This window comes from Streptomyces roseolilacinus (genome assembly GCF_014649335.1).
GTDB lineage: Bacteria > Actinomycetota > Actinomycetes > Streptomycetales > Streptomycetaceae > Streptomyces > Streptomyces roseolilacinus.
Map to the genome: position 1 here is coordinate 1 of NZ_BMSV01000016.1, position 57671 is coordinate 57671.

General features: G+C 74.3%; 43 protein-coding genes and 1 pseudogene (1 of these 44 running past the window's edge). 11 read left to right on the forward strand and 33 right to left on the reverse strand.

Annotated elements, in window-relative coordinates:
* Positions 1–71 (forward strand): annotated as a pseudogene (locus IE106_RS28025) (ATP-binding protein); the annotation flags it as partial.
* Between the two features lie 158 nt (positions 72–229).
* Here IE106_RS28025 and IE106_RS28030 read toward each other — a convergent pair.
* From IE106_RS28030 to IE106_RS28040, 3 genes are all read right to left on the reverse strand, one after another.
* The gene (locus IE106_RS28030; RefSeq protein ID WP_189538034.1) at positions 230–442 is read right to left on the reverse strand and encodes an acyl-CoA carboxylase epsilon subunit; all 213 of its coding nucleotides are present in this window, start codon (positions 440–442) and stop codon (positions 230–232) included.
* Between the two features lie 12 nt (positions 443–454).
* The gene (locus tag IE106_RS28035) at positions 455–2038 is read right to left on the reverse strand and encodes an acyl-CoA carboxylase subunit beta (RefSeq protein ID WP_189538035.1); all 1584 of its coding nucleotides are present in this window, start codon (positions 2036–2038) and stop codon (positions 455–457) included.
* Between the two features lie 143 nt (positions 2039–2181).
* On the reverse strand, positions 2182–4593 hold the full coding sequence (locus IE106_RS28040) for a polysaccharide lyase 8 family protein (RefSeq protein WP_189538036.1): 2412 nt from the start codon (positions 4591–4593) through the stop codon (positions 2182–2184).
* Positions 4594–4748: 155 nt separating this feature from the next.
* Here IE106_RS28040 and IE106_RS28045 point away from each other — a divergent pair, with 155 nt between their 5' ends.
* Together IE106_RS28045 and IE106_RS28050 are read left to right on the forward strand one after the other, a co-directional pair.
* A complete protein-coding gene (locus IE106_RS28045) occupies positions 4749–5357 on the forward strand; it encodes a YceI family protein (RefSeq protein WP_189538037.1) in 609 nt (202 codons plus the stop codon).
* A gap of 213 nt (positions 5358–5570) precedes the next feature.
* Positions 5571–6896, forward strand: coding sequence for an acyltransferase family protein (locus IE106_RS28050; RefSeq protein ID WP_189538038.1), 1326 nt, complete (start codon positions 5571–5573; stop codon positions 6894–6896).
* Here the strand turns inward: IE106_RS28050 and IE106_RS28055 are convergent.
* The 13 genes from IE106_RS28055 to IE106_RS28115 form a co-directional block, all read right to left on the reverse strand.
* Positions 6803–8152: a hypothetical protein gene (locus tag IE106_RS28055; RefSeq protein WP_189538039.1), complete on the reverse strand. Its 1350-nt coding sequence runs from the start codon at positions 8150–8152 to the stop codon at positions 6803–6805. The genes IE106_RS28050 and IE106_RS28055 overlap by 94 nt on opposite strands.
* 48 nt (positions 8153–8200) lie before the next feature.
* Complete coding sequence (gene cimA, locus IE106_RS28060) at positions 8201–9808, reverse strand: citramalate synthase (RefSeq protein WP_189538040.1); 1608 nt, start codon at positions 9806–9808, stop codon at positions 8201–8203.
* Between the two features lie 342 nt (positions 9809–10150).
* Entirely contained in the window at positions 10151–10699 is a 549-nt protein-coding gene (locus tag IE106_RS28065; RefSeq protein ID WP_189538092.1) for a TetR/AcrR family transcriptional regulator, read from the reverse strand.
* A gap of 600 nt (positions 10700–11299) precedes the next feature.
* Complete coding sequence (locus tag IE106_RS28070; RefSeq protein ID WP_189538041.1) at positions 11300–12346, reverse strand: agmatine deiminase family protein; 1047 nt, start codon at positions 12344–12346, stop codon at positions 11300–11302.
* A gap of 10 nt (positions 12347–12356) precedes the next feature.
* Positions 12357–14039 (reverse strand): urease subunit alpha, encoded by a 1683-nt coding sequence (locus IE106_RS28075; RefSeq protein ID WP_189538042.1) that lies wholly within the window; start codon positions 14037–14039, stop codon positions 12357–12359.
* Positions 14039–14764: an urease subunit gamma gene (gene ureA, locus IE106_RS28080; RefSeq protein ID WP_189538043.1), complete on the reverse strand. Its 726-nt coding sequence runs from the start codon at positions 14762–14764 to the stop codon at positions 14039–14041. Before ureA ends, IE106_RS28075 begins: the two co-directional genes overlap by 1 nt.
* A gap of 382 nt (positions 14765–15146) precedes the next feature.
* The gene (locus IE106_RS28085; protein WP_189538044.1) at positions 15147–16238 is read right to left on the reverse strand and encodes a branched-chain amino acid aminotransferase; all 1092 of its coding nucleotides are present in this window, start codon (positions 16236–16238) and stop codon (positions 15147–15149) included.
* A gap of 258 nt (positions 16239–16496) precedes the next feature.
* A complete protein-coding gene (locus IE106_RS28090; RefSeq protein WP_189538045.1) occupies positions 16497–17540 on the reverse strand; it encodes a 3-isopropylmalate dehydrogenase in 1044 nt (347 codons plus the stop codon).
* Positions 17541–17651: 111 nt separating this feature from the next.
* The gene (locus tag IE106_RS28095) at positions 17652–17795 is read right to left on the reverse strand and encodes a hypothetical protein (protein ID WP_189538046.1); all 144 of its coding nucleotides are present in this window, start codon (positions 17793–17795) and stop codon (positions 17652–17654) included.
* Between the two features lie 227 nt (positions 17796–18022).
* Positions 18023–18571, reverse strand: coding sequence for a GNAT family N-acetyltransferase (locus IE106_RS28100; RefSeq protein WP_189538047.1), 549 nt, complete (start codon positions 18569–18571; stop codon positions 18023–18025).
* 40 nt (positions 18572–18611) lie between these two features.
* Positions 18612–19685 (reverse strand): S1 family peptidase, encoded by a 1074-nt coding sequence (locus IE106_RS28105; RefSeq protein ID WP_189538048.1) that lies wholly within the window; start codon positions 19683–19685, stop codon positions 18612–18614.
* Positions 19686–19874: 189 nt separating this feature from the next.
* Positions 19875–21506 (reverse strand): L-glutamate gamma-semialdehyde dehydrogenase, encoded by a 1632-nt coding sequence (pruA, locus tag IE106_RS28110; RefSeq protein WP_189538049.1) that lies wholly within the window; start codon positions 21504–21506, stop codon positions 19875–19877.
* 56 nt (positions 21507–21562) lie between these two features.
* On the reverse strand, positions 21563–22489 hold the full coding sequence (locus IE106_RS28115) for a proline dehydrogenase family protein (protein WP_189538050.1): 927 nt from the start codon (positions 22487–22489) through the stop codon (positions 21563–21565).
* A gap of 182 nt (positions 22490–22671) precedes the next feature.
* Here IE106_RS28115 and IE106_RS28120 point away from each other — a divergent pair, with 182 nt between their 5' ends.
* The 6 genes from IE106_RS28120 to IE106_RS28145 all read left to right on the forward strand — a co-directional run bounded on the left by IE106_RS28120 (position 22672) and on the right by IE106_RS28145 (position 30131).
* Positions 22672–23874, forward strand: a complete 1203-nt coding sequence (locus IE106_RS28120; protein ID WP_189538051.1) for a PucR family transcriptional regulator — start codon at positions 22672–22674, stop codon at positions 23872–23874.
* A gap of 88 nt (positions 23875–23962) precedes the next feature.
* Positions 23963–25459 (forward strand): ABC transporter substrate-binding protein, encoded by a 1497-nt coding sequence (locus tag IE106_RS28125; protein ID WP_229840866.1) that lies wholly within the window; start codon positions 23963–23965, stop codon positions 25457–25459.
* Positions 25456–27222: an ABC transporter permease subunit gene (locus tag IE106_RS28130; RefSeq protein WP_189538053.1), complete on the forward strand. Its 1767-nt coding sequence runs from the start codon at positions 25456–25458 to the stop codon at positions 27220–27222. Before IE106_RS28125 ends, IE106_RS28130 begins: the two co-directional genes overlap by 4 nt.
* Entirely contained in the window at positions 27212–28225 is a 1014-nt protein-coding gene (locus IE106_RS28135; RefSeq protein ID WP_189538054.1) for an ABC transporter ATP-binding protein, read from the forward strand. Before IE106_RS28130 ends, IE106_RS28135 begins: the two co-directional genes overlap by 11 nt.
* Complete coding sequence (locus tag IE106_RS28140) at positions 28222–28902, forward strand: ATP-binding cassette domain-containing protein (protein ID WP_189538055.1); 681 nt, start codon at positions 28222–28224, stop codon at positions 28900–28902. The genes IE106_RS28135 and IE106_RS28140 overlap by 4 nt, the downstream gene beginning before the upstream one ends.
* Positions 28899–30131: an MFS transporter gene (locus tag IE106_RS28145; RefSeq protein WP_229840867.1), complete on the forward strand. Its 1233-nt coding sequence runs from the start codon at positions 28899–28901 to the stop codon at positions 30129–30131. Before IE106_RS28140 ends, IE106_RS28145 begins: the two co-directional genes overlap by 4 nt.
* Before the next feature lie 76 nt (positions 30132–30207).
* Here IE106_RS28145 and serA read toward each other — a convergent pair whose 3' ends face one another.
* The 6 genes from serA to IE106_RS28175 form a co-directional block, all read right to left on the reverse strand.
* Positions 30208–31797, reverse strand: coding sequence for a phosphoglycerate dehydrogenase (gene serA / locus IE106_RS28150; protein ID WP_189538056.1), 1590 nt, complete (start codon positions 31795–31797; stop codon positions 30208–30210).
* A gap of 271 nt (positions 31798–32068) precedes the next feature.
* Positions 32069–33070: a ketol-acid reductoisomerase gene (gene ilvC / locus IE106_RS28155; RefSeq protein ID WP_189538057.1), complete on the reverse strand. Its 1002-nt coding sequence runs from the start codon at positions 33068–33070 to the stop codon at positions 32069–32071.
* Between the two features lie 84 nt (positions 33071–33154).
* Positions 33155–33679, reverse strand: coding sequence for an acetolactate synthase small subunit (gene ilvN, locus IE106_RS28160; RefSeq protein WP_189538058.1), 525 nt, complete (start codon positions 33677–33679; stop codon positions 33155–33157).
* A 22-nt stretch (positions 33680–33701) separates the two neighbouring features.
* Positions 33702–35555, reverse strand: a complete 1854-nt coding sequence (locus IE106_RS28165) for an acetolactate synthase large subunit (RefSeq protein WP_189538059.1) — start codon at positions 35553–35555, stop codon at positions 33702–33704.
* A 243-nt stretch (positions 35556–35798) separates the two neighbouring features.
* Entirely contained in the window at positions 35799–38687 is a 2889-nt protein-coding gene (locus IE106_RS28170) for a putative bifunctional diguanylate cyclase/phosphodiesterase (RefSeq protein ID WP_189538060.1), read from the reverse strand.
* Between the two features lie 434 nt (positions 38688–39121).
* Positions 39122–40087 (reverse strand): 2-hydroxyacid dehydrogenase, encoded by a 966-nt coding sequence (locus tag IE106_RS28175; protein ID WP_189538061.1) that lies wholly within the window; start codon positions 40085–40087, stop codon positions 39122–39124.
* A gap of 73 nt (positions 40088–40160) precedes the next feature.
* Here IE106_RS28175 and IE106_RS28180 point away from each other — a divergent pair, with 73 nt between their 5' ends.
* Together IE106_RS28180 and IE106_RS28185 are read left to right on the forward strand one after the other, a co-directional pair.
* The gene (locus IE106_RS28180) at positions 40161–41171 is read left to right on the forward strand and encodes an aldo/keto reductase (protein WP_189538062.1); all 1011 of its coding nucleotides are present in this window, start codon (positions 40161–40163) and stop codon (positions 41169–41171) included.
* A 103-nt stretch (positions 41172–41274) separates the two neighbouring features.
* Positions 41275–42444: a PQQ-dependent sugar dehydrogenase gene (locus IE106_RS28185; protein WP_373295999.1), complete on the forward strand. Its 1170-nt coding sequence runs from the start codon at positions 41275–41277 to the stop codon at positions 42442–42444.
* Between the two features lie 21 nt (positions 42445–42465).
* Here the strand turns inward: IE106_RS28185 and IE106_RS28190 are convergent, their stop codons facing one another.
* The 11 genes from IE106_RS28190 to IE106_RS28240 form a co-directional block, all read right to left on the reverse strand.
* Positions 42466–45621: a helix-turn-helix transcriptional regulator gene (locus IE106_RS28190; RefSeq protein WP_189538095.1), complete on the reverse strand. Its 3156-nt coding sequence runs from the start codon at positions 45619–45621 to the stop codon at positions 42466–42468.
* A gap of 31 nt (positions 45622–45652) precedes the next feature.
* The gene (locus IE106_RS28195) at positions 45653–45835 is read right to left on the reverse strand and encodes a hypothetical protein (protein WP_189538063.1); all 183 of its coding nucleotides are present in this window, start codon (positions 45833–45835) and stop codon (positions 45653–45655) included.
* A gap of 217 nt (positions 45836–46052) precedes the next feature.
* Positions 46053–46625: a GNAT family N-acetyltransferase gene (locus IE106_RS28200; protein WP_189538064.1), complete on the reverse strand. Its 573-nt coding sequence runs from the start codon at positions 46623–46625 to the stop codon at positions 46053–46055.
* A gap of 31 nt (positions 46626–46656) precedes the next feature.
* Complete coding sequence (locus IE106_RS28205) at positions 46657–48885, reverse strand: MMPL family transporter (RefSeq protein ID WP_189538065.1); 2229 nt, start codon at positions 48883–48885, stop codon at positions 46657–46659.
* A gap of 210 nt (positions 48886–49095) precedes the next feature.
* Positions 49096–50610, reverse strand: a complete 1515-nt coding sequence (gatB, locus tag IE106_RS28210) for an Asp-tRNA(Asn)/Glu-tRNA(Gln) amidotransferase subunit GatB (RefSeq protein WP_189538066.1) — start codon at positions 50608–50610, stop codon at positions 49096–49098.
* 17 nt (positions 50611–50627) lie between these two features.
* Positions 50628–50867 (reverse strand): hypothetical protein, encoded by a 240-nt coding sequence (locus tag IE106_RS28215; RefSeq protein WP_189538067.1) that lies wholly within the window; start codon positions 50865–50867, stop codon positions 50628–50630.
* Positions 50864–52363, reverse strand: coding sequence for an Asp-tRNA(Asn)/Glu-tRNA(Gln) amidotransferase subunit GatA (gatA, locus tag IE106_RS28220; protein ID WP_373296000.1), 1500 nt, complete (start codon positions 52361–52363; stop codon positions 50864–50866). Before gatA ends, IE106_RS28215 begins: the two co-directional genes overlap by 4 nt.
* A 5-nt stretch (positions 52364–52368) precedes the next feature.
* A complete protein-coding gene (gene gatC, locus IE106_RS28225) occupies positions 52369–52665 on the reverse strand; it encodes an Asp-tRNA(Asn)/Glu-tRNA(Gln) amidotransferase subunit GatC (RefSeq protein WP_189538068.1) in 297 nt (98 codons plus the stop codon).
* An 85-nt stretch (positions 52666–52750) separates the two neighbouring features.
* Positions 52751–54889, reverse strand: a complete 2139-nt coding sequence (locus IE106_RS28230; protein WP_189538069.1) for a putative bifunctional diguanylate cyclase/phosphodiesterase — start codon at positions 54887–54889, stop codon at positions 52751–52753.
* 244 nt (positions 54890–55133) lie between these two features.
* Positions 55134–57326, reverse strand: coding sequence for an NAD-dependent DNA ligase LigA (gene ligA / locus IE106_RS28235; protein ID WP_189538070.1), 2193 nt, complete (start codon positions 57324–57326; stop codon positions 55134–55136).
* Positions 57327–57339: 13 nt separating this feature from the next.
* Positions 57340–57671 carry the final stretch of a methionine synthase gene (locus IE106_RS28240; RefSeq protein ID WP_189538097.1) on the reverse strand. It continues 655 nt past the right edge of the window, so the window shows 332 of its 987 coding nt (coding positions 656–987); its start codon lies off the right edge, out of view; the stop codon is at positions 57340–57342.

Sequence of the window (57671 nt, forward strand, 5' to 3'; positions counted from 1 at the left end):
GCCACCGCGCGGACGCCAAGAGCGCCCTCATCACCCTCGTCGAACACGCCCTCATGGCGCGACTGCGGTAAGTCCCCGGCGTTCCCGCGCACAGGGCCCGCACACCGGTCGTCGGTGTGGCGGGCCCTCGTCCGTCCCCCGCGGCGGTGCGGCGGCGTCCGGCGGGCACGCGAAGGGCCCCGCACTCGTGGTGAGTGCGGGGCCCTTCGCGCGTACGGGCGGCGGGGTGTCAGCCCTGCCAGGAGTGCGGCGCCCGGAAGCCGGACTGGCGCTCCAGCCGGCGCCAGCCGGCCGTGGAGGGAGTGCGGTGCGCCGGGGCGGCCTCGGCGGGGCGGGCGCTCGCGCGGGCCAGGAGGACGGCGGTGAGGGCGGCGAGCTCCTCGGGTGCGGCGTGGCCCCTCTCGACCCGGAGGAGGGAGGCGTCTGCCGGAAGCGTGGTCACGGGTTCTCCTCGTTACTGCGGCGGGTTGCCGTGCTTGCGGGACGGCAGGTCGGCGTGCTTGGTGCGGAGCATGGCGAGGGACCGGACGAGGACCTCGCGGGTCTCGGCGGGGTCGATGACGTCGTCGACCAGGCCGCGCTCCGCGGCGTAGTACGGGTGCATCAGTTCGGCCTTGTACTCCTTGACCATGCGGGCGCGCATGGCCTCGGGGTCCTCGGCGTCGGCGATCTGCCGGCGGAAGATGACGTTGGCGGCGCCCTCAGCGCCCATGACGGCGATCTCGTTGGTCGGCCAGGCGTAGGTGAGGTCGGCGCCGATGGACTGGGAGTCCATGACGATGTACGCGCCGCCGTACGCCTTGCGCAGGATCAGCGAGATGCGCGGCACGGTGGCGTTGCAGTACGCGTAGAGCAGCTTGGCGCCGTGGCGGATGATGCCGCCGTGCTCCTGGTCGACGCCGGGCAGGAAGCCGGGCACGTCGAGGAACGTGATGATCGGGATGTTGAACGCGTCGCACATCTGCACGAAGCGGGCGGCCTTCTCGGACGCCTCGATGTCCAGGACGCCGGCGAGGGTCTGCGGCTGGTTCGCGACGATGCCGACGACCTGGCCGTCGAGGCGGGCGAGGGCGCAGACGATGTTGCGCGCCCAGCGCTCGTGGATCTCCAGGTAGTCGCCGTCGTCGACGATCTCCTCGATGACCTTGTGCATGTCGTACGGCCGGTTGCCGTCGGCGGGCACGAGGTCGAGCAGGACGTCGCCGCGCCGGTCGGCGGGGTCCTCGCTGGGGTGGACGGGCGGGTTCTCGCGGTTGTTGGAGGGGAGCATCGACAGGAGGTAGCGGACCTCGGCGATGCAGGTCTCCTCGTCGTCGTACGCGAAGTGCGCGACGCCGGAGGTCTCCGCGTGGACGTCGGCGCCGCCGAGGCCGTTCTGCGTGATCTCCTCACCGGTGACGGCCTTGACGACGTCGGGGCCGGTGATGAACATCTGCGAGGTCTCGCGGACCATGAAGACGAAGTCAGTGAGGGCGGGGCTGTAGGCCGCGCCGCCGGCGCAGGGGCCGAGCATCACGGAGATCTGCGGGATGACGCCGGACGCCTTGGTGTTGCGCTGGAAGATGCCGCCGTACCCGGCGAGGGCGGAGACGCCCTCCTGGATGCGGGCGCCGGCGCCGTCGTTCAGCGACACGAGCGGGGCGCCGGCCGCGATGGCCATGTCCATGATCTTGTGGATCTTGGTGGCGTGGGCCTCGCCGAGGGCGCCGCCGAAGATCCGGAAGTCGTGCGCGTAGACGAAGACCGTACGGCCGTCGACCGTGCCCCAGCCGGTGATGACGCCGTCGGTGTAGGGCTTCCTGCCCTCCAGGCCGAAGCCGGTCGCCCGGTGCCGGCGCAGCTGCTCGACCTCCCGGAACGACCCCTCGTCCAGCAGCAGCTCGATGCGCTCACGGGCGGTCAGCTTGCCCTTGGCGTGCTGCGCCTCGGTGGCGCGCTCACTCGGGCCGCGCCGGGCCTCCTCGCGCAGGGCGTGCAGCTCGGCCACCCGCCCGCGGGCGTCGGCGGGCTCTCCCTGGGTTTCGTCCACAACGGTCATGTACCGACCCTACGGAGCCGACCAAGCAAATCCCGCCGTTGACTCCGTACAGTCTCCGGACCGATCTGCTGTGTGCCTTGAACAGAACCGTGTCGGGGCGCAGGCGAAGTACCAGCATTCGGCCCTGTCGTGTTATGGGATCCCTACAAGGCCCCTGCGGCGGTACGGGCCGGGGGGCGGCCGGGCGGGGCCAGGGCCACCTCGCAGCGGTGCGCGGCGCAGGCGGTGCCGGGGGTGATCCGCAGCCGCAGGGCGGGCCCGGTGGAGAGTACCCGGACGGACGGGTCGTGGGCGAGGACCCGGCGGACCGGATGGTGCCAGGTGACCTCCAGGGGGCGGCCGGTGCGGGGCGGTTCGCCGACGTGGAGGACGGCGGCGCGGCCGCGTCGCCGCAGGAGGACGCAGGCCGGGGCGGTGGCGCTGAGGGGGCCGGTGGTGCCGGGCCGCCAGAAGTGGGCGAAGGTGAGGCCCAGGGAGCGGAGGCGGACGGCCTGGTGGGCGGCGGTGTTGTCGAGGACCTCCAGCCAGTGCGGATCGGCGGCGCGGGCGGCGACGGCGCGGCGGGAGGCGCCGGGCATCACCAGATAGGCGTACACCGTGTCGGCGGGGTCGGTGCCGTGGTCGAGCCAGAGGGTCTGGTAGCGGCGGGTGCGGCGCTCGGCGGAGGAGGCGGTGTTGACGTCGCGCCAGGCGCCGGTGCGATCCTCGCGCAGGGTGCGCAGGGGGGCGGGTCCGGCGGGCAGGACCCAGCCGCCGTGCCCTTCGAGGTGGGCCCAGCCGGGGCCGGTGGTGAACCGGGCGTCGCCGGCCTCGCCGAGGTTGCGGTTGTCGACGACGGTCTCCACGGGCACGCCGTCGGCGCAGGTGATGCCGGCGCCGAGGCAGACGACGGCGTCGTCGGCGCAGAACCAGGACTTGCGGGCCTCCAGGGTGGAGCCGAGGCCGCGCAGGTGCTGGCCGATCGCGGCGTACTCGCCGTCCGTCACTCCCCCGACCCAGCGCGCGTCCGGCCGGGGCGCGCCCCATTCGCCGCCCTCCCGGTCGGCGAGGCGCCGGGTGGAGACGGTGGTGCCGGGGAGCCGGTAGGGGTCGACGGTGGGCCAGAACCAGTCGGTGTACTGGCCGTCGCCGGCGGTGCCGGGGCCGGGTCCCCACCAGGAGAGCATGCCGGCGCCGGCGTGCCAGCCGCGCGGGTTCTCGCCGTTGCCGCACTCGTAGTGGGCGATGCGGTCGGAGGCCATGGCGATGCAGGCGGCCCAGGAGGGGCGGCGGTGGACGGCCCGGTCCATGGCGGCGAACAGGGTGTGCCCGGTGGGCTCGGGGGCGGCGGGCACGGGGGACGCGGCGACGGCGTGGAGCCGGGCGAGGTCCGCGACGTCGAACCGCGGGGCGGTCAGGACGGGGCTGATCGTGTCGCGGGCGATCCAGCCCTTGACGAGGGAGTGCCAGCGCTCGCGCAGGGCGGGGGCGGCGCCGTCCGCGAGGAGGGCGATCGCGGCGATGACGCCCTGGCCGTGGTAGTGGTCGCCGCGCAGGACGCCGGGGTCGCCGCGCAGGACGCCGCGGCTGACGGCGCGGCCGCTGACGGCGTCCATCATCAGGCCGTTGCGCAGGAGCGGGGCGTACGCGCGCTCGACGGCGTCGAGGACGGTGCGCCGGGCCGGGTCGGTGACCTCCCAGGGGGAGCCGGCGAGGAGCGCGAAGAGGCGGGCGAGGCCGTCGAGGAGGACCTGGCCGTAGGTGCCGGTGTACGGGACCGCGCCGTGCTGGACGAAGCTGCCGTCCTCGTACAGCCCGTCGCCGCGGGTCACGTACGGGAAGACGGGCGACAGCGCGTCGCGGGCGAGGGCCAGTTTGCCGGGGTGGCGGCCGAGGACGCCGCGCAGGGCGACGGAGCGGCACAGGTCGACGCGGTTGGCGCCGGTGGAGGTGCCGGAGTGGTCGTGGAGGGCGGTGTCCGGGACGAAGTGGTCGACGGCGGCGCACGCGGCGTCGACCTGACGGGGCGCCAGGTGGTCGTGGAGGGCGGCGACCGTGTCGAGGAGGAGGCGGGGGCTGCCGATCCGCCACTCCCACCAGTTGCCGTAGGGGGTGGTGGCGGGGTGGTAGACGCGGGCGGCGAGGTGGTCGAGGCCGGTGCGGACGGCGCCGAGGAGGGCGGGGTCGCCGGTGCGGCCGGTGCCGGGCTGGGCGTACGCCTGGGCCATGGTCCACAGGCGGCGGTACGAGCGGGTGATGCCGGAGGGCGGGTCGAAGGGGTCGCCGGGCCACAGGGAGCCGGCGGCCGGGGCCATGGCGGCCCGGTACCGGGTGGCGAGGGCGCCGGTCGCGGCGAGGCGGGTGGCGTAGGGCTCGGCGGCGGGGTCGTAGCCGGTGCCGAGCTGGAGGGAGAGCCAGCGGAGGCGGAGGGCGTCGTAGGCGGACGGGTCGCCGGCGCCTCCGGGGGCGGGGGCTCCGGGGGCGGGACCGTCGGCGGCGCGGGCCGGGGCCGGGAGGGCGGTGGCCGCGGCGGCTGCGGCGGAGGCGAGGAGGGTGCGGCGGGACCAGGGGGGCACGGCACGGATTGTGGCCGCGGACCGGGCGTGGAGGGGGCGTGCCACGCGGAGGACGGCGGACTTCGCCGAAGTGGTTGAAAATTGAACTTCAGAGGGCTACAGTCGAAGTAGTTCAATCTTCAACGAAGATGCGGATCCCTCCGAAGGAGCACGTCATGGGCCTGTTCAACCGCACGTCCGGCACCCGGACCGCCACCGTCGCCGCCCCGGCCGTCGACCCGTCGCCGGCCGCGCTGACCGGCACGTACACGATCGACGCCGCGCACAGCACGATCGGCTTCACCGCCCGCCACGCCATGGTCACGAACGTCCGCGGCGCCTTCACCGACCACGAGGGCACCCTGGTCCTGGACGGCACGGACCCGTCGGCCTCCTCCGCGGCGCTCGACATCCGGATGGCGTCCATCGACACCGGCAACGCCGACCGCGACGGGCACCTGCGCGGCGCCGACTTCTTCGACGTCGAGCGGTTCCCGCGGATGACCTTCCGCTCCACCACCGCGGAGGCGCTGGGCGGCGCGGACTACCGCCTCACCGGCGACCTGACGATCCGGGGCGTGACCCGGCCGGTCACCATCGACCTGGAGTTCAACGGCGCCGCGAAGGACCCGTTCGGCAACGAGCGCGTCGGCTTCGAGGGCAGGGCCGAGATCCTGCGCTCCGACTGGGGGCTGACCTGGAACGCGGCCCTGGAGACGGGCGGCGTGCTGGTCAGCGACAAGATCAAGCTCACGTTCGAGATCTCCGCGATCCGCACGGCCTGACCCCCGCCCGCGGCCCCCGCCACCCCACAGCGCCCACCCACCGCCGCCCGGCGGCCGGGGTGGGCGCTGGGCGTCGCGCCCCCGGCCCGCGACGTCCCCCGTCCCGTGACGTCCCTCGTACCGTGACGTCCCTCGTACCGTGACGTCCCTCGTACCGTGACGTCCCCCGGCCCCCGTGGCCGGGCCCGCGCCCCCCGCCCCGATAATCGCCGGATGCGACGCACCGCCCGCCCGGGCCCCCGGCCCGCTCCGGACCTCTCCGGCAGGGACCGCCTCCCCTCCCTGACCGGGCTGCGCTTCTGGGCCGCCCTCGCGGTGGTGCTGTACCACCTGTCCCGCCAGGTCGGCGAGGTCCCCTGGATCAGCGAGGCCACGTGGTACGGCCGCAGTGGTGTGACGTTCTTCTTCGTCCTGTCCGGGTTCGTCCTGGCGTGGACGTACGACGGGCGGCGGGTGCCGGCCGCGGTCTTCCTGTGGCGGCGCTTCGCCCGGATCTGGCCGCTGCTCGCGGTGACGACGGCCCTGTCCGCGGCGGCGTACGCCGCGCTGGGCACCGACGTGTCACCCCGGGCCGTCGCCGCGACGCTGCTCCTGGTCAACGCCTGGCTGCCCGACCCCGAACTGCTGCGGGGCGGCAACCCGGCCGCCTGGTCGCTGAGCGACGAGGCGTGGTTCTACCTGCTGTTCCCGCTGCTGGTGGCGCTGCCCTGGACCCGGTCGGCGCGCGGCCGCCTCGGGATCGCGGTCGCCGTGTGCGCGGGCGTGGCGGCGGTGTGGCTCTGCGGGGCGGTGATCGCCGATCCGGTCGTACGGTCGTGGGCGCTCGGGTACTTCCCGGTGACCCGCACCCTCCAGTTCCTCCTCGGCGTCGCGGCCGGGCTCGCGGTGGCGCGCGGTTGGCGGCCGCCGCTCCCGCCGGGGGCGGCCGTCGCGCTGGTCGTCGTGTGGCACCTGGCGCTGATCCCCTGGTCGCGGGCGGTGCCGGACGCGCTCTGGTACAGCCCGTACCAGGCGTCGCAGCTGCTCTCCACGCCGCTGTTCGCCCTGCTGGTCGCCGCCGCCGCGGACGCGGACCTGCGCGGCCGCCGGTCGGGGCTCGGCGGCCGCCGGGCGATCCGCCTGGGCCACTGGTCGTTCGCCTGGTACCTGGTCCACGAGATCGTGATCCGCGTGTGGGTCGGCACCCAGGGCCGCCCGGTCGGCCCGGTGGCGACGATCCGGGTCTGGCTGCTGGTGGCCGCGGTCAGCCTGGCGCTCTCGGCCGCCGCGTACCACTGGGTGGAACACCCCCTGGAGCGCCGCCTGCGCGCGGCGGGCCCGGGCGGGTCCCGCCGGGGCGGCTCGGGGGCGTCCGGCCGGTCCGGGCTCCCCGACGCGCCCGGCCGGCCGCCGCACGCGACCGCCGCGGCGACGGGCGGGTCGCCGCCGACCGCGGTCGGGAGGGGTCAGAACCCGCCGCCGCCGAAGTCGCCGCCTCCCCCGCCGCCGAAGTCACCGCCGCCGCCTCCGAAGTCACCGCCGAAGTCGGAGGGGTGGTAGTCCGCGCCGGAGAAGTCGCCGCCGGCGAAGGAGTCGTAGCCGTCGCCGCCGTACTCGGCCGCGTACGCCGGGGTCGCCAGGGTGGTGCCGAGCATCGTGCCGACCAGGAGGCCGGGCAGGAGCGCGCCGCCGTAGTAACCGCCCGCCCAGGGGCCGTACGCCGGACCCGCCTCCCAGTACGGGCGGGGGCCCCACTCGGTGGCGACCTGGCGGGCCGCCGGGTCCTGGCCCGCCCGGACCCGGGCCTCGTCGGCCGCGCAGACCGGCACGTCGCGCGGGATGCCGCCGTGCGGCGCCCACGGCACGTCCGCCACCGAGGGGCCGTGGCGGGGGTCGAAGAAGCAGGGTGCCCGCCGCTCGGGAAGCGGGCGGCCCTCACGGCGGGCGGCGAGGACGGCCAGCGCGTGGCGGCCGTCCGCGAGGGCCTCGGTCACGTCCCGGACGTCGTGGGGGTGACGGGCCCCGGCCATGAGCTGCTTCGCCTGGTCGTAGGCGTCCAGCGCGCGTTCGTAGTCGGAGCGCATCGCGTCGTCGGCGGCCGGGTCGGCGGGGTGGAAGTCGAGGCGGTCCAGTTCCTCGCCGTACGCGGTGATGTCCTCGTCGACGACGACGCGCAGCCTCTCCAGCGCCTCGCGCTCCTCGGACCGCTTGCGGTTGCGGCCGCGGACGGTCACCAGCGACACGGCCCCCGCCACCACCGCGAGCAGCACGCCGACGGTGATCAGGCCGCCGACCGGCGCGCCGTCACCGGGGACGCCCGCCCAGGAGGACGGTGCCGAGCCGCGCAGCTGCGGCAGGGCCTGGTCGACGAAGGCGTTCAGCTCCGTCGCGGCGTCCACGCCGGGCCGGTGGACCGCCGACACGAGGTTGTCGACCGCCCGCGGGGCGAGGACCGCCCGGTCGGCGCCCGCGTCGAAGGCGTCGCCCAGGCGGACGGCGTACACGCCGGTCACCCCGGTGAGGGTGCGCAGGTCACGCAGGAGGGTCTCCTCCGGGAAGGCCGGCGTGTCCGGCAGGACCGCCACCATCAGCGGCTTGTCCGCGTCGAGGATCCTGCGCTCCAGCGCCCGCGCCTCGGACGCCGACAGCTCGCCGGCCGCCTCGGGGTGCACGTACACGGGACCCTGCCGGAGCGCCTGCGCCGCCTCCCGCACGCCGTCCGGCGCCCGGGCCGCGGCAGCGGGGGCCAGCGCCAGGAGGAACATCAGCACCAGGCCCACCACGGCCGACAGAAGGGAGAGCGGGTTTCTCCTCATATCATCGACGCTACCCCATATGAGGCAATTCACCTCTCCCGAGTGGCGCTACTTCTCCGTCGGCTTCACGCCCGCCTTCAGCAGGCCGTACGTGTACGCGTCGACGAGCGCCTGCCAGGACGCCGCGATCACGTTCTCGCCGACGCCGACCGTCGACCACTCGGCGTCGCCGTCGCTGGTCGTGATCAGGACGCGGGTGGTGGACTCGGTGCCGTGGCGGCCCTCCAGGATGCGGACCTTGTAGTCGACCAGCTCGAACTTGGCCATCTGCGGGTGGATCCGCTCCAGCGCCGCCAGCAGCGCCCGGTCCAGGGCGTTCACCGGGCCGTTGCCCTCCGCCGTGGCGACGATGCGCTCGCCGTCCGCCCACACCTTCACCGTCGCCTCGTTGGCGTGGGTGCCGTCGGGGCGGTCCTCGACGATGGCCCGCCAGGACTCGGTGCGGAAGAAGCGCAGGGGGCGGCCCTCGACCTCCTCGCGGAGGAGGAGCTCGAACGACGCGTCCGCCGCCTCGTACGTGTAGCCGCGCAGCTCCCGGTCCTTGACCCGGTCGACGACGCGGCCGACCAGCTCGCGGTCGTCGCCCAGGTCGATGCCGAGCTCCTTGCCCTTGAGCTCGACCGAGGCGCGGCCGGCCATGTCGGAGACCAGCATGCGCATGGTGTTGCCGACGAGCTCGGGGTCGATGTGCTGGTACAGGTCCGGGTCGACCTTGATCGCGGAGGCGTGGAGGCCCGCCTTGTGGGCGAAGGCGGAGACGCCGACGTACGGCTGGTGGGTGGACGGCGTGAGGTTCACGACCTCCGCGACGGCGTGGGAGATCCGCGTCATCTCCGCCAGGGAGCCGGCGGGCAGGACGCGGCGGTCGTACTTCAGCTCCAGGGCCGCGACCACGGGGAAGAGGTTCGCGTTGCCGACGCGCTCGCCGTAGCCGTTGGCGGTGCACTGGACGTGGGTGGCGCCGCCGTCGACGGCGGCGAGGGTGTTGGCGACGGCGCAGCCGGTGTCGTCCTGGGCGTGGATGCCGAGGCGGGCGCCGGTGTCGGCGAGGACGGTGGCGACGACGTCCCGCACCTGCGGCGGGAGCATGCCGCCGTTGGTGTCGCAGAGGACGACCACGTCGGCGCCCGCCTCGTGGGCGGCGCGGACGACGGCCTTGGCGTACTCGGGGTTGGCGCGGTAGCCGTCGAAGAAGTGCTCGCAGTCGACGAAGACGCGGCGGCCCTGCTCGCGCAGGTGGGCGACGGTGTCGCGGACCATGGCGAGGTTCTCGTCGAGGGTGGTGCGCAGCGCCAGTTCGACGTGGCGGTCGTGGGACTTGGCGACCAGGGTGATCACCGGGGCCCCGGAGTCGAGGAGCGCCTTGACCTGCGGGTCCTCGGCGGCCTGGATGCCGGCGCGGCGGGTGGCGCCGAAGGCGACGAGCTGGGCGTGCCTGAAGTCGATCTCGGCGAGCGCGCGGGCGAAGAACTCCGTGTCGCGCGGGTTGGCGCCGGGCCAGCCGCCCTCGATGAAGCCCACGCCGAAGTCGTCCAGGTGCCGGGCGATGGTCAGCTTGTCGGCGACGGTGAGGTTGATGCCCTCACGCTGGGCGCCGTCGCGCAGTGTCGTGTCGAAGACGTGGAAGCTGTCGTCGACGGGCTGATCCGTGGTCATGGCTGTCCTGCTCCTGTCGAATGTGGCTCCGGTGGGGGTCCCCCGTCCGCGCCGGGCCGTGGGCGGGGCCGGACGGAGGAATGGCCGGCTCCACTTGTCCCCATTCTCGCGCGCTCGCCGCGGGCCCATGGGTGGGGCCCGGAAAACGAAAAGACCCCTCGCGGGTGCGAGAGGTCTGCGCGCGGGTCTGGGACACGGTGTCCGCAGCCGCGACGGGTTTGCTGTCGGGGCTCAGCGGTCACTGCGGACCGGCGCGCCGCTGCCGATAATCATCGGGTTTGCGAGCACGGGGGCAGTTTGCCACAGCCGGGTCGCGCCGCGGGCGCGGATCTCACGATGCGGTCAGGCCGTCCGGAGCAGCGTCTCCCGGAGGTGCTCGCGCACGTGGGCGAGCACCTGGTCGCGGCCGGTGCCCGGTATGCCCACGGCCACGTGGACGCTGAACCCGTCGAGCAGGGCGCGCAGCCGGGCCGCGTACCGGTCGGGGTCGACCCGGCGCAGTTCGCCGCGCGAGATGCCCTCGGCGAGGAGCGCGACGAGGTCGCGGTGCCAGGCGCCCTCGATGGCCGCCTGCCGGTCGCGCGCCTCGGCGTCGGCGTTCTGCGAGCGGTTCCACACCTCCAGCCAGAGCGTCCAGTGCGGGTCGCGGGGCCCGTCGGGGACGTACAGCCCGACGTACGCGGCGAGCCGGTCGGCGACCGGCAGGTCGTGCTTCGACAGCAGGGCGCTGCGCTCCGCGCCGAGGCGGCCCTCGCTCCACTCCAGGGTCCGCAGGAGCAGCTCGTCCTTGGTGCGGAAGTAGTAGAGGAGGTGGCCGCTGCTCATGCCGACCTCCCGGCCGAGCCCGGCCATGGTGAGGCCCTCCAGCCCCCGTTCGGCGATGGTCGCCATGGCGGCGGCGAGCACCTCCTCGCGGGGCGGCGCGGTGTTGCGGCGCCGGGCGGCGCGGGCTTTGACGTCGTTCACCCGTCCGTTGTACCCGATCCCCAGCCGGCCCCGGTCATCCGCTCCCGGAGCGCGGCGACCGCGCCGGGGGCCGGCGGGGGGGCCGGCCAGGGTGGCGGCGTCGGCGCTCAGGACCTCCAGGAAGACGGCGGCCACCTGGTCGGCGGGCAGGACGCCGGAGAGCAGGGCGAGCAGCGCCGGGCCGTCCCCGTCGTCCCAGCCGTCGGCGACCACCTCGCGCAGGGCGACGACCGTGTCGACGGCGGCGGGCGGCAGCCCCGTCCAGCCGCGCAGGACCCGGACCTCCTCGGCCACCTCGTCCATGAACCAGCGCATGACCTGGTGGGGCACGTGGTGGTCGCCCTCCGGCGCGGCGAGGCAGAAGGACGGCTCCCGCCCCGGGTCCTCGTCGGGGATGATCGCGGTGATCAGGCAGCGGGTCTCGCGGTGGTCGAGTTCGATGTGCCAGGCGTCCTCGGACAGCACGTGGACGCGCGTGATCCCGTAGTCGGGGTGCGGGGCGGGGTCGGCCATGGGCGCAGCCTGTCAGCCGCGCCCGCGGTACGGCCGACCGTTTCCCCGGACCTTCGGCTGCTGCTGGGTGATGCAGTGGATGCCGCCGCCGTGCGCGAAGACGGGGCGGGCGTCGACGAGGGTGACCGTGCGGTCGGGGAAGAGGCGGCGGAAGACGCCGGCCGCGAGTTCGTCGCGGGGGTCGTCGAAGGCGCACAGGACGACCCCGCCGTTGCAGAGGTAGTGGTTGACGTACGAGTAGTCGACCCACTCGCCGTCCTCCCGGAGGACGGTGGGCGCCGGGACCTCGACGACCTCCAGGGCGCGCCCCCGGGCGTCGGTCTGGGAGCGCAGCAGGGCGGCGTTCGCCTTGCACGGCTCGTGGTCGGGGTGGGCCGGGTCGGGCTGGGTGTGGACGACGACGACGCCGGGGCGGGCGAAGGCGGCGACGATGTCGACGTGGCCGCGCGTGCCGTACGTGCCGTAGTCGGCGGTCAGCCCGCGGGGCAGCCAGATCGCCTTGGTGGTGCCGAGCCGGGCGTGGATCTCCGCCTCCACCTGGGCGCGGGTCCAGCCGGGGTTGCGCTCGGGGCCGAGCTGGACGGTGTCGGTGAGGAGGACCGTGCCCTCGCCGTCGACGTGGATCGCGCCGCCCTCGTTGACGAGGGGGCTGCTGTGCACGGGCGCTCCGGCGAGGTCCGCGACGTGGCGGGCGATCTTCGCGTCGTGCTCCCAGCGGGCCCAGTCGGCGGCGCCCCAGCCGTTGAACACCCAGTCGACGGCGGCGAGCCGGGTGCCGTCGGTGACGAACGTGGGGCCGATGTCCCGCATCCAGGCGTCGTCCAGGTCCCGCTCCACCAGGTCGACGCCGTCGCCGAGGAGGGCGCGGGCGGAGTCGGTGTCGCCGGGGGCGACGACCATGGTGACCGGTTCGAAGCGGCGTACGGCGCGGGCGACGTCCGCCCACGCCGCGCGGGCCCCGGCCAGCTCCCCCGGGGTGGCGAAGGTGGGGTTGGCGGTGGGCCACGCCATCCAGGTGCGCTCGTGGGGCGTCCACTCGGCGGGCATGCGGAAGGTCATGGGGTGGTCCTCAGAGGAAGTAGAGGCGGTTGAGGGACACGGAGTCGGCGGGCTCCGAGCGGACCGGGTCCCCGTCCAGCGTGACCAGGCCCGTACGGGCGTCCACGGCCACCTCCCCGATGCGGGAGTTGAACCGCAGGTCGCCGGGGCCGATCCCGCGGGTGCCGCGCACGGCGACGCGCCGGCGGCGGGTGGGCATCAGGTCGGCGCCGAGCTGGGCCGCCGCGCCGGAGACGAACGCCACGGAGAGGTCCGCCGCCGTCGCGCCGTGCGCGCCGAACTGCGGTCCCAGCACGAGCGGTTCGCATGTGTCGGTGGCGGCGTTGGGGTCGCCCACGACCCCGTACGCGGGGAAGCCGGCCTTCAGGACGAGCTGCGGCTTCGCGCCGAAGAACTCGGGCCGCCACAGGACGATGTCGGCGAGCTTGCCGGTCTCGATCGAACCGACCTCGTGGGCGAGGCCGTGGGCGATGGCCGGGTTGATGGTGAGCTTGGCGATGTACCGCAGGACGCGGGCGTTGTCGTCGCCGTCCCCGTCACCGTCGAGCGGCCCCAGCTCGGCCTTCATCTTGCCGGCCATGGCGAAGGTCCGGCGCACGGTCTCGCCGGCCCTTCCCATGCCCTGCGCGTCCGACGACGTGATGCCGATCGCGCCGAGGTCGTGCAGGACGTCCTCCGCGCCCATCGTCCCGGCCCTGATGCGGTCGCGGGCCATGGCCGCGTCGCCGGGCAGGTCGGTCTTCAGATCGTGGACGGAGACGATCATCCCGTAGTGCTCGGCGACCGCGTCGCGCCCGAAGGGCAGGGTGGGGTTGGTGGAGGAGCCGATGACGTGGGGGACGCCCGCCATCTTCAGGACGTTGGGGACGTGGCCGCCGCCGCAGCCCTCGATGTGGAAGGCGTGGATCGTCCGGCCCTCCAGGACGGCGAGGGTGTCCTCCACGGACAGGCACTCGTTGAGGCCGTCGCTGTGCAGGGCGACCTGCACGTCGTGCTCCTCGGCGACCCGCAGGGCGGTGTCGAGGGCGCGGGTGTGGGCGCCCATGTCCTCGTGGACCTTGAAACCGGAGGCGCCGCCCTCCGCCAGGGCCTCCACCAGCGGGGCGGCGTCGGACGACGAACCGCGGGCGAGGAAGCCGATGTTGACGGGCCAGGCGTCGAAGGCGTTGAAGGCGTGGCGCAGCGCCCACGGCGAGTTGACGCCGACGCCCCAGACCGGGCCGAACTCCTGGCCGATGATCGTGGTCACCCCGGACGCCAGCGACGCCTCCATGATGCGGGGCGACAGCAGGTGGACGTGGGTGTCGACGGCGCCGGCCGTGGCGATCAGGCCCTCGCCGGAGACGATGGACGTGCCGGTGCCGACGACGACGTCGACCCCGTCGAGGGTGTCGGGGTTGCCCGCCCGGCCGATGGCGTGGACGCGGCCCTCGCGGATGCCGATCGACACCTTGCGGATGCCCTGCACGGCGTCGATGACCAGGACGTTGCTGATGACGAGGTCGCAGGTGTCGCGGACGGCGGCGGCCTTCAGGTGCAGTCCGTCGCGGGCGGTCTTGCCGAAGCCGGCCAGGAACTCGTCGCCGGGCCTCTGGGCGTCGGACTCGACCCGTACGGTCAGCCCGGAGTCGCCCAGGCGGACGCGGTCGCCGGCGCGGGGGCCGTGCACGGAGGCGTACTCGTAGGGGTCCATCAGGCGGTCTCCTCCGCTCCGGTGCCGGTCCGGCGCCCCGGTGCGGGTTCGGCGCCGAGGTAGCCGCAGGCGGCCGCCCTGCGCAGGGCCTCCTCCTTCGCGCCGGGGGCGTCCAGCGGCCCGTCGACCAGGCCGGCGAACCCGATCGCGATGCGGTCGCCGCCGATGGGGACGAGCCCCACCTCGGCCTCGCCGCCCGGGTCGAAGCGCACGGAGGAGCCCGCCGGGACGCACAGCCGCATCCCGTACGCCGCCGCGCGGTCGAAGTCCAGGCGGGGGTTGGCCTCGAAGAAGTGGAAGTGCGAGGTCACGCTGACCGGCACGGCCGCGGTGTTCCGCACGGTCAGCGTCGTCCGCGCGGCGGGCTCGTCGTAGCCGGGGCCCGGCAGCAGCGCGCCGGGGGCGTCGGGGCCCGCGGAGGGGCCGCCGATCGGGTCGGTGACGACGGCCAGGCGGGAGCCGTCGTCGAAGACCGCCTCCACGTGGACCTCGGTGACCACGTCGGCGACGCCCGGCAGCACGTCGTCCGGGCCGAGGACTGCGCGGGCGGCCGCGACGGCCTCCGCGAGGCGCAGGCCGTCGCGGGCGGCCTCGCAGACGGTGTCGGCGACGAGGGCCGTGGCTTCGGGGACGTTGAGCCGCAGTCCGCGGGCGCGGCGGGCCCGGGCGAGTTCGGCGGCCCCGAAGAGCAGCAGCCGGTCGCGTTCCGTGGGGGTCAGGCGCACGTCCCTCGCTCCTCCTGGCGTGTACGACGGAATTTAGAGCATTACTCTAAAGGTGGTTCCCCGGAAAGGGAACCACTGCCCTGAGGTATCTCACACCTCACATGGAGCGACACTCTAAACCGATGCGACGACTCGGCGCGGAACGCGGGGGTGAGTCCCAAGGCGAGTGGGTCCCAAGTCGGGTGAGTCCCAAGTCGGGTGGGGCCCGACCGGGGGGCGGGGGCGCGAGGCGGGGGCCGGGGCGCGGGGCAGGGAGCCGGGGCGCCGCGTTTCACGGGCTCCCCCGTCCCGCCCGTGAAACGCGGAGCCGCCCCGCCGCGGCCCGCGCTCCCGTACGAGGGGGACGCGGGCCGCGGCGGGGCGGCCGCCGGGGTGGGCCGGCTCAGACGACCCGGTGGGTCCAGCCGTGGGTGTCCTCCGCCGCGCCCGTCTGGATGTCCAGCAGGGCCCTGCGGAGCCTCAGGGTGACCTCGCCCGGCTGCCCGTCGCCCTGCGTCCACTCGCCGCCGGCGGACTTGACCGCGCCGACCGGGGTGATCACCGCGGCCGTGCCGCAGGCGAAGACCTCCGTGAGGGTGCCGTTCTCCGTGTCGCGGCGCCACTGGTCGGTGGAGATGCGGCCCTCCTCCGGCTCGTAGCCGAGGTCGCGGGCGACCTGGAGCAGGGAGGCGCGGGTGATGCCCGCCAGGAGGGAGCCGGTCAGCTCCGGGGTGACGATCTTGTTCCCGTACACGAAGTACAGGTTCATGCCGCCCATCTCCTCGACCCACCGGTGCTCCAGCGCGTCGAGCCAGACGACCTGGTCGCAGCCCTTCTCCGCGGCTTCGGCCTGGGCCAGCAGGGACGCGGCGTAGTTGCCGCCGGTCTTGGCGAAGCCCATGCCGCCGGGGACGGCGCGGACGTAGTTGTCCGACAGCCAGACGGAGACCGGCTTGACGCCGCCGGGGAAGTACGCGCCGGCGGGCGACGCGATGACGATGAACAGGTACTCGTTGGCCGGGCGGACGCCCAGCCCGACCTCCGCGGCGATCATGAAGGGGCGCAGGTACAGGGACTCCTCGCCGCCGTGCGGCGGGACCCACTCCGCGTCCTGCCGGACCAGCGCGTCGCACGCGGCGACGAAGGTCTCGACGGGCAGCTCGGGCATGGCCAGGCGGCGGGCGGAGATCTGGAAGCGCTCGGCGTTGGCCTCGGGGCGGAACAGCGAGATCGAGCCGTCGGGGCGGCGGTACGCCTTCAGCCCCTCGAAGATCTCCTGCGCGTAGTGCAGGGTCATGTTGGCGGGGTCGATGGACAGCGGGGCGTACGGCGTGAGCTGCGCGTCGTGCCAGCCCCGGCCCTCCGTCCACTTGATGGTCACCATGTGGTCGGTGAAGTGGCGGCCGAAGCCGGGGTTGGCCAGGATCGCCTCGCGCTGAACGGCGGACAGCGGGTTCGAGGAGGGCTTGAGCTCGATCGTCGTGGGCGTCGTCATGAGTGCTGTGTCCTTCACCGGTGTGTGTGGGTCGGACCGCGCTCACGCCGCCGCTCCAGCCGCTGACGCTGCTGCTGTTAGGACGTCCGAGCAATACCGCATGCCGCGGCCCCGCGTCCGATTATCGCTCGGAGGGGCATGGCGGGGAAACGGGTGCGGCGCGGTCCGGGGTTCGATGGTGCACCCGGCGGCCGCACAGGAGAAGCCGCCGGGCGCTGCTGCGACCCGGCGGCTGTGTCTGGTGGTCCAGTCGACGGGTCAGTTCGCCACGCGTACCGCGAGCGCGTCGCCGATCTCGTCCGTGGTGCGCGCGGCGGCGCCGGCCCGCTCGGTGAGGTCGGCGGCGACCGCCTCCTCGACGCGGTCGGCCTCGGTCTCGTAGCCGAGGTGGCGCAGCAGGAGCGCGACGGAGAGGACCGTCGCGGTGGGGTCGGCCTTGCCCTGGCCCGCGATGTCGGGCGCGGAGCCGTGGACGGGCTCGAACATCGACGGGAACGCGCCCGTCGGGTTGACGTTGCCGGACGCGGCCAGGCCGATGCCGCCGGTCACGGCGGCGGCGAGGTCGGTGAGGATGTCACCGAAGAGGTTGTCGGTGACGATGACGTCGAAGCGCTCGGGTTGCGTGACGAAGAAGATCGTCGCGGCGTCGACGTGCAGGTAGTCGGTGGTGACCTCGGGGTACTCCTCGCCGACCCGGTCGAAGGTGTTCTTCCACAGGTGGCCGGCGTGGACGAGGACGTTGTTCTTGTGGACGAGCGTCAGCTTCCTGCGGGGGCGGGCCTTGGCCCGCTCGTACGCGTCGCGCACGACGCGCTCGACGCCGTACGCCGTGTTGACGCTGACCTCCGTGGCGACCTCGGCGGGCGTGCCGGTGCGCAGGCTGCCGCCGTTGCCCGTGTACGGGCCCTCGGTGCCCTCGCGCACGACGACGAAGTCGATCTCGGGGCTGCCCGCCAGCGGGGTCGCGGTGTGCGGGAAGAGCTTCGAGGGGCGCAGGTTCACGTAGTGGTCGAAGGCGAAGCGCAGCTTCAGCAGCAGGCCCCGCTCCAGCACGCCGGCCGGCACGGACGGGTCGCCGATCGCGCCGAGGAGGATGGCGTCGTGGCCCTTGAGGGACTCCAGCTCCGCCTCGGGGAGGGTCTCCCCCGTGCGGTGCCAGCGCTGGGCGCCGAGGTCGTACTCCCGGGTCTCCAGCTTCACGTCCTGCGGGAGGACCGCGGACAGGACCTTGAGCCCCTGGGACACGACCTCCCGGCCGATGCCGTCACCGGGGATCACTGCGAGATTGATGCTGCGAGCCATGGCCGCACCCTACTCCTCGTCCCATTGCCTGACACACGCCGTCCACCATTCGGACGGGCGGTGTGCCGGACGGCGGCGGCACCGCGGTGCGCGGCCGTCCGGGCGGGAGGGTCAGTGGCCGGTGGAGCCGCCGTTGTCGCGGCGGTCCAGGGCGCGCTGGAGGGCGGCGGCGGCGTTCTTGCGCTCGGTCTCGGTGGGCCGGCTGCCCGCCTGGCGGGCACGGCGGACACGGGGGGAGGCGGTGGCGGCGTTCATGGCGGGACTCCTCGACAGGGCGGATGCGGGGGAGGCGCCGGAAGGGGCGGGGAGCGCTGCCGCAGGGGTGGCCTGCCGGGGGCACCGCGCTCTCGACCGCCGTTCGCTGATGGAGCGAGACGTTCGGCTCCTACCAAGCTAAGCGAGCGCGCCGCCACTGTCTCCACGATTACTCGGACTTCCTACTATCTGAGACGGCCCGCCCGCCGGGGCCCGCCGCGGCGGGGTCACAGCACGTCGCCGTCGCGCCAGTCGAACTGCAGGGGCCCGGCCTCCGGCGCGGGCAGCGGCCGCCCGGCGGCGGGGCGCAGGAACGTGCAGTCCTCCTCGTCCGCCAGGTGGGCCACGCCCTGCGGGCCGTACCCCTCGACGCGGCCGTTCCACAGGTGCCAGCCGCGCGAGCGGTAGAGCAGGGCACCCTCGTCGGACGCGGACAGGGCGCCGAAGTCGTACGCGCCGTCGACGACCTCCTCCAGCGCCGTCATCACCCGGGCGCCCAGCCCCTGCCGGCGGCGCTCCGCCCGTACGCCCACGGCCTCGACGTACCCGACGCGGTGGGCGCGCCCGGCGTGCACGACGCGGCGCATGACGACGCTGCCGTGCGCGACGATCCGTCCGTCGGCGTCCTCGACGTAGGCGTGGACGCCGCCGAGGCCGTGCTCCCAGTCCTCCTCGCTCAGGTCGCCGTCGAAGGCGTCCTCGAGCGCGGCGCGGATCGCGGTGAGCACGGCCGGCTTCAACTCGTAGGTGTGGGCGGTACGGAGACGATCACTCATACCGCCCACTGTGGCACCACTCCCGCCGCGGCGGGGCGGCTCAGTACACGTTCACGCCATAGGCGGCGAGGGCCTCGCGCACCGGCTGGTGGATGGCCGAGCCGTTGGTCCCCGTGCAGCCGGAGCTGCCGGAGTGGATGCCGAGGGCGACGGAGCCGGCGAAGTGGGCGCCGCCGCTGTCGCCGCCGGCGGAGCAGGCGGTGGTGCGGACCATGCCGTAGACGGGGCCGTCGCTGTAGTTGACCGTGACGTTCACGGCGGTGACGGTGCCGCTGGTGACCTTGGTGGTGGAGCCGCTCTTCTTGAGGGACTGGCCGACGACCGCGTCGGCGGCGGAGGCGATGTCCTGGAAGCTCCCGTTGTGGAGGGTGACGCTGCCGGGGGTGTTCGCCGTGTCGGTGTAGCGCACGAGCCCGTAGTCGTTGGTCGGGAAGCTGGTGCCCTCGCGGACGCCGACGGAGGCGCCGCCGGAGGTGGCGGCCCAGGTCGAGGAGATGTTGGTGCAGTGGCCGGCGGTCAGGAAGTACCGGACGCCGTTCTTGGTGACGTTGAAGGCGGCCGAGCAGCGCGAGCCGCCGCCGTAGATGGCGTCGCCGCCGGCCACCTCGCGCGTGAAGACGCCGGGGACGCGGGTGACGCGCACGGCGCCGTCCAGGGAGGCGGCGACCTTGTGGAGCCGGGCCATGTCGCGGGCGGAGACCGACGAGTCGGCCTCGACCGCGATCTGGTTGGTGCGCGGGTCCAGGCCCCAGGAGGTGCCGGCGATCTTGGCCCGGGCCTCCAGGGCGGCCACGGCGGCGTCCAGGCGGGCGGCGTCGCGCCGGACGTGCCGGGGGGTGGCGCCGGCGGCGCGGACCTTCGCGGCGGCGGCCTCGGTGGTGACGGTGACGACGAGTTCGCCGGTCTCGGCGTCGACGTAGGTGCCGGCGCTGTCGTCGCCGAGAGCGCGCTCGACGGCGGCGTCGAGGGCGTGCAGGGCGGCCGCGTCGGGGGCGGGGGCGGGGGCGGGGGCGAGGGGGGCGTCCGAGGCTCCGGCCGGGGTGGCGCCGAGGCCGAGGGAGGCGGCGACGAGCAGGGCGGACAGTCCGGTGCGCGCACGGGTGGTGCGTCTCATGCCGGGGGCTCCTTCGTCGGTGGCGGGTGGGGACTACCGAGGAAGGAATTTGACATGAACCTTTCATTGCCGCAAGGGTGCGGACCCGCCATCCCGCGGCCGGGCGGCGGACATGGAGACCGCCCCCGCCCGGCGTGGGGGCCGGAGGGGGGCGGTGTCGGGGGCGGCCCGTGCGGGCCGGGGCTCGGGTCAGCCCATGTGCGGGTAGCCGTACTCGGTCGGCGGGACCAGCGTCTCCTTGATCGCGCGGGTCAGGGTCCAGCGCATCAGGTTCTGCGGGGCGCCGGCCTTGTCGTTGGTGCCGGAGGCGCGGCCGCCGCCGAAGGGCTGCTGGCCGACGACGGCACCGGTCGACTTGTCGTTGATGTAGAAGTTGCCCGCGGCGTACCGCAGCTTCTCCATCGTGTACGCGGCGGCGGCGCGGTCCTTGGCGATGACCGAACCGGTCAGCGCGTAGGCGGAGACCGACTCCATCTGGTCGAGCATGGCGTCGTACCGGTCGTCCTCGTACACGTGCACGGCGAGGATCGGGCCGAAGTACTCCTCCCGGAAGACCTCGTTCTCCGGGTCGGTGCACTCGATGACGGTCGGGCGGACGAAGTAGCCGACCGAGTCGTCGTACGTGCCGCCGGCGACGATCGTGCAGGTCGGGTCGGCCTTGGCGCGGTCGATCGCGGCCTTGTTCTTGGCGAACGCGCGCTCGTCGATGACGGCGCCGACGAAGTTCGTCAGGTCGGTGACGTCACCCATCCTGATGCCGTCGACCTCGGCCGCGAACTCCTCCTTGAAGCCGGAGTTCCAGATCGAGGCGGGGATGTACGCGCGCGAGGTGGCCGAGCACTTCTGGCCCTGGAACTCGAAGGCGCCGCGGGTCAGCGCGGTCTTCAGGACGGCGGGGTCGGCGCTCGGGTGCGCGACGACGAAGTCCTTGCCGCCGGTCTCGCCGACGATCCGCGGGTAGGAGCGGTACTTCTCGATGTTGTTGCCGACGGTCTTCCACAGGTACCGGAAGGTGCGCGTCGAGCCGGTGAAGTGGATGCCGGCGAGCATCGGGTGCTCCAGGGCCACCTCGGAGACGGCGATGCCGTCGCCGGTCACCAGGTTGATGACGCCCTTGGGCAGGCCGGCCTCCTCCAGCAGCTCCATGAGCAGCACGGCGGCGTGGGTCTGCGTCGGGGACGGCTTCCACACGACGACGTTGCCCATGAGGGCGGGGGCGGTCGGCAGGTTGCCGGCGATCGCGGTGAAGTTGAACGGCGTGATCGCGTAGACGAAGCCCTCCAGCGGGCGGTGGTCCAGGCGGTTCCACACGCCGGGCGCGTTCGCCGGGGGCTGCTCGGCGAGCAGGTCGCGGGCGTACTTGACGTTGAAGCGCCAGAAGTCGACGAGCTCGCACGGCGTGTCGATCTCGGCCTGCTGGGCGGTCTTCGACTGGCCGAGCATCGTGGAGGCGGCCAGCGTCTCGCGCCACGGGCCGGCCAGCAGCTCGGCGGCGCGCAGGAAGATCGCGGCACGGTCGTCGAAGGCCATCGCGCGCCAGGCCGGGGCGGCGGCCAGGGCGGCGTCGACCGCGTCCTGGGCGTCCTGGCGGGTGGCCGCGGCGAAGGTGCCGATGACGGCCCGGTGGTTGTGCGGCTGGACGACGTCCACCCGCTCGCCGCCGCCCATGCGCTTGACGCCGCCGATGGTCATCGGCAGGTCGATCGGGTTCTCGGCCAGCTCCTTGAGCTTGGCCTCCAGGCGGGTCCGCTCGGCGGAGCCGGGGGCGTAGCCGTGCACCGGCTCGTTGACCGGGGCGGGAACCTGGGTCACAGCGTCCATGGGTCTCGTAACTCCTTGGGTGAGGGTGTCAGGGGCGTGGCCCCACGGGCTCCGGGTCAGTTCTTGGTGATCATCGAGCGGACGAAGAACAGCAGGTTGGCCGGCTTCTCGGCGAGACGGCGCATGAAGTAGCCGTACCAGTCGGTCCCGTACGCCGTGTAGACCCGCATCCGGTGGCCCTCGGCGGCCAGCCGGAGGTGCTCCTCACTGCGGATGCCGTACAGCATCTGGAACTCGTACTCGTCCAGTTTGCGCCCGTGGGAGCGCGCGAGCTCCTGCGTGATGGCGATGAGCCGCGGGTCGTGCGAGCCGATCATGGGGTAGCCCTCGCCCGCCATGAGGATCTTCAGGATGCGGACGTACGCCTTGTCGATCTCCGCCTTGTCCTGGTACGCGACGGAGGCGGGCTCCTTGTAGGCCCCCTTCACCAGGCGGACGCGGCTGCCGTTCGCGGCGAGGCGGCGGGCGTCCTCCTCGGTGCGGAAGAGGTAGGCCTGGATGACGCAGCCGGTCTGCGGGAAGTCCTTCCGCAGCTCCTCGTGGATGGCGAACATCGAGTCGAGGGTGGTGTGGTCCTCGGCGTCCAGCGTGACGGTGGTGCCGATCGCGGCGGCCGCCTCGACGACGGGGCGGACGTTGGCGAGGGCCAGCTCGTGGCCGCCCTCCAGCGCTTGGCCGAACATCGACAGCTTGACGGACATCTCGGCCTTCGGGCCCAGGCCCAGCGGCTCCAGGCGCCGGACGAGCTCCAGGTAGGCGTCGCGGGCGGCGGTGGCCTGCTCGGGGGTGGTGATGTCCTCGCCGACCACGTCCAGGGTGACTTCGAGGCCCTTGTCCGCGAGATCCGTGACGATGGGGATGACCTGGTCGACCGTCTCCCCGGGGATGAACCGGTCGACGACCGGCTTGGTCACCGGGGCCGCCGACACAATGCGGCGCATCTTGTCGCTGCGCGAAGCGGCGAGGATCACGGGACCCAGCACGGGGCACCTCCACGAACAGGGATTGACAACAGGACGGAACGGCCGGAAACCGACGGAACGGAAACGGCACGGAGAACCACCGTGAAACCTAAGGATCGCCCCGGACGCAGGCCATCGACAGCTGTCACGCATCCGCGCCGCGGATCTCAGACATCTGTCTGAAGCGGTGGCAGAATGTCCGGGTGAAGGGCGACTACCAAGAACTGGTCGACGAGATCTCGACGCTCCTCGGCGCCCCGGCCACGCTGGAGAACCGGGATTTCGGACTGATCGCCTTCGGCGCGCACGACAGCGACGACACCTCCGCCATGGACCCGGTCCGCACGCGGTCGATCCTCACCCGGAAGTCCACGCCCGCCGTACGGGCCTGGTTCGAGGGGTTCGGCATCGCCCGCGCGACCGGCCCCGTGCGGATCCCGGCCGCGCCGGACGCGGGCGTGTACCGGGACCGCCTCTGCCTGCCCGTGCGCCACCGGGGTGTCGTCCTCGGGTACGTGTGGCTGCTCGACACCTCGCCCGGCCCGGCCCCGGAGCGGCTCGCGGCGGCCATGGAGGTGGCCGCCCGCATCGGGGCGCTGCTCGCCGACGAGGAGCGGGCCGGCTCCGACCTGTCGCGGGAGCTGCGGGCCGCGCTGACCGCGGAGCGGGAGTGGCAGTACGACCTGGCGCTGGCCGCGCTGCGCTCGGCGCTGGGCGCGGGCGCGGACGGGCCGCACGCCCTGGTGTGCGTCGCCCCGTGGCCGGGCGGCGACAGCCCCTCGGTCCGTACGGCCCCGGGCGCGGCCGCCCTGTGCACGGTGCCGTGGCCGGACGCGGGCGCGCCGGGGCCGGGCGACCGGGGGTCGGACGGCCGGGTGGCGGGGGGCCGGGCCCTGGGCGTCCTGGTGCGCCTCCGCTCCGCCGAGGCCCTCTCCCCCGCGCTGACGGCCGGCGCCCGGCTGTGCGACGCGGCCGGGCCGGGCGCCGCGGCCGGGGTGGCCGCCCCGCGGCGCGGCCTGCCGGAGCTGGGCGCGGCCTGGGCGGAGGCCGTGTCGGCGGCGCGGGCGGCGCTGGCCGAGCCGCGCCTGGGTCCGGTCGCGCCCTGGGCGTCCGTCGGCCCGTACCGGCTGCTCACCGCCCTCCCCGCGGGGGCCGCCGAGGACCCGGCGGTACGGCCGCTGCTGGGCCGCGCGCACACCGAACTGGCCCGCACCGCCGAGGTGTTCCTCGACCACGCGGGGCAGGCCGGCCGCGCGGCCGCGGCGCTGGGCGTCCACCGGCAGACCCTGTACTACCGGCTCTCGCGGGTGGAGCAGCTCACCGGCCTGGACCTCGACAGCGGCGAGGACCGGCTGCTGCTGCACATGACGCTGAAGGCCCACCGCCTGCGGGGTGGAGCCGGGTAAGCGCTTCACGTCTCAGTTGTTGAAAACAATAATCATTATGCTAGCGTCCGGGCACCGCGACCGTCCCCCTGCCCGGAAGGGTGCTCCCGTGCGCCACCAGCCTGTCCGCCGCCGTCTCCTGCCCGCCGCCGCGCTCGTCTCGGCGTCCCTCCTGCTCGCCGGGTGCTTCGCCGCCCCCGGCGGCGGCGACGCGGCGGACGGCGGGAAGCGGATACGCGTGGCGATGATGAACCCGCCCCGCTCCGGGCTGTCCCCGCTCTCCGACGACGCGTTCAAGCTGTCCCGCTGGTCGACCGCCGAGACCCTCGTCACCCTCGACGCGGACGGCGACGCCCGCCCCGCCCTCGCCACCTCCTGGAAGCAGCGCGGCGCCGCCTGGACCTTCACCGTCCGCGACGGCGTCACCTTCCACGACGGCACGCCGCTCACCGCGCGGGACGTCGTCCGCTCCCTCACCCGCGCCGCGACCGCCGCCCCCAAGCCGCGCATCCTCGACGGCGTCGACCTCACCGTGACCGCCTCCGGGAAGACCGTCACCGTCACCACCGCCGCCCCCGACCCGCTGGTCCCGCAGCGGCTCAGCTCCCCGCAGCTGTCGATCCTGTCCGCCAGGGCGTACCGGGGGAAGACCGTCGACCCCGTCGGCACCGGCACCGGCGCCTTCCGCCTCACCGAGGTCGACGGCACCTCCTCCGCCTCCCTCGACCGCTACGACGGCTACTGGGGCGGCAGGGCCAAGGCCCCCGGCATCGACGTCGTGTTCGTCCCCGACGGCACCGCCCGCGCCGCCGCGCTGCGCACCGGGGAGGCCGACATCGTCGAGGCCGTCCCCGTCTCGCAGGCCGCCCTCCTCGACCCCGACCTCGTCACCGAGGTCCCCATGCCGCGCACCAACACCCTCTACCTCAACACCTCCAAGGGTCCCTTCCGGAACCCCGCGCTGCGGGCCGCCGCCCGCCGCGCCCTCGACGCCGAGTCGATCGTGAAGGGCGTGTACGAGGGCCGCGCCGACGTCGCCGAGGGGCTGCTCGGCCCCGCCGTCACCTGGGCGGACGGCCTGCGCACGCCCCGCCGGGACACCCCCGCCGCCGCCCCGCGGGGCGCCACCGTCACCATCGGCACCTTCACCGACCGCGCGGAACTGCCCGAGGTCGCCCAGACCCTCCAGCAGCAGCTGCGCAAGGCCGGCTTCGACGTGCGGCTGGAGGTGCGCGAGTACGCCGCCATCGAGGCGGACGCCCTGGCCGGCGCGTTCGACGCGTTCCTGCTGTCCCGCGCGACCGTCCTGGACTCCGGCGACCCCGCCGCGTACCTCTACAGCGACTTCGCCTCCCGCGGCTCCTTCAACCTCTCCCAGCTCGCCGACCCCGCCGTCGACGCCGCGCTCGACCGGGCCGCCGCCGCCCCGGCCGGCACCGCCCGCCGCAAGGCCGTGATGGCGGCGGAGGCCGCCGTCCTCGCCACCGACGCCGCCGTCCCGCTCCTCCACGAGCGGGTCGTCCAGGGCGACGCCGCCGCGGTCGCGGGCGTCGCGCACGACCCGCGCGAGCGCCTGCTCGTCACGCCCGACACGTACGTCAAGTGAGGGCCCCCGCCTCCGCGGGCGTCCGGGCCGGGGCGACGCGGGCCCTCGCGCTCGCCGCCGTGTTCGCCGGCGTCGGCCTGCTGCCCTGGTACTCCGGCCGCGACCCCGCCCTGACCGTCCTGCGCGCCCGGTCCGCCGAGCAGGAGCCCACCCCCGAGGCGCTCGCCGCGATCCGCGCCGACCTCGGGCTGGACGCGGGTCCGGTCGCGCTCCTCGCCGACCGGGCCTCCGGTCTGCTCCGCGGCGACCTCGGCACCTCGTGGGTCTCCGGTACCGACGTCCTGCCGTCCGTCACCGCGGGCCTCCAGGTGTCGCTCGGCCTCATGGGCGCCGCGCTCGCCGTGGCACTGGCCGTCGCCGCCGCCCTCGTCGCGCCCGTGCTGGTGCGCGGCCGGGGCACCTCCGGGATGGTCGCCGCGATGCTCGCCGCCGTACCGGAGTTCCTCCTCGCGACGGTGCTCCTCGTCGTCGGCGGGGTGTGGCTCGGCTGGTTCCCGACGGCGGGCTGGAAGGGCCCGGTCCACCTGGTGCTGCCCGCCGTCGCGCTGGGCGTCCCGGCGGGCGGGCTGCTGGGGCGGCTCGCCGCCGACGCGCTGCCCGCCGTCCTCGACGAGCGGTGGGCCGAGCTGTGGCGGGCCGCGGGCGTCACCCGGGCGCGCGTCGCGGGCGGTGCGCTGCGACGCGTCCTGCCCCCGCTGGTCCCGCAGTTCGGGCTGGTCGTCGTGGGCCTGACGGGGGGCGCGGTCGCCGTCGAGACGATCTTCGCCGTGCCGGGCATCGGCCGTACGGCGCTGGGCGCGGCCCGGTCGCAGGACCTGCCGCTGCTCCAGGGCGCCGTGCTGGCGCTGCTGCTGCTCGGCCTCCTCGTGGGCGGCGCGGCGGCGCTCGTGCGGCACCGGCTGCTCGGGCCCGGCCTGCGCGACGCGGGGCTGACGCTGCCCGCGCCGCGCCCGCCGCGGGTCGGGCCGGCCGTCCCGGTGGTGCTGGCCGTCCTGCTGCTCGGGATGATCGGCTGGGGCCTGCTGCGCGACCCGTACGCGGTGGACACCGCCACCCGGCTCGCCCCGCCGTCGTCCTCGCACCCCCTCGGCACCGACGGCCTCGGCCGGGACGTGCTGGCCCGCCTCGGGCACGGCGCGGCGGCGACGGTCGGCACGGCCGCCGCGGTGTGCGCGCTCGGCTTCCTGCCGGCCCTGGCCCTGGGGTTCGTGCCGAACGTCGCCGCCGGCGTCTCCGACATCGCCAACGCGCTGCCGCCGGTGATCGTCGGCATCCTCGTCGCGGCGGCGTACGGGCCGGGCACCGGCGGGGCGGCCCTCGCCGTGGCGCTGGTCTCCTGGCCGCCGCTCGCCGCGCACGCCGCCGCGCTGGTGCAGGAGGTGCGGGCGTCCCGGTTCCTGTCGGCCCAGCGGGCGATCGGCGCCGGGCCGTGGTGGGTGCTGACCCGGCACGTCCTGCCGTCCGTGGCGGGCCCGGTGGCCCGGCACGCCCTGCTGCGGCTGCCCGGCACGGCCCTGGCGCTCGCCTCGCTGGGGTTCCTCGGCCTGGGCGCGCAGCCGCCCGCGCCCGAGTGGGGGCTGCTGCTCGACGAGTCGCGCGCGTACGTGGAGCGGGCCCCCTGGGCGGCCCTCGCGCCCGCCGCCGCCCTGGCCGTGCTCGCCGCCCTGGCCGTGTCCGCCGCCGCGTACGGCGCCTCCGCCCGCACCACTCGCGCCGCCCGCACCGCCCGCACCGCCCGGAAGGTCCCGTCCCGTGTCCGCTGACGAACCGCTCCTGTCCGTCCGCGACCTGCGGATCTCCTTCGACGGCGCCGAGGCCGTGCGCGGCCTGTCCTTCGACGTCCACGCCGGGGAGGTCCTCGCGCTGGCCGGGGAGTCCGGCGCCGGGAAGTCCCTGACCGCGCGGGCGCTGCTCGGCCTGGTGCCGCGCGACGCCGTGGTGCGGGGCACCGTACGGCTGCGCGGCGGGACGGAACTGGTCGGCGCGAAGCCCCGCACGCTCGCCGCGCTGTGGGGCCGGCGCGTCGCCCTCGTCCCGCAGGACGCGCTGTCCGCCCTCTCCCCCGTGCACCCGGTCGGCGACCAGATCGCCGCCGCCGTGCGGTCCCTGCGCGGCGTCTCCCGCCGCGAGGCGCGCGCCCGCGCCGCCGCGGCGCTGGACCGGGTCGGCGTCCCCGCCGCCCGCTGCGGCGCGTACCCGCACGAGCTGTCCGGCGGCATGCGCCAGCGGGCCGTCGTCGCGCTGGCGACGGCCGGCGACCCCGACCTCGTCGTCGCCGACGAGCCCACCACCGCCCTCGACCCGGACCTGCGCGACCAGGTGCTGCGCCTGCTGGCCGAACGGCAGGAGGAGACCGGCGCGGCGCTCGTCCTGGTCACCCACGACCTGGCGGCCGTCCGCGACCACGCCGACCGCGTCCTCGTCCTGTACGCGGGCCGGCACGCCGAGTCGGGCCCGGCGGCGCCCGTCCTCGACCACCCCCGCGCCCCGTACACGGCCGGGCTCCTCGCCTCCCTCCCGCCCGCCGCGCCGGTCCCCGGCCGGGGCCGGCGGCTGCCCGCGATCGGCGGGGTGCCGCCAGCGCCCGGCGAGCCGGCCGTCGGGTGCGCGTTCGCGCCGCGCTGCCCGCTGGCCGAGGACCGCTGCCGCGCCGACGTGCCCGGACCGCGCCGCGTGGGTGCGGCGGCGGAGCGCCGGGAGGTCTCCTGCCACCGTTCGGCCGACCTGCCCGGCGCCCTCGGCGAGCTGTTCCGGGAGGCGGTGTGAACGCCCTGCTGGAGGTGCGCGACCTGGTCGTCCGGTACGGGGCGGCGCTCGCCGTGGACCACGTGTCGTTCGAGGTGCGCGCCGGCGAGACGCTGGCGCTGGTGGGCCCGTCCGGCTGCGGCAAGTCGTCCACGGCGGCGGCCGCGCTGCTGCTGCGCCGCCCCGACGGCGGCGAGGTGCGGTTCGAGGGACGCGAACTGACCCGGCTGCCGGAACGGGACCTGCGGGCGCTGCGGCCCGCGATGCAGCCGGTGTTCCAGGACCCGTACGGCTCGCTCAGCCCCCGGCAGCGCATCCGCGACGCGGTCGCCGAGCCGCTGCGCGTCCAGGGCCGCTGGGACGCGGCGACCGGACCGGCGCGGGTCGCCGAACTGCTGGCGCGGGTCGGCCTCGACGCCGCGCACGGCCTGCGGCGCCCGCACGAACTGTCGGGCGGCCAGTGCCAGCGCGCCGGCATCGCCCGCGCCCTGGCGAGCGAACCGCGGCTGCTGGTGCTCGACGAGCCGGTGTCCGCCCTCGACCCGAGCGTCCGGGCGGGCGTGCTGAACCTGCTGGCGGAGCTCCAGGAGACCCTGGGGCTGGGCTACCTGTTCATCTGCCACGACATGGCGCTGGTACGGCACTTCGCCGACCGTACGGCCGAGATGCGGGACGGCCGCCTGGTGCGGGTCTCGTGAGCGCCCTCGCCCGGCTGCTGATCGGCAGCCAGTTCGCGTTCAACACCGGCTTCTTCGCCGTACTGCCCTACCTGGCCGGCCACCTGGGCGGCACCCTGGGGCTGGGCGGCTGGATGGTCGGTCTCGTCCTGGGCCTGCGGACCTTCAGCCAGCAGGGGCTGTTCGTGGTGGGCGGCGCGCTGACCGACCGGTTCGGGCCGCGCCCGGTGGTGCTGGCGGGGTGCGCGCTGCGCGTGGCGGGCTTCGCGTGGCTCGCGTGGGCCCAGTCGGTGGGGGCGGTGGTCGCCGCGGTGGTCCTGGTCGGCTTCGCCGCGGCCCTGTTCTCGCCGGCCGTCGAGTCGGAGGTGGCGCGGGAGGCGGTGCGCCTGGAGGAGGCCACGGGCCTGCCGCGCACCCGGCTGCCGGCCCGGTTCTCCGCGGCGGGCCAGGCCGGCGCGCTGCTCGGGCCGGCGCTGGGCGCGGTGCTGCTGGCGGGCGACTTCCGGATGGCGTGCCGGGCGGGGGCGGTGGTCTTCCTGCTGGTCCTGGCCGGGCACGCGCGGCTGATGCCCCGCAGGGCGGGCACGGCCGGCCGGGGGCGCGCGGCACCCGGGCCGGACGGGGCGCACGGGTTGGGCGGGGTGCTGCGCCACCGCCGCTTCCTGGCGCTGACGGCCGCGTACGCGGCGTACCTGCTGGCGTACAACCAGCTGTACCTGGCGCTGCCCGCCGAACTGGACCGGGTGACGGGCTCGCAGGCGGCGCTCGGCTGGCTGTTCGCGCTGTCGTCGGCGCTCGTGGTGGCGGGGCAGCTGCCGCTGGAGCGGTGGGCCGCGCGGCGGCTGTCCTGGGGTGCGTCGGTCCGGCTCGGCCTGGTCGTGGTCGCGGCGGCGTTCGCGGCGGGCGGGGCGCTGCGGGACGCGGGCGGCCTGTGGCCGGCGGTGGTGTTCGTGGTGCTGCTGTCGGTGGGTCAGATGCTGGTGTCCCCGGCCGTGCGGGCCTGGCTGCCCGACCTGGTGGACGCGCGGCGGCTGGGGCTGTACACGGGGGCGATGTCGTCGCTGGCCGGTCTGGTGGTGCTGGTGGGCGGCGCCCCGGCGGGCGCCCTGGTGGGGACGGGCTGGTACGGGCCGGCCCTGGCGGCGGTGGCGCTGCTGGGGGTGGTGGCGGTGCCGCGCGGCGCGGCCCGGGCCGGTACCGGAGCGGTCGGCGCCGCCGGCCCCGCGGAGGCGGCGCGGCGCGGGCGGTGACCCGCGGGGCGGCCGACGCGCGGCGCCCCCGCGCGCACGGGGTGCGGGCGGGGGCGCCGGGTGGTGCGGGGGTCCGTCAGACCAGGTTGACGGAGCGGACGGAGGTGGCTCCCACCTCTTCGGCCAGCTCCGTGAGGACCGGCTGCGGCACCGTGTCGTCGACGGTCAGGACCGCCAGCGCCTCGCCGCCCTCCTCGGCGCGGGAGACCTGCATGCCGGCGATGTTCAGGCCGGCCTCGCCGAGGATGCGGCCGACCGTGCCGACGACGCCCGGGCGGTCCTCGTAGCGCAGGACGACCATGTGGTCGGCGAGGGCGAGGTCCACGTCGTAGTCGCCGACGGCGACGATCTTCTGGAGGTGCTTGGGGCCGACCAGCGTGCCGGACACGGCGATCTCCTCGCCGCCGCCGAGCGTGCCCCGGACGGTGAGGACGTTGCGGTGGTCGGGGGACTCGCTGCTCGTGGTGAGCCGCACCTCGACGCCGCGCTCCTGCGCGAACAGCGGGGCGTTCACGTACGAGACGGTCTCGTCGACGACGTCCTCGAAGACGCCCTTGAGGGCGGACAGCTCCAGCACCTTCACGTCGTGCTGGGTGATCTCGCCGTACACCTCGACGTCGAGGCGGACCGCGACCTCGCCGGCCAGCGCCGTGAAGATCCGGCCGAGGCGCTCGGCCAGCGGCAGGCCCGGCTTGACGTCCTCGGCGATGACACCGCCCTGGACGTTCACCGCGTCGGGGACCAGCTCGCCGGCGAGGGCGAGGCGCACCGAGCGGGCGACGGCGATGCCGGCCTTCTCCTGCGCCTCGTCCGTGGACGCGCCGAGGTGCGGGGTGCAGACGACCTGGTCGAGCTCGAACAGCGGGGAGTCCGTGCAGGGCTCCTTCGCGTACACGTCGAGGCCGGCGCCGGCGACACGGCCCTCCTTCAGCGCCGAGTACAGCGCCTCCTCGTCGACGATGCCGCCGCGCGCGGCGTTGACGACGCGGACGGTCGGCTTGACCTTGTGCAGCGCCTCGTCGCCGATGAGGCCGATCGTCTCGGGCGTCTTCGGCAGGTGGACGGTGATGAAGTCGGAGACCTCCAGCAGCTCGTCCAGGGAGAGCAGCTTGACGCCCATCTGCGCGGCGCGGGCCGGCTGGACGTACGGGTCGTAGGCGACGACCTTCATGCCGAAGGCGGACATGCGCTGGGCGACCAGGACGCCGATGCGGCCGAGGCCGACGACGCCGAGGGTCTTCTCGCTCAGCTCGACGCCGGTGTACTTGCTGCGCTTCCACTCGCCGTTCTTCAGGGCGGTGTTGGCCTGCGGGATGTTGCGGGCCGTGGCGACCAGCAGGCCGCAGGCGAGCTCGGCGGCGGTGACGATGTTGGACGTCGGGGCGTTGACGACCATCACGCCGGCCTTGGTGGCGGCGGAGACGTCGACGTTGTCCAGGCCCACGCCGGCGCGGGCGACGACCTTCAGCCTGTTCGCGGCGGCGATGGCCTCGGCGTCGACCTTGGTGGCGGAGCGGATCAGGATCGCGTCGACGTCGGCGATGGCGGGGAGCAGCTCCTCGCGGTTCGCGCCGTTGCAGTGCCGGATCTCGAAGTCGGGGCCGAGGGCGTCGACGGTGGCGGGCGACAGCTCTTCAGCGATGAGTACGACGGGTTTCGAGCTCACGTGAGGTCCTCACAAGTCCAGTGCGGACGGCCGTCCCGACGGCCGCAGGCGGTGGAGGGGGGCTTGCCGCGTGGAAGACGCACGACGCTGTGGGCCTGACGCGTATTGCTGTGCAGTGTAGTGGCGCCGAGAACCGTTTTCTGCGCCTCGTAGGCAGGATCACTCACACGAGGCTGGACGCCGTGGACAAGCTCCCGACGGGCGGGGCGGGGCGGGGCGCGCGGACGGCGGCGGGGCCGGGCGCATCGCCCGGCCCCGCCGCCGAGGGGGCTCAGGCCTCCTCGTTGTCCACCCAGCTCATGAGCTTGCGCAGCTCCTTGCCGGTGGTCTCCAGCAGGTGCTCGGAGTCCTGCGTCTTGTACTCCTCGTACTTCTTCAGGCCGCCGTGGTACTCGTCCATCCAGTTCTTGGCGAACGTGCCGTCCTGGATCTCGGCGAGGACCTTCTTCATCTCGGCCTTGGTGGCGTCCGTGATGATGCGCGGGCCCGTGACGTAGTCGCCCCACTCGGCGGTCTCGGAGACCGACCAGCGCATCTTCTCCAGGCCGCCCTCGTACATGAGGTCGACGATCAGCTTCAGCTCGTGGAGGCACTCGAAGTAGGCGATCTCCGGCTGGTAGCCGGCCTCGACCAGGGTCTCGAAGCCCGCCTTGACCAGCGCGGAGGCACCGCCGCAGAGCACGGCCTGCTCACCGAACAGGTCGGTCTCGGTCTCCTCGGTGAAGGTCGTCTTGATGACGCCCGCGCGGGTGCCGCCGATGGCCTTGGCGTACGAGAGGGCGAGGGCGAAGGCGTTGCCGGTGGCGTCCTGCTCGACGGCGGCGATCGCCGGGACGCCGCGGCCCTCCTCGTACTGGCGGCGGACCAGGTGGCCCGGGCCCTTCGGGGCGACCAGCGCGACGTCCACGCCGGCCGGGGGCTTGATGAAGCCGAAGCGGACGTTGAAGCCGTGGGCGAAGAACAGCGCGTCGCCGTCCTTCAGGTTGCCCTTGACGGACTCCTCGTAGACCTGCGCCTGGATCGGGTCCGGGATGAGGATCATGATCACGTCGGCCTCGGCCGCGGCCTCCGCCGGGGTGACGACGCGCAGGCCCTGCTCCTCGGCCTTCGCCTTGGACTTGGAGCCCTCGTGCAGACCGACGCGGACGTCGACACCGGAGTCGCGGAGGGACAGCGCGTGGGCGTGGCCCTGGCTGCCGTAACCGATCACCGCGACCTTGCGGCCCTGGATGATGGACAGGTCGGCGTCGTCGTCGTAGAACAGCTCGGCCACTGGGTTTCTCCTTGGATGTTCTGGTGGTGCGTCCCACCGTACGGTGGGGAGGGACAGGGACGTTGGGGGGTCTCGCTACGCGGACTACGCCGAGCGGTCGAGGGCGCGCAGCGACCGGTCCGTGATGGACCGGGCACCACGCCCTATGGCGATCGTGCCGGACTGGACGAGCTCCTTGATGCCGAACTGTTCCAGCATCTTCAGCATCGCTTCGAGCTTGTCACTCGATCCGGTGGCCTCGATGGTCACCGCCTCGGGCGAGACGTCGACGGTCTTGGCGCGGAACAGCTGGACGATCTCGACGACCTGGGAGCGGGTCTCGTTGTCGGCGCGGACCTTCACCAGGACGAGCTCGCGCTGGATCGCGGCGCTGGGCTCGAGTTCGACGATCTTCAGGACGTTGACCAGCTTGTTGAGCTGCTTGGTCACCTGCTCCAGCGGCAGGTCCTCGACATTGACCACGATGGTGATGCGGGAGATGTCGGGGTGTTCGGTGACGCCGACGGCGAGCGAGTCGATGTTGAAGCCGCGGCGGGAGAAGAGGGCGGCGATCCGGGCCAGGATGCCGGGGGTGTTCTCCACCAGGACGGAGAGCGTGTGCTTGGACATGGTTTCTTGACTCAGCTCTCTCTCAGTCGTCTTCGCTGTCGCCGAAGTCGGGGCGGACGCCGCGGGCGGCCATGACCTCGTCGTTGGAGGTGCCGGCGGCGACCATGGGCCACACCTGGGCGTCCTCGTGGACGATGAAGTCGATGACGACGGGGCGGTCGTTGATGGCGTTGGCCTCGGCGATGACCCGGTCCAGGTCCTCGGGGCGCTCGCAGCGCAGCGCGACGCAGCCCATCGCCTCGGACAGCTTCACGAAGTCCGGGACGCGGGTGCCGGCGCCGGCCTCCTTGCCGGAGGCGTCCGGGCCGGAGTGCAGGACGGTGTTGGAGTAGCGCTGGTTGTAGAACAGCGTCTGCCACTGGCGGACCATGCCGAGGGCGCCGTTGTTGATGATGGCGACCTTGATCGGGATGTTGTTCAGCGCGCAGGTGACCAGTTCCTGGTTGGTCATCTGGAAGCAGCCGTCGCCGTCGATGGCCCAGACGGTGCGGTCCGGGGCCCCGGCCTTGGCGCCCATGGCGGCCGGGACGGCGTAGCCCATGGTCCCGGCGCCGCCGGAGTTGAGCCAGGTGGCCGGCTCCTCGTAGTCGATGAAGTGGGCGGCCCACATCTGGTGCTGGCCGACGCCGGCCGCGAAGATGGTGCCCTTGGGGGCCAGCCGGCCGATGCGCTCGATGACCTGCTGGGGGGCGAGGCTGCCGTCCTCCGGCTGCTCGTAGCCGAGGGGGTAGGTCTCGCGCCAGCGGTTGAGGTCCTTCCACCAGGCGCCGTAGTCGCCGGTGTGGCCGGCGGTGTGCTCCGCCTGGACGGCCTGGACCAGGTCGGCGATGACCTCGCGGGCGTCGCCGACGATCGGCACGTCGGCGGCGCGGTTCTTGCCGATCTCGGCCGGGTCGATGTCGGCGTGGACGATCTTGGCGTACGGGGCGAAACTGTCCAGCCTGCCGGTGACGCGGTCGTCGAAGCGGGCGCCCAGCGCGACGATCAGGTCGGCCTTCTGCAGGGCGGTGACGGCGGTGACGGCGCCGTGCATGCCGGGCATGCCGACGTGCTGCGGGTGCGTGTCGGGGAAGGCGCCGAGGGCCATCAGCGTGGTGGTGACGGGGGCGCCGGTCAGCTCGGCGAGGACCTTCAGTTCGGCGGTGGCGCCGGCCTTCAGGACGCCGCCGCCGACGTACAGGACGGGGCGCTTGGCGGAGGTGATCAGCTTGGCGGCCTCGCGGATCTGCTTGGCGTGGGGCTTGGTGACCGGGCGGTAGCCGGGCAGGTCGGTCTGCGGGGGCCAGCTGAACGTGGTCTTCGCCTGGAGGGCGTCCTTGGCGATGTCGACGAGGACGGGGCCGGGGCGGCCGGTGGAGGCGATGTAGAAGGCCTCGGCGATGGTCCTCGGGATGTCCTCCGCGCGGGTGACCAGGAAGTTGTGCTTGGTGATCGGCATGGTGATGCCGCAGATGTCGGCTTCCTGGAAGGCGTCGGTGCCGATCGCCTTGGAGGCGACCTGGCCGGTGATCGCGACGAGCGGGACGGAGTCCATGTGGGCGTCGGCGATCGGGGTGACCAGGTTGGTGGCGCCGGGGCCGGAGGTGGCCATGCAGACGCCGACCCTGCCGGTGGCCTGGGCGTAGCCGGTCGCGGCGTGGCCGGCGCCCTGCTCGTGGCGGACCAGGATGTGGCGGACCCGGGTGGAGTCCATCATCGGGTCGTACGCGGGCAGGATCGCGCCGCCGGGAATGCCGAACACCGTCTCGGCCCCGACTTCCTCGAGAGAGCGGATGAGGGACTGGGCGCCCGTGACGTGCTCAACGGTGGCGGAGGGCTGTCCGCCGGAACGGGGCCGTGGCTGCGGGTGGTGGGCCCCGGTGGCCTGCTCGGTCATCGGCAATCTCTTCTCGAAGCTGAGGGTTTTGACGAGAGTTTTTCGGCGGGTCTGTCAGTGTCTGTCAGGGTGTGTCACGAGATATCGATGCAACAAAAAACCCCTCGTGCCGTGAGGCAAGCGAGGGGAGCGCGCCGGTGGGAGTCCGCAGGGCCGTGAGGGACCTGCTCAGCCGACGCGCTTTCCAAGTACGAGAATTCGGGTGCGCATGGCTCTGACCCTCCACCCGGCGCACCGTCAGTGTCAAGTGGGTGGGACACGCGTCTCACGATGTGAGCACATCGGGGGGAGCGAGCGGGCCGGGAGCGCCTGCGCGGGGACCCCGCCGCTGAGGACGGGCAGGGGCACCTTGCCGGAGACCGGGAAGGCGTCGCCCACCAGGGCCCGGCGGAGTCGGTGCTCGTCGAGCGGCCCGGAGAAGGCCGTCCCCTGCGCGTGCGTGCAGCCCATGGAGCGCAGGGCGAGGACCTGCTCCGGTCCGTCGACGCCTTCGGCCACGGACCGGAGGCCGAGGTCGCCGGCGATCCTGAGCAGCCCGCCGGTGATCTTGCGGAGTCTGGCGGACTCGACCACGCCTTCCACCAGGCCCCGGTCCAGCCGCAGGATGTCGACGGGGAGCCTGCGGAGGGCGTTGATCGCGGCGTACCCGCTGCCGAAGCCGTCGAGGGCGATGCGCACGCCGAGCCGCCGCAGGGAGACGAGGCGCTGTTCCAGTTCGTCGAAGGAGAGCCGCGGGTCGCTGTCGGCCAGTTCGACGACGAGGGCGCCGGCGGGCAGGCCGTGCCGGGTCAGCAGCGCCTCGACCGTGCCGAGCGGCATGGACCGGTCGAGGAGGCGGCGGGCGGGCACGCGGACGCAGACGGGGACGTGGTGGCCCTGGTGGTGGCGTTCGGCGGCCTGCTCGACGGCCTCCTCCAGCATCCAGCGGCCGAGCTCGGCGGTGCGCTCCCCGGCGTCGTCCGCGACCCGGAGGAACTCCGCGGGGGTGAACAGGATGCCCTGGGCGGAGCGCCAGCGGGGCTGCGCGGCGACGGCGGCGACCCGCCCCGTGGCCAGCTCCACGACGGGCTGGTGGAGGAGGACGAAGTCGCCGTCGTGCAGCGCGGTGCGCAGCCGGGTGGTCAGCTCCGTGCGGCGGACGACCTCGGCCTGCATCTGGGGCGCGTACAGCTCGACGCGGTTCTTGCCGCCGGCCTTGGCGCGGTACATGGCCAGGTCGGCGTTGCGCAGGAGGTCGCCGGCGCTGATGCCGGGCTCGGCGAAGGCGACGCCGATGGACGCGGCGACGCGGACCTCGGTGCCCTCGACCCGGTAGGGCTGGGAGAGCGTGAGGCGGAGCCGGTCGGCGATCTCGTGGACCTGGAACTCGCGGGCGGCGGGGTCGTGGCCGGAGTCCCCGGCGATGAGGGCGGCGAACTCGTCGCCGCCGAGCCGGGCGGCCGTGTCCCCGGCCCGCACGGACTCCTGGAGGCGGCGGGCGGCCTGGATCAGCAGCTCGTCGCCGGCCTGGTGGCCGAGGCGGTCGTTGACGCCCTTGAAGCCGTCGAGGTCGATGAAGAGCACCGCCGTGCCGGAGTCGCCGGAGCGGCGGCCGCCGAGGGCCTGGCGGACGCGCTGGGTGAACAGCGCGCGGTTGGGCAGGTCGGTGAGCGGGTCGTGCTCGGCGTTGTGCTGGAGCTGGGCCTGGAGGCGGACGCGCTCGGTGACGTCCCGGCTGTTGAGGATCAGACCGCCCTGGTGGCGGTTGACGGTGGACTCGACGTTGAGCCACTCGCCCGTGCCGGACCTGAAGCGGCACTCGATGCGCGTGGTGGGCTCCTCGGACGGCGGGGCGGCGAGGAACCTGCGCACCTCGTGGACGACGCCGCCGAGGTCGTCGGGGTGGATGAGCGCGGACAGCTCCGTGCCCACCAGCTCGTCGGCGTCCCGTCCGTACACGCCGGACGCGGCGGGACTGACGTAGTGGAGGACGCCGCTGGGGGCGGCGATCATGATGACGTCGCTGGACCCCTGGACCAGGGACCGGAAGTGGTTCTCCTTCTGGGCCAGCTCCTGGGTGAGCGCGATGTTGTCGAGCAGCATGATGCCCTGCCGGACGACCAGGGCGAGCACGACCGTGCAGCCGGTGAAGACGACGAAGCGGTCCACGCGGCGGCCTTCGACGAAGAAGTACAGGATGCTGAGGGTGCAGACACCGGCCGCGAGGTACGGCGTGAGCGCGGCGAGCGAGCTGGTGAGGGGGCGGCCGGGAGGGCACTGCGGCTCCCCGCGCTCGGGGGGCGGCGACCCGGCCGCCCCGCGCGCGCGCCAGGGGGCGTACGCGAGGAGCAGGGAGCCCGCGAACCAGCCGGCGTCGAGGAGCTGCCCCGAGCGGTACGCGTCCCTCAGCAGCGGGGACGTGAACAGGGCGTCGCACAGCACGGTGAGGGCCAGGGCGGCGACGGCGGTGTGGACCGCCGAGCGGTTGCCCCGGGTGCGGCGGAAGTGCAGGGCGAGGAGCATGCTCACGAGAACGATGTCAAGCAGCGGATAGGCGAGGGAGAGGGCCGCGCGGGCGACGCTCTCGCCGTCGAAGCGCGCCGTGTGCGCCAGGGCGAGGCTCCAGGACAGCGTGAGCAGCGAGCCGGCGATCAGCCAGGAGTCCAGCACGAGGCAGACCCACCTGGCGCGGGTGACGGGGCGCTTGGCGAGGACGAGCAGCCCGACGATCGCCGGCGGCGCGAAGAGCAGGAAGAACAGGTCGGCGAGCGACGGGTCGGGCACGGTCCGGTCGAGCACCACCTCGTACCACCCCCAGACGGCGTTGCCACAGGCGGCCATGGCGGAGGACAGCGCGAACAGCAGCCAGGCCGGGCGGAAGGGGCTGCCGTGGGTGCGGGCGTAGCGGAGGCAGGAGACCGCGGCGACCAGGGCGGCGGCGCTCAGTCCGAAGTCGCCCATGATCAGTGCCAGTTCCTCGGAGCCCCAGCCGAACAGCGCGCCCGTCGCGTAGCCGCCGCAGAGGAGGGCGAGGAGCAGTTGCCCCCTCGTGCCGCCCGTGCCGCCCGCGCCGCCCGTGTCCTTGTCGGGAGGACCGCAGGGTGCACCTCCGGCCACCGACCCGCGGTCGGCGACGAGGCCCGGGGCGCTCACCGGAGCGCCCCCATCCGGAGGATCTTCGTCCGGAATCTTTCGGTCGGAAGGGGTCCGGCCCGGAAGGTCCGGCCGCCCCGTCGCTTCGGATCGTCGCTGCATCGACCGCGCATCGCCCGTCGCCCCCCTCGGATTCTGATCGGCAATCACGTCGGCATCACGTCTTCCCCGGTGCCGGTTCACATGCCCGACGTGCCCCCAAGTCGTGACGATACACCAGGATCGTCACGCAGCGACAGGGCCTTTATACGCTGCGTGACGATCAAGCCGGTTATACATACGCACTGCACTCGAATCGCTCCGGATCGTATCGGTCCGGACGTACCGGCAGCGGGCAAAGCGCACCCGGTACGTTCCGGCGGGGCGGGCGGGCGGAACATGCCCCGGGTACGGACCGGTGACAGGGGCGCGGGGAGCGTGCCGCACGGCGTGATCTAGCCGGTGGTCAGGACGACGTTGCGCAGTGGCTCCCCGGCCGCGAACCGGGTGAGCTGCTCGGCGATCAGCCGCTTGGCGCGGGGCATGAACGCCGAGGTGGAGCCGCCCACATGAGGGCTGATCAGCACGCCCGGCGCGTGCCAGAGCGGGTGCCCGGCCGGCAGCGGCTCGGGGTCGGTGACGTCGAGGGCGGCGGTGACGCGGCCGCTCTCGACCTCCGCGAGGAGGGCCTTGGTGTCCACGACGGGGCCGCGGGCGACGTTGACGAGCAGCGCGCCGTCCTTCATGCGGGACAGGAAGGCGGCGTCGACGAGGTGGTGGGTGTCCTCGGTGAGCGGGGTGGAGACGATCACCACGTCGGCTTCGGGGAGGAGGGCGCGCAGATCGGTGAGTGCGTGCACGGGACCGCGCGCAGTGGTGCGGGCGGAGCGCGCGACGCGCGTGATCCGCGCGCATTCGAAGGGCGCGAGCCGGTCCTCGACGGCCGCGCCGATCGAGCCGTACCCGACGATCAGCACGGACTTGTCGGCGAGCGCCGGGAAGAAGCCGGCCCGCCACTCCTCCCGGTCCTGGCCCCGGACGAAACCGGGGATGCCGCGCAGCGACGCCAGCACCAGCGCCAGGGCCAGCTCCGCGGTGCTCGCCTCGTGGACGCCCCTGGCGTTGCACAGCGCCACGCCGGACGGCACGTCGGAGAGGCCCGGCGTCACGTGGTCGACGCCGGCGGACAGGGTCTGGACGACCCGCAGCGAGGTCATCGCGGCGAGCGGGCGCACCGCGACCTCCATGCCCTTCATGTACGGCACGACGTAGAAGGCGCAGTCGGCCGGATCGGCCGGGAAGTCGGCGCCGCCGTCCCAGAAGCGGTAGGCGAACCCGGCCTCGGTCGGGTCCGGGAGGCCCTCGATCTCGTCGGCGGGGAGGGGCAGCCACACATCGGCGGTCACGTCAGCAGCAGTCATGCCAGGAGGCTAAGCGAAGGAAACGGCCCGCCATTGGTTAGTTTTGGTGGGCTGCACAGGGAGGTACGGGGAGTTGGAGCGCAGGACACTCGGGGCGACCGGGCTCGACGTGGGGGCGGTCGGCCTCGGCTGCATGCCGATGAGCTGGGCGTACAGCACCTCCCAGCAGCGCGGCGACCGCTCGCTGCGCGCCGTGCACGCCGCGCTCGACACGGGGGTGAGCCTGCTCGACACCGCCGACATGTACGGGCCGTTCACCAACGAGCTGCTGCTGGGGCGGGTGCTGAGGCAGCGGCGCGCGGACGCGTTCGTCGCGACCAAGTGCGGGCTGCTGGTGGGCGACGGGCACATCGTGGCCAACGGGCGCCCCTCGTACGTGCGCCGGGCGTGCGACGCGTCGCTGCGGCGGCTCCAGACGGACGTGATCGACCTGTACCAGCTGCACCGGGCCGACCCGGAGGTGCCGGTCGAGGAGACCTGGGGCGCCATGGCGGAGCTGGTGACCGCCGGGAAGGTGCGCGCGCTGGGGTGGTGCGCGGTGGGCGCGCACGGCGCGCGGCGCGGGGGCTCGCGCGACTTGTACGACGGAACGATTCGCCGACTGGAGCGCGTCCAGCAGGTGTTCCCGGTGAGCACCGTGCAGGCGGAGCTGTCCGTGTGGTCGCCGGAGGCACTGGCGCGGCTGCTGCCGTGGTGCGCGGCGCGCGGTGTGGGGTTCCTCGCGGCGATGCCGCTGGGCAACGGCTTCCTGACGGGGACGCTCACCCCGGGCGGCGGGTTCGAACCGGACGACCCGCGGGCCCGGCACCCGCGGTTCACCGCCGAGATGATGGCCGCGAACCAGCCGTTGGTCGCCGGGTTGCGCCGGGTCGCCGAGCGGCACGGCGGCGCGGCCGCCGGAGTGACCCCGGCGCAGGTGGCGCTGGCGTGGACGCTGGCGCAGGGCCGGCACGTCGTCCCGGTGCCGGGGACGAAGCGGGAGTGCTGGGCGGTGGAGAACGCGCGCGCGGCCGCCCTGGCGCTGACCGCGCGGGACCTGGCGGAGATCTCGGCGCTCCCGCCGGCGCGGGGCTCCTGGGACTGAGTGGGACTGAGGCGCCCGGACCGCGGGCCGAAACGGCGGGCCGGGAACGCCTAGGCTGGGCGCGACGGGCTCCACTTCGCCGCCGGGGAAGGAACGAAGAACCGTGCAACGTCCTGCTGTGACGGCCGTGTCGGCCGCTGCCGCTCTGCTGCTGGCGACCGGGTGCGCGGCGGGCGGGGGCAACGGCCCGGCGGGTCCCGCGACCGGATCGCCGGCCCGCTCCGCCGCGTCCGCCCCGGCGTCCGCCACGCCCTCCCCCTCGCCCTCCGCGCCGCCCGCCGAGGGCTCCGTGCGCGTCGTCTCCACGGTCGCCCGGGGACTGAGGTCGCCGTGGGGACTGGCCGCGCTCCCCGGCGGCGACCTGCTGGTCTCCTCGCGCGACGAGGGGACCGTCACGCGCGTGGACGCCGAGAGCGGGGAACTGACGGTGCTCGGCGAGGTGCCGGGCGTGGCGCCCGGCGGGGAGGGCGGCCTGCTCGGCCTGGCGCTGTCCCCGAAGTTCGCCGAGGACCACCTGCTCTACGCGTACTTCACCACCGAGTCCGACAACCGCATCGCCCGCATGCTGTACGACGAGAGCCGGCCGGCCGGGCAGCAGCTGGGCGCGCCCGACACGGTCCTGCGGAACATCCCCAAGGGCGTCGTCCACAACGGCGGCCGGATCGCGTTCGGCCCGGACGGCATGCTGTACGCGGGCACCGGCGAGACGGGCGACACGGGACTGGCGCAGGACAGGGCGTCGCTGGGCGGCAAGATCCTGCGGATGACCCCGGACGGGCAGCCCGTGCACGGGAACCCGGAGGCCGACTCGGTCGTGTACTCGTACGGCCACCGCAACGTGCAGGGCCTCGCGTGGGACGCCGGCAAGCGGCTGTGGGCGGCCGAGTTCGGGCAGAACACCTGGGACGAACTGAACCTGATCAGACCGGGCGGCAACTACGGCTGGCCCGAGGCCGAGGGCAGGGGCGGCGGGGGCGGCTTCACCGACCCGGTCGCCCAGTGGCCGGTGGCCGACGCCTCACCGAGCGGCATCGCCGTCGCGCGGGGCTCGGTGTGGATGGCGGGGCTGCGCGGCGAGCGGCTGTGGCGGATCCCGCTGGCGGGCGAGAAGGCGTCGGCGGCGCCCCAGGCGTTCCTGGAGGGCGCCCACGGCCGGCTGCGCACGGTGGCGGCGGCGGGCGGGAACCGGCTGTGGCTGGTCACCAGCGAGACCGACACGCGCGGCACCCCCGAGGCGGGTGACGACAGGATCCTGCTGCTGGAGGTGGAGTGAGGGGGAGCGGTCCGGAGCGGGTCAGCGGGCGTTCCCGGAGGGGGTGAGCAGGCGCAGCCGGTGGGCCAGGGAGGCCGCCTCGGTACGGCTGGAGGCGCCCAGCTTGGCGAGGATGCGCGAGACGTGGACGCTCGCCGTCTTCGGGGAGATGAACAGCTCCTCGGCTATCCGCCGGTTGGTGCGCCCCTCCGCCAGCAGCCGCAGCACGTCCCGTTCCCGCGGCGTCAGGCCGAAGGCCGGCTGGGGCGCCGGGGCGGCGGGCTCCCGCGGTTCCAGCGACAGCCGGGAGCGGGCGGCGAGCAGGTCGGCGTCCTCCCGCAGCGACCGCGCGCCCAGCCGGACGGCGGCCGCGCGGGCCTCGCGCAGCGCCCGCGCCGCCCCGTCCCGGTCCCGGCCCGCCGCGAGCAGCGCGTCGGCCAGCCGGTACCGGGCGCGGGCCAGGTCGTACGGCCGTTCCAGCGGCTCCAGCACGGCCACCAGCGCCGCCCACCGGTCCGGGTCGTCGTGCCCCTCCGCGCGGGCCAGTTCGGCCGCGACGAACAGCGCGTGCGCCTCCCACACGGGGACGGGCGCGGCGAGCCGGCGCGCGGCGTCCCGGACGGCGGCGAGCGCGGCCTCCCGCCGGTCGCGTTCCGCCCCCGGGGCGCCGGCGGCGGGCGCCGGGAGCGTCCCGCGCTCCCCCCGCCCGGACGGCGAGGGCCCCCGGGCCGCTCCCCCCGGCTCCACGAGCCGGTCCGGCAACCCCCGCGCGTCCGCCTCGGCCGTGGCGGCGGCCAGCAGCAGCGGCCAGGCGTACCGGTGCGTACCGAGCGGGAAGTCGCCCCGCACCGCGTCGGCCAGGACGGCCCGCACGTCCCCGATGCGGCCCCGCGCGGCGGCGACGGCCAGCTCCAGGCGCGCCAGGGGCAGCGTGAACTGGAGCACCGGGACGTGGGCGTCCAGCACCTCGCGGGCCCGCGCGGCGTGGTCGGCGGCCGCCTCGACCTCGCCGCGCAGCAGCTGGAGCTGGGCGAGCCGCAGGAAGGCGGCGCCCCGGGGCTTGGACGAGGTGAAGGCGATGCGCCGCAGCCGGTCCGCGCCCCGCTCCGCCTCGTCCCACCGGCCCAGCGACAGCTGCGACTCGACGAGGTTGCCGAGGACCCAGCGCTCGTTGTCGAGGAGGCCGTGCTCCTGTGTGTACGCGACCCCCTCCTCGGCCACCCCGACGGCCTCGCGGGACCGCCCCAGGGACTCCAGGCAGGAGGCGAGGTTGGTGTACGCGCGGCCCGCCTCCCCGATCAGGTGCAGTTCCACGCTCCGCTCCCGTACCGCGTGCATCCGGGCGAGGCCGCCCTCGACGTCGCCCGCGTCGATCAGGAGGCTGCCCAGGGTGAGCCGGGCGCTCAGCTCGACGGGCTCGGCGCCGACGAGGCGCGCGTACTCGACGGCCCGCTCGGCGGCGGCGAGGCTGTCGGGCCCCGGGGCGTGGAGCATGCCCCAGCCGGCGGCGACGGCGAGGACCTGGGCGTGCACGGACGACGGCGGCAGGCCGCGGACCAGCTCCTGGGCGGTGGCGATCTCCGCCCAGCCGTCGCCGCGGCCCAGGTTGGAGACCAGCCGGGACCGCTCGGTCCAGAACCAGGCCGCGCGCAGGGGGTCTCCCGTACCGGTGCCCGGCCGGGAGCCGTCGCCGTCGTCCAGGAGCCGCAGCGCCCGCTTGACGATCTTCAGGGCGCGTTCGCGGTCGCCGCACTGCCGGGCCGCGACGGCCGCCTCCGCGAGCAGGTCCAGGTAGCGCAGCGGCGCCGTGTCCGGTTCGCAGCCGCAGGCCGGGTACGCCTCCGCGTGGTCGATGGGCCGCAGGGTGTCCCGCACCTCCCGGGGGACGTCGTCCCACAGCTCCATGGCCCGCTCCAGCAGCCGCAGCTGCTCGGCGTAGGCGTGCCGGCGGCGGGCCTCGGCGGCGGCCCGCAGGACGACGGGGAGGGCCTTCGCCGCGTCGTGCGCGTGGTACCAGTAGCTGGCGAGGCGGGTGGTGCGCTCCTCGGCCCGTACGAGGGTGCAGTCGGCCTCCAGCGCGCGGGCGTAGCGGCGGTTGATGCGGGAGCGCTCGCCGGGCAGCAGGTCGTCGCTGACGGCCTCGCGGACCAGGGAGTGGCGGAAGCGGTAGCCGTCGCCGTCCGGCACGGCGAGGAGGAGGTTCGCGCCGACCGCGGCGCGCAGCGCGGCGATGAGGTCGTCCTCGGGGAGCCCGGCGACGGCGGCGAGCAGCGCGTACTCGACGGTGGAGCCGCCCTCGGCGACGGTCCTGGCGACGCTCTGGGCGTCCTCGGGCAGTTGCTCGACGCGGACGAGGAGGAGGTCGCGCAGGGAGTCGCTGAGGCCGCCGGGGCTGCAACCCTGCTCGTGGCTGACGACGAGCTCCTCGACGAAGAAGGCGTTGCCGTCGGAGCGGTGGAAGATCTCGTCGACGAGGGCGGCGTCGGGCTCGGCGGCGAGGATGCCGGTGAGCTGGCGGCGCACCTCCGCGTGCGTGAAGCGGGGCAGTTCGACGCGCCGCACGGTCCGCAGCCGGTCGAGCTCGGCGAGGAGGGGGCGCAGCGGGTGGCGCCGGTGGATGTCGTCGGAGCGGTACGTGGCGAGGACGACGAGGCGGCCGCCGGCGAGGGTGCGCAGGAGGTAGGCGAGGAGGTGGCGGGTGGAGGTGTCCGCCCAGTGCAGGTCCTCCAGCACGAGGACGACGGTGTGGTCGGCGGCGACGCGTTCCAGGAGGCGTACGGCGAGCTCGAAGAGGCGCGCGGTGCTGTCCTCGGCGTGCGGCTCGTGGTGGCCGGGGGCGTCGCCCAGTTCGGGCAGGAGCCGGGCGAGTTCGCCCTCCTGGCCCGCGGCGGCGGCGGCGAACGCGTCGGGCAGGGCGCGGCGCAGCGCGCGCAGGGCGGTGGCGAAGGGCGCGAACGGCAGTCCGTCCGCGCCGATCTCGACGCAGCCGCCCACCGCGGCGGCGGCGCCACGCCGGCGTGCCTCGTCGAGGAACTCCTCGACGAGGCGGGTCTTGCCCACGCCGGCCTCGCCCGCGACGAGCAGGGCCCGGGGCTCCCCCTCGGCGGCGCGGGCGAGGGCGTCGGTGAGCGCGGTCAGTTCGGCGGCCCTGCCGACGAACACCGGGCTGAGGGACGTGATCTCCACGCCGCCGAGCATCGCACAGGCCCCCGGCATCGCGGCGGCGGCCTCAGGCGGCCCGGACGAACAGTCCGCGCAGGCCCCCCACCCGCCCTTCGGGGACGTCGCCGCCGGACCGGCGGGCGGCGCGACGGCCCGTGCGGGCGGCGCGCGCCCGCCGGGCGAGGCGCTCGGCGTCGGCCTGGCGGAGCAGTTCGGCGTGGCGGGTGGCGGGGGCGTCGTACGCGGTCATCGCGGTCTCCTCGGGAGTCGGGGCTCGGTCTTCCTCCGTGCTGCCTCGACTCTCCTCGCGCAGGGGGTGCCCGCACATCGGGAGGGTGCCGCATCCGCGCGGCCCGCGGTGCCTTACGCGGGGCCGCGCGGCGTCCTACGCGGGACGGCGGGACGTCCTTACGCGGCGGGGACGCCCTTACGCGGGGCGGGGGCCGTCCCACGCCGGGCGGGGGCGTCTACGCGCCGCCCTCGCCCGCGCGCAGGGCCTGCCACTCGGGGGCGAGGACGGACCACACCTCGATGTCGTGGCGTACGCCCCGGTGGAGGCGGTTCCCGCGCAGGACGCCGTCCCTGGTCATGCCGAGCCGCCTGGCGACGTCGACGCTGGCGGTGTTGCCGGCGGCGACCAGCCACTCGACGCGGTGCATGCCGCGCACGTCGACCGCCCAGTCGATGATGGCGCGGGCGGCGCGGGTCACCAGGCCGCGCCCCACGGCGGCCGGCTCCAGCCAGCAGCCCGCCTCGCAGGTGCCGTCGGCGACGTTCATGGTGCGGAACAGGACGCCGCCGACGAGGGTGCCGTCCTGGCGGATGCCGAAGATGCGGCCGGTGTCGGCGGCGGTCTTGTCGGCGTACGCCTGGAGGAAGGCCCGCGCGGACGGCAGGTCCCGGGCGGCGTCGGCGAGCGCGATGTACCGCCCGATGTGCTCGCGGCCCCGGTCGATGTGGGCCAGGTACTCCTCGGCCTGCCAGGGCTCCAGCGGGCCCAGCTCGGCGCCGTCCCCCAGGGACAGGCTGTAGACGCTCACGGTGCTCCCCCTCCCCCGCCGACCGGCGGGTCTACGGCACGAGTTCGCCCTCACCGCTCGTGCGCTTCCCGGGGATCTTCGCACGCGCGGGCTCGCGGCGCTCCGGGGCCTCGATGCTGATGCGGGGCAGCCAGCGGTCGACGGAGCGGGGCAGCCACCAGTTGGCGCCGCCGAGCAGGTGCATCAGGGCCGGGACGAGCAGGGTCCGCAGGACGAACGCGTCGAGGGCGACGGCGGCGGCGAGGCCGATGCCGAACATCGCGATGACGCGGTCGCCGGAGAGGACGAACGCCAGGAACACGGCGATCATGATCACGGCGGCGGAGTTGATCACGCGGCTGGTCTCGGCGAGACCGACGCGGACGGCCCGCCGGTTGTCCCCGGTCTCCCGCCACTCCTCGTACATCCGGCTCACCAGGAACACCTGGTAGTCCATGGAGAGGCCGAAGAGCACGGAGACGGCGATCACCGGCAGGAACGGCTCGACGGGCCCGGCGCGGCCCAGGCCGAGGAGTTCGCTGCCCCAGCCCCACTGGAAGACCGCCACGACGATCCCGAACGCCGAGGCGACGGCGGCGACGTTCATCGCGGCGGCCTTGAGCGGTATGCCGACGGACCGGAACGCGAGCAGGAGGAGCAGGCAGCCCAGCGTGATCACGATGCCGACGAACAGCGGCAGCTTGCCGACGATGACCTGCGCGAAGTCGTCGTACGCCGCCGTGATGCCGCCGACGTGCACGTCGAGCGAGGTCCCGGCCTCGGCGGCGGGCAGCACGTCGGCGCGCAGCCGGTCCACCAGGTCGCTGGTCTGCCGCGACTGGGGCGCGAAGTCCGGTACGACGGTGACGACGGCGGTGTGGCCGCTGCCGCTGTACGTGACGGGGCCGACCGACTCGACGCCCGCCGTGGCGCGGAGCTGCGCGGGCATCTGGTTCATGGCGAGGCGGTCGCCGGCGCCGTCGAGCTGCGCGACGAGGGTGAGCGGCCCGTTGACGCCGGGGCCGAAGCCGTCGGCGAGCAGGTCGTAGGCCTGCCGGGTGGTGGCCGTGGCGGGGTCGTTGCCCTGGTCGGAGGTGCCCAGGCGCAGGGAGAACGTCGGCAGGGCGAGGACCAGCATGACGACGGCGGCGACGGCGCCCAGCTTCTTCGGGTGGCGCTCGACCAGCGCGGACCAGCGGGCGGCGAACCCGGTGGGCGCCTCCGGCTCGGGCCCGTGCTCGGCGAGGCGGCGGCGCTCGCGGCGGGACAGGGCCCGCATGCCGATGTAGGAGAGCAGGGCGGGCAGCAGCGTGACGGACGCGGCGACCGTGAGGACGACGGTGAGGCAGGCCGCCAGGGCGACGCCGTTGAGGAAGCCCAGCCGCAGGACGAGCATGCCGAGCAGGGCGATGCAGACGGTGGCGCCGGCGAAGACGACGGCCCGGCCGGTGGTGGCGACGGCGTTCCGGGCGGCCTCGGTGACGTCGAGGCCGCGCTTGAGGCCCTTGCGGTGGCGCGTGACGATGAACAGCGCGTAGTCGATGCCGACGCCGAGGCCGATGAGCAGGCCGAGCATCGGCGCGAAGTCGGCCACGGTCATCAGGTGGCCGAGCAGGGCGATGCCGGAGTAGGCGGTGCCGACGCTGACCAGGGCCGTGGCGATGGGCAGGGCGCTGGCGGCGAGGGAGCCGAAGGCGAGGAAGAGGACGACCGCCGCGACGCCGACGCCGACGATCTCCGCGGTGTGGGAGCCGCCCCCCTGGGTGAGGGCGGCGACGGTGCCGCCGACCTCGACCCGCAGTCCGTCGTCGGCGGCGGCGCGGGCGGTGTCGACGAGGGCGCGGGCCTGCTCCTCGGGGATGTCGTCGGCGGGCCGGTCGAAGGTGACGGTGGCGTAGGCGGTGCGGCCGTCCTCGCTGATCCGCCCGTCGCCCGCGCCCCCGGGGAGTCCCGCGGGGCCGTAGGGGGTGGTGACGGCGGCGACCCCGGGCAGCCCGGCGATCTCGTCGAGCGCGGCGGTGACCCGGTGTTCGACGGCCTCGTCCCGTACGTCGCCGTGCCCGGTGTGCCAGACGACGGTGCCGCTGTCGCCTCCCCGGCCGGGGAAGGCCTCCTGGAGCACGGCCGTGGCGCGGCCGGACTCGGTGCCCGGGACCTCGTAGTCGTTCGAGTACGCGGAACCGGTGATCCCGGCGGCCACCGTGACGCCGCAGAGGGCGGCGAGCCAGAGCAGTACGGCGACGAGGCGGTGGCGCATGCACCACCGGGCGATGGCTGCCAAGGGCTTCGCTCCCTGATCGGGGGGGTCTGGTCCCGGTGCCGGGAACCACCCGGGGGGACTCATGACCGCATGAGGAGCAACTCTTCCACCGAAAAGAGATCGTTTGCCCGTTTCGTGGCCTTCCTCACAGTGCATACGGCCGTGCACACGGCGCGAGGGCGGCGCACCGTCCCGCGGTGCACCGCCCTCGTCCGTCCGCCGGGCTCCGGATCAGCCCTCGCCGACGCCCAGCTTCTCCAGGATCAGCTCCCGCACCCGGGCCGCGTCGGCCTGGCCGCGCGTGGCCTTCATGACCGCGCCGACCAGGGCGCCGGCCGCGGCGACCTTACCGCCCCGGATCTTGTCGGCGATCGCGGCGTTGGAGGCGATGGCCTCGTCGACGGCCGCGCCCAGGGCGCCCTCGTCGGAGACGACCTTCAGGCCGCGCTTCTCGACGACGGTGTCCGGGTCGCCCTCGCCGCCGAGGACGCCCTCGATGACCTGGCGGGCCAGCTTGTCGTTGAGGTCGCCGGACGACACCAGCTCCGCCACCCGGGCGACCTGCGCCGGGGTGATCGCCAACTCGTCCAGGGCCGTGCCGGACTCGTTGGCGTGCCGGGACAGCTCGCCCATCCACCACTTGCGGGCCTGGTCGGCCGGGGCGCCCGCGTCGATCGTGGCGACGATCAGGTCGAGCGCGCCGGCGTTGAGGATGGCCTGCATGTCCAGCGCGGCGACCCCCCACTCCTCGCGCAGCCGGTTGCGGCGCACGCGCGGCAGCTCGGGCAGCCCGGCGCGGATCTCCTCCACCCACGCGCGGGACGGGGCGACCGGGACGAGGTCGGGCTCCGGGAAGTAGCGGTAGTCCTCCGCCTCCTCCTTCACCCGGCCGGACGTCGTGGAGCCGTCCTCCTCGTGGAAGTGGCGGGTCTCCTGCACGATCGTGCCGCCGCCGACGAGGACCGCGGCGTGCCGCTGCACCTCGTAGCGCACGGCCCGCTCGACGGACCGGAGCGAGTTGACGTTCTTGGTCTCGCTGCGGGTGCCGAACTTCTCGGTGCCGATGGGGCGCAGCGACAGGTTCACGTCGCAGCGCATCTGGCCCATCTCCATGCGCGCCTCGGAGACGCCCAGGGCGCGGATCAGGGCGCGCAGCTCGGCGACGTACGCCTTGGCCACCTCGGGCGCCCGGTCGCCGGCTCCGACGATCGGCTTGGTGACGATCTCGATCAGCGGGATGCCGGCGCGGTTGTAGTCGAGCAGCGAGTGGGACGCGCCGTGGATGCGGCCGGTGGCACCGCCGACGTGCGTCGACTTGCCGGTGTCCTCCTCCATGTGGGCGCGCTCGATCTCGACGCGGAAGACCTCCCCGTCCTCCAGCTGGACGTCCAGGTAGCCGTCGAAGGCGATCGGCTCGTCGTACTGGGAGGTCTGGAAGTTCTTCGGCATGTCCGGATAGAAGTAGTTCTTCCGGGCGAAACGGCACCACTCGGCGATCTCGCAGTTCAGCGCGAGGCCGATCCTGACGGCGGACTCGACGCCGGTCGCGTTGACCACGGGCAGCGCGCCGGGCATGCCGAGGCAGACCGGGCAGGTCTGGGTGTTCGGTTCCGCGCCCAGCTCGGTGGAGCAGCCGCAGAACATCTTGGTCTTGGTGCCGAGTTCGACGTGCACCTCCAGGCCCATGACGGGCTCGAAGGTGGCGAGGGCGTCCTCGTACGACACCAGGTCAGTCGTGACGGTCACGGTGAAAACATTCCCTCTCAGCCGAACAGGACGTCGTCGTCACCGACGCGCTTCAGCTCGCGCACCAGGATGGCGAGTCCGGTCACGATGGCGGCGGCGGACACGGCGGCGTCCAGCAGCAGCAGCGTGTCGCTCTCGGTGCGGGCCTTGCGGGCCTGCTTGACCACGCTCAGCACGCCGAACGCGGTGGTGCCGATCGACAGGTACGTGCCGGTCTTCGACTTCTTGAAGCCCTTGGCCTTGGTCAGTGCACTCACAGGGACGGAGCCTCCTCCAGCAGCGGGTGGCCCCAGCGTGCCACGAAGGCGGCCTCGACCGCGGCACCCACCTTGTACAGGCGGTCGTCCTTCATGGCCGGGGCGATGATCTGCAGACCGACCGGCAGGCCGTCCTCCGGCGCGAGGCCGCAGGGCAGCGACATGGCGGCGTTGCCCGCCAGGTTGGTCGGGATGGTGCACAGGTCGGCCAGGTACATGGCCATCGGGTCGTCGGCGCGCTCGCCGATCGGGAAGGCGGTGGTCGGGGTCGTCGGGGAGACGATCACGTCGACCTGCTCGAAGGCCTTCTCGAAGTCGCGCGTGATGAGCGTGCGGACCTTCTGCGCGGAGCCGTAGTACGCGTCGTAGTAGCCGGAGCTGAGCGCGTACGTGCCGAGCATGATGCGGCGCTTGACCTCGTCGCCGAAGCCGGCCTCGCGGGTGAGGGAGGTGACCTCCTCCGCCGAGCGGGTGCCGTCGTCGCCGGTCCGCAGGCCGTAGCGCAGGCCGTCGAAGCGGGCGAGGTTGGACGAGCACTCGGAGGGCGCGATCAGGTAGTACGCGGAGAGCGCCAGGTCGAAGGAGGGGCAGTCCAGCTCGACGATCTCGGCGCCCAGCTCCTTCAGCAGCGCGACGGACTCGTCGAACCGCTGGACGACGCCGGCCTGGTAGCCCTCGCCGCGGAACTGCTTGACGACGCCGACGCGCATGCCCTGGACGCTGCCGTTGCGGGCGGCCTCGACGACCGGCGGGACGGGCGCGTCGATGGACGTGGAGTCCATCGGGTCGTGGCCGGCGACCACCTCGTGGAGGAGGGCCGCGTCGAGGACCGTGCGCGCGCAGGGGCCGCCCTGGTCCAGGGAGGACGAGAAGGCGACCATGCCGAAGCGGGACACCGCGCCGTACGTCGGCTTGACGCCGACCGTGCCGGTGACGGCGGCGGGCTGGCGGATCGAGCCGCCCGTGTCCGTGCCGATGGCGAGCGGGGCCTCGTACGAGGCGAGGGCGGCCGACGAGCCGCCGCCGGAGCCGCCGGGGATCCGGGTGAGGTCCCAGGGGTTGCCGGTCGGGCCGTAGGCGCTGTTCTCGGTGGACGAGCCCATGGCGAACTCGTCCATGTTGGTCTTGCCGAGGATGACGACGTCGGCGGCGCGCAGCTTCGAGACGAGCGTCGCGTCGTACGGCGGGACCCAGCCCTCCAGCATCCGGGAGCCGACGGTGGTCGGCATGTCCCGCGTGGTGAAGATGTCCTTCAGGGCCAGCGGGACGCCCGCGAGCGGGCCGAGCTCCTCGCCGCGCTCGCGCTTCTCGTCGACGGCACGGGCCTGCGCGAGGGCTCCCTCGCGGTCGACGTGGAGGAAGGCGTGGACCTTCTCGTCCACCGCTTCGATGCGCGCGAGGTGCGCCTCGGCGACCTCGACGGCGGTGAGCTCGCCGGAGGCGATCCTCGCCGCGATCTCGGCGGCGGTGAGCTTGATGATGGTGCTGTCCGTCATGTCGGTCAGTCCTCCCCGAGGATCTGCGGCACCTTGAAACGCTGCTGCTCCTGGGCCGGGGCCCCGGAGAGCGCCTGCTCGGGGGTGAGCGACGGACGGACCTCGTCCGCGCGCATGACATTGGTCAGCGGCAGCGGGTGGGAGGTCGGCGGGACGTCTTGGTCGGCGACCTCGGAGACGCGGGCGACCGCGCCGATGATGTCGTCGAGCTGGGTGGCGAAGTGGTCGACCTCTTCGTCCTTCAGCTCCAGACGCGCCAGCCGGGCGAGGTGGGCGACCTCCTCGCGCGTGATGCCAGGCATGCAGCGATCCTCAGGGGTGAGTGATTGGGTTTTGGCCCAATCCTATGGGTCCTGCCGCGATGCCCGTGAAACGGTTTGCCTCCCCCTAGGTGACCGGGTGGCTGGAGGGGCGGTCGGAGGGGTGGTCGGACGGGGAGGGCGGGAGCGCCGCCGAGGGGCGGTGCCAGCCGTGCACGCCGCGGGCGCGCAGCCAGGCCGTCGTCTCGTGCGGCGGCATCGCGGCGGCGACCAGCCAGCCCTGGACGGCGTCGCAGCCCAGGTCGCGCAGGCGCTCCCAGGTCTCGTCGTCCTCCACGCCCTCGGCGACGACGAGGAGCCCCAGGGAGTGGGCCAGGTCCACGGTGCAGCGGACGATCTCGGCGTCCTCCGTGTCGACGGCGAGGCGGGCGACGAACGAGCGGTCGATCTTCAGTTCGCTGACCGGCAGGCGGCGCAGGTGGACCAGGGAGGAGTAACCCGTGCCGAAGTCGTCCAGGGACATCTTCACGCCGTGGCTGGTGAGGCCGGCGAGGGTGTCGGCCGCGCGCTGCGGGTCCTCCAGGAGGACGTGCTCCGTTATCTCCAGTTGCAGGGCACCCGCGGGGACGCCGTGGCGGGCGAGGCGGGCCGCGACGGCGCCGGCGAAGCCGGGGCTGTGCACGTCGCGCGGGGAGACGTTCACCGCGACGGGGACCTCCAGGCCCTGGGCGCGCCACCGCGCGACCTGGCCGAGCGCCGTCTCCAGCACGTACTCGGTGAGGTGCGGCATCAGGCCGGACGACTCGGCGATCGCGATGAACTCGTCCGGGGGGACGCGGCCGCGCTCCGGGTGGACCCAGCGGACCAGCGCCTCCAGGCCGGCGACGTGGCCGTCGAAGCGGACCTTGGGCTGGTAGTGCAGCTCCACCTCGCCCGCGTCGAGGGCGCGGCGCAGGTCGCCGAGGAGGCCGAGCCGGTCCGGCGTGTTGGAGTCCCGCTTCGACTCGTACACCTCGACGCCCGTACGGTCCCGCTTCGCCTGGTACATGGCGACGTCGGCGCGCTGGAGGAGCCCTTCGGCGTCGAGGGCGTGGTCGGGGAAGACCGCGACGCCGGCGCTGGCCTCCAGGACGAGCGTGAGCCCGTCGAGGTCGAGCGGGGACGACAGGTCGGCGGCGAGGTGGCGGGCGACGCGCTGGGCGCTGGTCGTGGAGTCGGCGGTCGGCAGGAGCACGGCGAATTCGTCGCCGCCGAGCCGGGCGGCCTCGGCGCCGCGCGGCAGGGCGAGGCGCAGGCGCTCCGCGATCTGCAGGAGGAGCCGGTCGCCGGCGAGGTGGCCGAGCGTGTCGTTGACGGACCGGAAGCGGTCGAGGTCGATCAGGACGAGCGCGGCGCGCCGGCCGTCGGCCTCGGCGGCCTCCAGGGCGGCCCAGGTGCGTTCGAGCAGCCACTGCCGGTTGGGCAGGCCGGTGAGCGGGTCGCGGAGCTGCTCCTCGGCGCGGGCCCGGGCGATCCAGAGCGTGGAGTCGAGGGCGATTAAAGGCACCGCGAACAGCGGCAGCAGGACCGGCAGGGAGACGGCGACGACGCAGATGAGCGGGGCGATGCCGAGCAGGGCGACGGCGACGAGGCCCTGGCGGAGCAGCGCCGTGCGGGCGGCCGTGGGCAGGGCGCCGCCCGGCGGGGAGAGCGTGTACCACAGGACGATCCGGGTCACCACCAGGTACGTCCCGGCGGCGAGGGCGACTTCCGGTACGGCGGCGATCCCCCATTCGAGCGGTTGCCAGGGCCGTTCGACGGAGGGCACGTCGCCGAAGGCCGCGAGGACGAGCGCGGCGCCGCCGATGCCGAGCACGTCGGCGGCGCCGTGCAGCAGGCCCTGCCGCCAGCGGTGCCGGCGGGCGGCGCCGACGAGGACGACGACGGCGAGGCTGACCAGGCCGGCGGGCAGCCAGCCGAACAGGAGCAGCACGGCCAGGGTGAGGGCGGCGCCGGAGCCGGTGCCGCCCCACCAGCGGTCGCGGCCGAGGGCGACGAGGTGCCCGACGACGATGCCGGTGAGGACGGCGAGGGACCAGCCGGTCGTCCCGGCGGGGAAGAGGGCGCGGCCCTGGCTCACGGCGTGGTGGAAGCCGGTGGCGAGCGCGACGCAGGCGAGGGCCACGACGACGGCGGGCAGCCGGGCGAGGGCACCCTCGCGGAGCGCCGCGCGCCCCGCTCGCGTACGCAGTCGTGCGACCGGATCGGCACTCTCGGTCGGTTTCATTCCGTCCCTCTCACAGCCGGCGGTGCCGTTGCCTCTGCCTCGTGATGGCCTGATTGTCGTGCCGTCACGACCGGACTTCCCCAACGCGGCCGCGCACGACAGGCGCACGTCACAACAGTAGGCCGCGGAGGGCGTTCACGGGCAGCGCTCTACAGCTCTTGCCCGAATGCGACCCGGCCACCCTTATGCGGCTGATATGCGCTGAACGGGTGACGTTTTCCGGCCTGTTCCGCTCGGTGTTCCCCTACTGTTCGAGCGGGACGGCGACCTCGCGGGCGGCGTCGGGACCCCGCTCCAGCAGGACGGCGAAGCCGTCCTCGTCGAGGACCGGGACCTTCAGCTGCATCGCCTTGTCGTACTTGGAGCCGGGGTTCTCCCCGACCACCACGAACGCCGTCTTCTTCGAGACGGAGCCGGTCACCTTCGCCCCGGCGCTCTGGAGCGCCTCCTTCGCCCCGTCCCTCGTGTGGTCCCGCAGCGTGCCGGTGACGACGACGGTGAGCCCCTCCAGGGGGCGCGGCCCCTCGTCCCCGCCGGTGCCCTCCTCCTCCATCCGGACGCCGGCGGCGCGCCACTTCCGCAGGATCTCGCGGTGCCAGTCCTCCGCGAACCACTGCTTCAGGGAGGCGGCGATGGTCGGTCCGACGCCCTCGACGGCGGCCAGCTCCTCCTCGGTCGCCTGCTCGATGCGGTCCAGGGAGCGGAACTCGCGGGCCAGCGCCTCGGCCGCGACGGGGCCGACGTGGCGGATCGACAGGGCCGTGATGACCCGGGCGAGCGGGCGCCGCTTGGCCTCCTCGATGTTCGCGAGCATCGCGAGGGCGTTCTTCCTGGGCTCGCCCTGCTGGTTGGCGAAGACCGTGACGACCTTCTCCTCGCCCGTCTTCGGGTCGCGCTTGGGCAGCCCGCTGTCCTGGTCCAGGACGTACGCCTTGATGGGGAGCAGCTGTTCGATCGTCAGGTCGAACAGGTCGCCCTCGTCGACCAGCGGCGGCTCGGCCGGCTCCAGCGGGCGCGTGAGCGCGGCGGCGGCCACGTAGCCGAAGTTCTCGATGTCGAAGCAGCGGCGCCCCCCGAGGTAGAACAGGCGTTCCCGCAGCTGGGCGGGGCAGGTCCGGCCGTTCGGGCAGCGCAGGTCGACGTCGCCCTCCTTCATGGGCTTCAGCGGCGTCCCGCACTCGGGGCACTCGGACGGCATGACGAACTCGCGCTCGCCGCCGTCCCGCAGGTCGACGACCGGTCCCAGGATCTCCGGGATGACGTCGCCGGCCTTGCGCAGCACGACCGTGTCGCCGATCAGGACGCCCTTGGACTTCACCACCTCCTGGTTGTGCAGCGTGGCGAACTCGACCTCGGAGCCCGCGACCGTGACCGGCTCCACCTGCGCGTACGGCGTGACGCGGCCCGTGCGTCCCACGCCGACGCGGATGTCGACCAGCCGGGTGTTGACCTCCTCGGGCGCGTACTTGTACGCGATCGCCCACCTCGGGGCGCGGGAGGTGGAGCCGAGGCGGCCCTGGAGGCGGATCTCGTCCAGCTTGACGACGACGCCGTCGATCTCGTGCTCCACCGAGTGGCGGTTCTCGCCGTAGTGCGCGATGAACTCCCGCACGCCGTCGAGGCCGTCGACCACCCGGTTGTGCCGCGCCGTGGGCAGGCCCCACTCGTGGAGCAGCCCGTACGCCTCGGACAGGCGGTCCAGGGCCAGGCCCTCGTGCGCGCCGATGCCGTGCACCACCATGTGCAGCGGGCGCGTGGCCGTGACGCGCGGGTCCTTCTGGCGGAGCGAACCGGCGGCCGCGTTGCGCGGGTTGGCGAACGGCTTGTCCCCGGCGGCGACCAGACGGGCGTTCAGCTCCTCGAACTTCTCCATCGGGAAGTAGACCTCGCCGCGGATCTCCACCAGGTCCGGGACCCGGTCGCCCCTCAGCCGGTCGGGGATGTCGGAGATCGTGCGCACGTTCGGCGTGATGTCCTCGCCCGTGCGGCCGTCGCCGCGGGTCGCCGCGCGCGTCAGCCGGCCCTTCTCGTACGTCAGGTTCACGGCGAGGCCGTCGACCTTCAGCTCGCACAGGAAGTGGTGCTCCGCCGAACCGACGTCGCGCCCGACGCGCTCGGCCCAGGCGGCCAGCCCCTCGTCGTCGAAGACGTTGTCCAGGGAGAGCATGCGCTCGCGGTGCAGGACGGCCGTGAACTCCGTCTCGTACGTCCCCGCGACCTTCTGGGTGGGCGAGTCGGGCGTGCGCAGCTCCGCGTACCGCTCCTCCAGCTCCTCCAGGGACCGCAGCATCCGGTCGAACTCGGCGTCGCTGATGACCGGCTGGTCCTTCACGTAGTACCGGAAGCGGTGCTCCTCGACCTGTTCGGCCAGTCGGGCGTGCTCCTCGCGCGCCTCCGCCGGTACCACGTCGCGCTGGTCGTGCTGTTCGACAGCCACGTCGATCCTCCCGTTACTCAGGGTTGTCCGCGAGGGACTTCGCCGCCTTGACGCAGTGCGACAGCGCACGGCGGGCGTAGTCGGGCGAGGCGCCCGCGAGCCCGCACGCCGGGGTGATCACCAAGGACTCCGCGAGGGTCCCCGGATTCAGCCCCAGCCTGCGCCACAGCGTCCTGACACCCATGACGCTACCGGCAGGGTCCGACAACGCGGCGTCGGTGGAGGGCACCGTGCCGGCGAACAGCTTCGTGCCGCCCTCGACGGCCTCGCCGATCGCCTCCTCGTCACGTTCCGTGAGAAGACCGAAATCGAACGAGATCGCCGCGGCGCCGGCCCGGCGCAGCA

What these genes read in the sequence shown, in the direction of transcription:
- IE106_RS28035 (WP_189538035.1), bottom strand. Translation starts at nt 2,038, where the DNA reads ATGACCGTTGTGGACGAAACCCAGGGAGAGCCCGCCGACGCCCGCGGG.
- IE106_RS28045 (WP_189538037.1), top strand. Translation starts at nt 4,749, where the DNA reads ATGGGCCTGTTCAACCGCACGTCCGGCACCCGGACCGCCACCGTCGCC.
- IE106_RS28050 (WP_189538038.1), top strand. Translation starts at nt 5,571, where the DNA reads ATGCGACGCACCGCCCGCCCGGGCCCCCGGCCCGCTCCGGACCTCTCC.
- IE106_RS28055 (WP_189538039.1), bottom strand. Translation starts at nt 8,152, where the DNA reads ATGAGGAGAAACCCGCTCTCCCTTCTGTCGGCCGTGGTGGGCCTGGTG.
- cimA (WP_189538040.1), bottom strand. Translation starts at nt 9,808, where the DNA reads ATGACCACGGATCAGCCCGTCGACGACAGCTTCCACGTCTTCGACACG.
- IE106_RS28065 (WP_189538092.1), bottom strand. Translation starts at nt 10,699, where the DNA reads ATGGCGACCATCGCCGAACGGGGGCTGGAGGGCCTCACCATGGCCGGG.
- IE106_RS28070 (WP_189538041.1), bottom strand. Translation starts at nt 12,346, where the DNA reads ATGACCTTCCGCATGCCCGCCGAGTGGACGCCCCACGAGCGCACCTGG.
- IE106_RS28075 (WP_189538042.1), bottom strand. Translation starts at nt 14,039, where the DNA reads ATGGACCCCTACGAGTACGCCTCCGTGCACGGCCCCCGCGCCGGCGAC.
- IE106_RS28085 (WP_189538044.1), bottom strand. Translation starts at nt 16,238, where the DNA reads ATGACGACGCCCACGACGATCGAGCTCAAGCCCTCCTCGAACCCGCTG.
- IE106_RS28090 (WP_189538045.1), bottom strand. Translation starts at nt 17,540, where the DNA reads ATGGCTCGCAGCATCAATCTCGCAGTGATCCCCGGTGACGGCATCGGC.
- IE106_RS28095 (WP_189538046.1), bottom strand. Translation starts at nt 17,795, where the DNA reads ATGAACGCCGCCACCGCCTCCCCCCGTGTCCGCCGTGCCCGCCAGGCG.
- IE106_RS28100 (WP_189538047.1), bottom strand. Translation starts at nt 18,571, where the DNA reads ATGAGTGATCGTCTCCGTACCGCCCACACCTACGAGTTGAAGCCGGCC.
- IE106_RS28105 (WP_189538048.1), bottom strand. Translation starts at nt 19,685, where the DNA reads ATGAGACGCACCACCCGTGCGCGCACCGGACTGTCCGCCCTGCTCGTC.
- pruA (WP_189538049.1), bottom strand. Translation starts at nt 21,506, where the DNA reads ATGGACGCTGTGACCCAGGTTCCCGCCCCGGTCAACGAGCCGGTGCAC.
- ilvN (WP_189538058.1), bottom strand. Translation starts at nt 33,679, where the DNA reads ATGTCCAAGCACACGCTCTCCGTCCTGGTGGAGAACACCCCCGGCATC.
- IE106_RS28165 (WP_189538059.1), bottom strand. Translation starts at nt 35,555, where the DNA reads ATGACCGAGCAGGCCACCGGGGCCCACCACCCGCAGCCACGGCCCCGT.
- IE106_RS28175 (WP_189538061.1), bottom strand. Translation starts at nt 40,087, where the DNA reads ATGACTGCTGCTGACGTGACCGCCGATGTGTGGCTGCCCCTCCCCGCC.
- IE106_RS28190 (WP_189538095.1), bottom strand. Translation starts at nt 45,621, where the DNA reads ATGCTCGGCGGCGTGGAGATCACGTCCCTCAGCCCGGTGTTCGTCGGC.
- IE106_RS28195 (WP_189538063.1), bottom strand. Translation starts at nt 45,835, where the DNA reads ATGACCGCGTACGACGCCCCCGCCACCCGCCACGCCGAACTGCTCCGC.
- gatA (WP_373296000.1), bottom strand. Translation starts at nt 52,363, where the DNA reads ATGACGGACAGCACCATCATCAAGCTCACCGCCGCCGAGATCGCGGCG.
- gatC (WP_189538068.1), bottom strand. Translation starts at nt 52,665, where the DNA reads ATGCCTGGCATCACGCGCGAGGAGGTCGCCCACCTCGCCCGGCTGGCG.
- IE106_RS28230 (WP_189538069.1), bottom strand. Translation starts at nt 54,889, where the DNA reads ATGAAACCGACCGAGAGTGCCGATCCGGTCGCACGACTGCGTACGCGA.